Annotated in this window: 38 protein-coding genes and 1 pseudogene; 23 read left to right on the top strand and 16 right to left on the bottom strand. The window is 72.4% G+C overall.

Features of this window, described 5'->3' with window-relative positions; translation table 11 throughout:
* Positions 1-76 precede the first annotated feature (76 nt).
* Positions 77-535 carry a dihydrofolate reductase gene (locus ACWDN5_RS25015; protein ID WP_449677948.1) on the bottom strand — a complete coding sequence of 153 codons (459 nt, stop codon included), beginning with the start codon at positions 533-535 and terminating at the stop codon, positions 77-79.
* Positions 532-1,329 (bottom strand): thymidylate synthase, encoded by a 798-nt coding sequence (locus ACWDN5_RS25020; RefSeq protein ID WP_449677949.1) that lies wholly within the window; start codon positions 1,327-1,329, stop codon positions 532-534. Before ACWDN5_RS25020 ends, ACWDN5_RS25015 begins: the two co-directional genes overlap by 4 nt.
* A 108-nt stretch (positions 1,330-1,437) precedes the next feature.
* On the opposite strand from ACWDN5_RS25020, the gene ACWDN5_RS25025 reads away from it, so the two are divergent.
* The 3 genes from ACWDN5_RS25025 to ACWDN5_RS25035 all read left to right on the top strand — a co-directional run bounded on the left by ACWDN5_RS25025 (position 1,438) and on the right by ACWDN5_RS25035 (position 5,068).
* The gene (locus ACWDN5_RS25025) at positions 1,438-1,890 is read left to right on the top strand and encodes a Fur family transcriptional regulator (RefSeq protein ID WP_310969934.1); all 453 of its coding nucleotides are present in this window, start codon (positions 1,438-1,440) and stop codon (positions 1,888-1,890) included.
* Positions 1,887-4,160 (top strand): catalase/peroxidase HPI, encoded by a 2,274-nt coding sequence (katG, locus tag ACWDN5_RS25030; protein ID WP_449677950.1) that lies wholly within the window; start codon positions 1,887-1,889, stop codon positions 4,158-4,160. Before ACWDN5_RS25025 ends, katG begins: the two co-directional genes overlap by 4 nt.
* A gap of 143 nt (positions 4,161-4,303) precedes the next feature.
* A complete protein-coding gene (locus ACWDN5_RS25035) occupies positions 4,304-5,068 on the top strand; it encodes a polysaccharide lyase family 7 protein (protein WP_449677951.1) in 765 nt (254 codons plus the stop codon).
* A gap of 36 nt (positions 5,069-5,104) precedes the next feature.
* Here the strand turns inward: ACWDN5_RS25035 and ACWDN5_RS25040 are convergent, their stop codons facing one another.
* Entirely contained in the window at positions 5,105-6,127 is a 1,023-nt protein-coding gene (locus ACWDN5_RS25040) for an LLM class flavin-dependent oxidoreductase (RefSeq protein ID WP_449677952.1), read from the bottom strand.
* Between the two features lie 125 nt (positions 6,128-6,252).
* Here ACWDN5_RS25040 and ACWDN5_RS25045 point away from each other — a divergent pair, with 125 nt between their 5' ends.
* Both ACWDN5_RS25045 and ACWDN5_RS25050 read left to right on the top strand, forming a co-directional pair.
* Entirely contained in the window at positions 6,253-6,762 is a 510-nt protein-coding gene (locus tag ACWDN5_RS25045) for a hypothetical protein (protein WP_449677953.1), read from the top strand.
* A 148-nt stretch (positions 6,763-6,910) separates the two neighbouring features.
* Positions 6,911-8,572 carry an alpha/beta fold hydrolase gene (locus ACWDN5_RS25050; RefSeq protein WP_449677977.1) on the top strand — a complete coding sequence of 554 codons (1,662 nt, stop codon included), beginning with the start codon at positions 6,911-6,913 and terminating at the stop codon, positions 8,570-8,572.
* Here ACWDN5_RS25050 and ACWDN5_RS25055 read toward each other — a convergent pair.
* Positions 8,556-10,226, bottom strand: coding sequence for a DUF6461 domain-containing protein (locus ACWDN5_RS25055; RefSeq protein ID WP_449677954.1), 1,671 nt, complete (start codon positions 10,224-10,226; stop codon positions 8,556-8,558). The genes ACWDN5_RS25050 and ACWDN5_RS25055 overlap by 17 nt on opposite strands.
* Positions 10,227-10,332: 106 nt before the next feature.
* Here ACWDN5_RS25055 and ACWDN5_RS25060 point away from each other — a divergent pair, with 106 nt between their 5' ends.
* The 8 genes from ACWDN5_RS25060 to ACWDN5_RS25095 all read left to right on the top strand — a co-directional run bounded on the left by ACWDN5_RS25060 (position 10,333) and on the right by ACWDN5_RS25095 (position 22,891).
* Entirely contained in the window at positions 10,333-13,620 is a 3,288-nt protein-coding gene (locus ACWDN5_RS25060; protein WP_449677955.1) for a DUF4132 domain-containing protein, read from the top strand.
* Positions 13,621-14,793: 1,173 nt separating this feature from the next.
* Entirely contained in the window at positions 14,794-15,114 is a 321-nt protein-coding gene (locus ACWDN5_RS25065; protein ID WP_310969927.1) for a MerR family transcriptional regulator, read from the top strand.
* Between the two features lie 295 nt (positions 15,115-15,409).
* Positions 15,410-16,795: a cellulase family glycosylhydrolase gene (locus tag ACWDN5_RS25070; RefSeq protein WP_449677956.1), complete on the top strand. Its 1,386-nt coding sequence runs from the start codon at positions 15,410-15,412 to the stop codon at positions 16,793-16,795.
* Positions 16,796-16,908: 113 nt separating this feature from the next.
* Entirely contained in the window at positions 16,909-17,268 is a 360-nt protein-coding gene (locus ACWDN5_RS25075) for an ArsR/SmtB family transcription factor (RefSeq protein ID WP_310969925.1), read from the top strand.
* The gene (locus tag ACWDN5_RS25080) at positions 17,265-17,747 is read left to right on the top strand and encodes an SRPBCC family protein (RefSeq protein ID WP_310969924.1); all 483 of its coding nucleotides are present in this window, start codon (positions 17,265-17,267) and stop codon (positions 17,745-17,747) included. Before ACWDN5_RS25075 ends, ACWDN5_RS25080 begins: the two co-directional genes overlap by 4 nt.
* A complete protein-coding gene (locus ACWDN5_RS25085; protein WP_449677957.1) occupies positions 17,744-18,295 on the top strand; it encodes a maleylpyruvate isomerase family mycothiol-dependent enzyme in 552 nt (183 codons plus the stop codon). Before ACWDN5_RS25080 ends, ACWDN5_RS25085 begins: the two co-directional genes overlap by 4 nt.
* Before the next feature lie 155 nt (positions 18,296-18,450).
* Complete coding sequence (locus ACWDN5_RS25090) at positions 18,451-21,492, top strand: MGH1-like glycoside hydrolase domain-containing protein (protein ID WP_449677958.1); 3,042 nt, start codon at positions 18,451-18,453, stop codon at positions 21,490-21,492.
* A 109-nt stretch (positions 21,493-21,601) separates the two neighbouring features.
* Positions 21,602-22,891, top strand: coding sequence for a cellulose binding domain-containing protein (locus ACWDN5_RS25095; RefSeq protein WP_449677959.1), 1,290 nt, complete (start codon positions 21,602-21,604; stop codon positions 22,889-22,891).
* A 3-nt stretch (positions 22,892-22,894) separates the two neighbouring features.
* On the opposite strand, the gene ACWDN5_RS25100 is transcribed toward ACWDN5_RS25095, so the two are convergent.
* Both ACWDN5_RS25100 and ACWDN5_RS25105 read right to left on the bottom strand, forming a co-directional pair.
* Entirely contained in the window at positions 22,895-23,641 is a 747-nt protein-coding gene (locus ACWDN5_RS25100) for an alpha/beta fold hydrolase (protein WP_449677960.1), read from the bottom strand.
* Positions 23,641-24,009, bottom strand: a complete 369-nt coding sequence (locus ACWDN5_RS25105) for a DUF1330 domain-containing protein (protein WP_310969918.1) — start codon at positions 24,007-24,009, stop codon at positions 23,641-23,643. The genes ACWDN5_RS25100 and ACWDN5_RS25105 overlap by 1 nt, the downstream gene beginning before the upstream one ends.
* A 72-nt stretch (positions 24,010-24,081) precedes the next feature.
* Between ACWDN5_RS25105 and ACWDN5_RS25110 the strand changes: the two genes are divergently transcribed.
* From ACWDN5_RS25110 to ACWDN5_RS25135, 6 genes are all read left to right on the top strand, one after another.
* Positions 24,082-24,672 (top strand): TetR/AcrR family transcriptional regulator, encoded by a 591-nt coding sequence (locus ACWDN5_RS25110; RefSeq protein WP_449677961.1) that lies wholly within the window; start codon positions 24,082-24,084, stop codon positions 24,670-24,672.
* Between the two features lie 32 nt (positions 24,673-24,704).
* The gene (locus tag ACWDN5_RS25115; RefSeq protein WP_449677962.1) at positions 24,705-25,703 is read left to right on the top strand and encodes a LacI family DNA-binding transcriptional regulator; all 999 of its coding nucleotides are present in this window, start codon (positions 24,705-24,707) and stop codon (positions 25,701-25,703) included.
* A 205-nt stretch (positions 25,704-25,908) separates the two neighbouring features.
* Positions 25,909-26,247, top strand: a complete 339-nt coding sequence (locus ACWDN5_RS25120) for a hypothetical protein (protein ID WP_449677963.1) — start codon at positions 25,909-25,911, stop codon at positions 26,245-26,247.
* A 102-nt stretch (positions 26,248-26,349) separates the two neighbouring features.
* Positions 26,350-27,705, top strand: a complete 1,356-nt coding sequence (locus ACWDN5_RS25125; RefSeq protein WP_449677964.1) for an ABC transporter substrate-binding protein — start codon at positions 26,350-26,352, stop codon at positions 27,703-27,705.
* A gap of 8 nt (positions 27,706-27,713) precedes the next feature.
* The gene (locus tag ACWDN5_RS25130; protein ID WP_449677965.1) at positions 27,714-28,658 is read left to right on the top strand and encodes a carbohydrate ABC transporter permease; all 945 of its coding nucleotides are present in this window, start codon (positions 27,714-27,716) and stop codon (positions 28,656-28,658) included.
* Positions 28,659-28,675: 17 nt separating this feature from the next.
* Positions 28,676-29,491, top strand: coding sequence for a carbohydrate ABC transporter permease (locus ACWDN5_RS25135; protein WP_449677978.1), 816 nt, complete (start codon positions 28,676-28,678; stop codon positions 29,489-29,491).
* 29 nt (positions 29,492-29,520) lie between these two features.
* Here ACWDN5_RS25135 and ACWDN5_RS25140 read toward each other — a convergent pair.
* The 8 genes and pseudogenes from ACWDN5_RS25140 to ACWDN5_RS25175 all read right to left on the bottom strand — a co-directional run.
* Positions 29,521-30,219: pseudogene (locus ACWDN5_RS25140) on the bottom strand (ATP-binding protein); the annotation flags it as partial.
* A 91-nt stretch (positions 30,220-30,310) separates the two neighbouring features.
* Entirely contained in the window at positions 30,311-31,315 is a 1,005-nt protein-coding gene (locus ACWDN5_RS25145) for a DUF5914 domain-containing protein (RefSeq protein WP_449677966.1), read from the bottom strand.
* Positions 31,316-31,658: 343 nt separating this feature from the next.
* Positions 31,659-33,539 (bottom strand): SWIM zinc finger family protein, encoded by a 1,881-nt coding sequence (locus tag ACWDN5_RS25150; RefSeq protein ID WP_449677967.1) that lies wholly within the window; start codon positions 33,537-33,539, stop codon positions 31,659-31,661.
* Positions 33,539-34,636 carry a VWA domain-containing protein gene (locus ACWDN5_RS25155; RefSeq protein WP_449677968.1) on the bottom strand — a complete coding sequence of 366 codons (1,098 nt, stop codon included), beginning with the start codon at positions 34,634-34,636 and terminating at the stop codon, positions 33,539-33,541. The genes ACWDN5_RS25150 and ACWDN5_RS25155 overlap by 1 nt, the downstream gene beginning before the upstream one ends.
* A gap of 40 nt (positions 34,637-34,676) precedes the next feature.
* Entirely contained in the window at positions 34,677-36,926 is a 2,250-nt protein-coding gene (locus tag ACWDN5_RS25160) for a DUF5682 family protein (protein WP_449677969.1), read from the bottom strand.
* 11 nt (positions 36,927-36,937) lie between these two features.
* Positions 36,938-38,008 (bottom strand): AAA family ATPase, encoded by a 1,071-nt coding sequence (locus ACWDN5_RS25165; protein WP_449677970.1) that lies wholly within the window; start codon positions 38,006-38,008, stop codon positions 36,938-36,940.
* Positions 38,005-41,322 (bottom strand): DUF4132 domain-containing protein, encoded by a 3,318-nt coding sequence (locus ACWDN5_RS25170; protein WP_449677971.1) that lies wholly within the window; start codon positions 41,320-41,322, stop codon positions 38,005-38,007. Before ACWDN5_RS25170 ends, ACWDN5_RS25165 begins: the two co-directional genes overlap by 4 nt.
* A gap of 83 nt (positions 41,323-41,405) precedes the next feature.
* Positions 41,406-42,056, bottom strand: a complete 651-nt coding sequence (locus ACWDN5_RS25175; protein ID WP_449677972.1) for a DUF4230 domain-containing protein — start codon at positions 42,054-42,056, stop codon at positions 41,406-41,408.
* Between the two features lie 76 nt (positions 42,057-42,132).
* Between ACWDN5_RS25175 and ACWDN5_RS25180 the strand changes: the two genes are divergently transcribed.
* Positions 42,133-42,279: a hypothetical protein gene (locus ACWDN5_RS25180; RefSeq protein ID WP_449677973.1), complete on the top strand. Its 147-nt coding sequence runs from the start codon at positions 42,133-42,135 to the stop codon at positions 42,277-42,279.
* On the opposite strand, the gene ACWDN5_RS25185 is transcribed toward ACWDN5_RS25180, so the two are convergent.
* Complete coding sequence (locus tag ACWDN5_RS25185) at positions 42,276-42,869, bottom strand: TetR/AcrR family transcriptional regulator (protein ID WP_449677974.1); 594 nt, start codon at positions 42,867-42,869, stop codon at positions 42,276-42,278. The two genes, ACWDN5_RS25180 and ACWDN5_RS25185, sit on opposite strands and share 4 nt — an antisense overlap.
* Positions 42,870-42,988: 119 nt before the next feature.
* Between ACWDN5_RS25185 and ACWDN5_RS25190 the strand changes: the two genes are divergently transcribed.
* The gene (locus tag ACWDN5_RS25190; RefSeq protein WP_449677975.1) at positions 42,989-43,546 is read left to right on the top strand and encodes a hypothetical protein; all 558 of its coding nucleotides are present in this window, start codon (positions 42,989-42,991) and stop codon (positions 43,544-43,546) included.
* On the opposite strand, the gene ACWDN5_RS25195 is transcribed toward ACWDN5_RS25190, so the two are convergent.
* Complete coding sequence (locus tag ACWDN5_RS25195; protein WP_449677979.1) at positions 43,524-44,861, bottom strand: glycoside hydrolase family 6 protein; 1,338 nt, start codon at positions 44,859-44,861, stop codon at positions 43,524-43,526. The genes ACWDN5_RS25190 and ACWDN5_RS25195 overlap by 23 nt on opposite strands.
* Before the next feature lie 360 nt (positions 44,862-45,221).
* On the opposite strand from ACWDN5_RS25195, the gene ACWDN5_RS25200 reads away from it, so the two are divergent.
* Both ACWDN5_RS25200 and ACWDN5_RS25205 read left to right on the top strand, forming a co-directional pair.
* The gene (locus ACWDN5_RS25200; protein WP_310969817.1) at positions 45,222-47,600 is read left to right on the top strand and encodes a ricin-type beta-trefoil lectin domain protein; all 2,379 of its coding nucleotides are present in this window, start codon (positions 45,222-45,224) and stop codon (positions 47,598-47,600) included.
* A gap of 24 nt (positions 47,601-47,624) precedes the next feature.
* A partial coding sequence (locus ACWDN5_RS25205) for an arabinofuranosidase catalytic domain-containing protein (RefSeq protein ID WP_449677976.1) occupies positions 47,625-48,258 on the top strand: 634 nt, incomplete at its 3' end.

Consider the following 48,258-nt stretch of genomic DNA (forward strand, 5'->3'; position numbering starts at 1 on the left):
CAGCTGGGGGAATTCATCGGGGTGAGCAGCCCGGCCTGGCGCCGGCGACGACCGCGGTCGCCGCCCGGAGCGAGCCTCAGCCCCAGGTCAGGAAGCGGTAGTGCAGGCCGGTGGCGGACTCCAGCCACTCCCCCACCGAGTCCGGCGGACGCCCGACCTCCGGCGCGTGGGTGTCCCCCTCGAAGGACTTCCGCAGCTCGGTGACCACCACGCGATCCGCGAACGGCAGCGCCGCCCGGTACACCGCCGCGCCGCCGATCACCCACAGGTCGCCTTCCACCGCGGCCAGCGCCGAAGCCAGGTCAGCGAACGTCTCGACACCGTCCTGCGGAGTCCGCGAGAGCACCAGGTTCCGCCGGCCCGGCAGCGGCCGGAACCGCGGCGGCAGCGACTCCCACGTCCGGCGCCCCATCAGCACCGTCGCGCCCGCGGTCACCTCGCGGAAGTGCTTGAGGTCCTCCGGCAGGTGCCACGGCAGCTCGCCGTCGCGCCCGATGACGCCGTTCGCGGACTGGGCCCAGATCAGCCCGATCACACCGCCACCGGTGCCTTGATGCCCGGGTGCGGGTCGTAACCCTCGACCGAGAAGTGCTCGTACGTGTAGTCGAACAGGCTCTCCGCCGGCTTCAGGCTCAGCGTCGGGAACGGCCGCGCGTCCCGGGCGAGCTGCGTCCGGACCTGGTCGACGTGGTTGTCGTAGATGTGGCAGTCCCCGCCCGTCCAGATGAAGTCGCCGACGCCGAGGCCCACCTGCTCGGCGATCATGTGCGTCAGCAGCGCGTAGCTGGCGATGTTGAACGGCACGCCGAGGAACAGGTCCGCGCTGCGCTGGTACAGCTGGCAGGACAGCTTCCCGTCGGCGACGTGGAACTGGAAGAACGCGTGGCACGGCGGCAGCGCCATCCACGGGATGTCGGCGACGTTCCACGCCGAGACGATGATCCGCCGCGAGTCCGGGTTCTCACGCAGCGTGCGCAGCACCTCGGCGATCTGGTCGACGTGTCCGCCGTCCGGGGTCGGCCACGAACGCCACTGGACGCCGTAGACCGGGCCCAGATCGCCGTCGGCCGCCGCCCATTCGTCCCAGATCGTCACGCCGTGCTCCTGCAGCCACGAGACGTTCGCGTCGCCGCGCAGGAACCACAGCAGCTCGTAGGCGATCGAGCGGAAGTGGACTTTCTTCGTGGTGATCAGGGGAAAACCCTCGGACAGGCGGTAGCGCAGCTGGTGCCCGAAGATCGACCTCGTGCCCGTGCCGGTACGGTCGCCCTTGCGGGTGCCCGTGTCGAGGACGTGGCGGAGGAGGTCTTCGTACTGCGTGTCCGGCATGCCCGGGAGCCTAACTCGTCCCGCTGACTCAGCGTGAACCCCGGTTGAGCCACACGGATGGGGGCGCAAACTTGACCCATTCCAGAAAAGGCCCTAGGGTCGGCGGCGATGTCGGACTTCGAAGCACAGCTGCGGGCGGTCTCGCTGCGGGTCACGCGACCCCGGCTGGCCGTGCTGGCCGCACTGCGCGAGCATCCCCACGTCGACACCGAAACGGTGATCGAACTGGTGCGCGCCGAGCAACCGACGGTCTCGCACCAGACGATCTACGACGTGCTGCGGGCGCTCACCGACACCGGGCTGATCCGGCGCATCCAGCCGGCCGGTGCGAACGCCCGCTACGAGGCCCGGGTGGGTGACAACCACCACCACGTCGTGTGCCGTTCGTGCGGGGCGATAGCCGACGTCGACTGCGCCGTCGGCCACACCCCCTGTCTCACCGCCTCGGACGACCACGGTTTCGTGATCGACCAGGCGGAGGTCGTCTACTGGGGCACCTGCCCCGACTGCGCGGCCGAACGTCCCCGAAATGATTCGCCGCTCCCGGAAGGAAGTAAATGAGCTCCACCCAGGACAACCCGTCCTCCGCGCAGGGCGTGGACAAGAAGGCGGCGGCCGGTTGCCCGGTCGCGCACGACTCGGTGACTTCGCAGGGCAGCGAGAGCGAGAACCCGGCGATCGACTCGCCGACCCCCAAGACCGGCGGCCGGCCGCGCACCCTCCAGGACTGGTGGCCGAACCAGCTCGACCTCAGCCCGCTGCGGGCGCACTCGTCGAAGAGCAACCCGCTCGGCGAGAAGTTCGAATACGCCAAGGAGTTCGCGAAGCTCGACGTCGAGGCCCTCAAGCGGGACATCACCGACGTCCTCACCACCTCGCAGGACTGGTGGCCGGCGGACTTCGGCCACTACGGCGGCCTGATGATCCGGATGAGCTGGCACGCGGCGGGCACGTACCGGATCCACGACGGCCGCGGCGGCGCCGGTGACGGCGCCCAGCGCTTCGCCCCGCTGAACAGCTGGCCGGACAACGCCAACCTGGACAAGGCCCGCCGCCTGCTGTGGCCGGTCAAGCAGAAGTACGGCCAGAAGATCTCCTGGGCCGACCTGCTCGTCCTGGCCGGCAACGTGGCCCTGGAGTCGATGGGCTTCAAGACCTTCGGCTTCGGCTTCGGCCGCGTCGACACCTGGGAGCCGGAAGAGATCTTCTGGGGCCCGGAGGACGACTGGCTGGGCGACGAGCGCTACGCCACCGACACCGAGATGGTGCCGGAGCTCGGCGCGACCGAGATGGGTCTCATCTACGTCAACCCCGAGGGTCCCCGCGGCAGCGCGGACTTCGAGGCCGCGGCGCACTTCATCCGCGAGACCTTCGCCCGGATGGCGATGAACGACGAGGAGACCGTCGCCCTCATCGCCGGTGGGCACACCTTCGGCAAGACCCACGGCGCCGGCGTGGCCGACGACCACGTGGGCCCGGAGCCGGAGGGCGCCCCGCTGGAGGCCCAGGGCCTCGGCTGGCTGAACACCCTCGGCAGCGGCAAGGGCCCGGACCAGATCACCAGTGGTCTCGAGGTGACCTGGACCGACAAGCCGACCGAGTGGAGCAACCGCTTCTTCGAGATCCTCTTCGGCTACGAGTGGGAGCTCACCACCAGCCCCGGTGGCGGCAAGCAGTACGTCGCCAAGGACGCGCCGGAAATCATCCCGGACCCGTTCGACCCGAACAAGAAGCACAAGCCGACCATGCTCACGACGGACCTGTCGCTGCGCTTCGACCCGGTCTACGGCCCGATCTCGCAGCGGTTCAAGGACAACCCGGACGAGTTCGCGCTGGCCTTCGCCAAGGCCTGGTACAAGCTGCTGCACCGCGACATGGGCCCGGTCAGCCGCTTCCTCGGCCCGTGGGTCGCCGAGCCGCAGCTGTGGCAGGACCCGGTGCCGGCCGTCGAGGGCGACCTCGTGGGCGACGCCGACATCACCGCCCTCAAGGCGAAGGTCCTCGACTCGGGGCTCTCCGTCTCGGAACTGGTTTCGACCGCGTGGGCGTCGGCCGCGAGCTTCCGCTCCACCGACAAGCGCGGTGGCGCGAACGGCGCCCGGATCCGCCTGGAGCCGCAGCGCAACTGGGAGGTCAACCAGCCCGAGCAGCTCGGCAAGGTCCTGGAGGTCCTCGAGGGCGTCCAGCGCGAGTTCAACGAGGCCGGTGGCGCGCAGATCTCGCTGGCCGACCTCATCGTGCTGGCCGGCTCGGCGGCCGTCGAGAAGGCGGCGCGCGACGCCGGCGTCGAGACGACCGTGCCGTTCCACCCGGGCCGCACCGACGCCACGGCCGAGCAGACCGACGTCGACTCGTTCAAGGTCCTCGAGCCGCGCGCCGACGGCTTCCGCAACTACCTGCGGGCCGGCGAGAAGCGCCAGCCCGAGGTGCTGCTGGTCGACCGCGCGTACATGCTCGACCTGACCGCGCCGGAGATGACGGTCCTGGTCGGCGGCCTCCGCGCCCTCGGCACCAACCACGGCGGTGCCGCGCACGGTGTCCTCACCGACCAGCCGGGCGTGCTGACCAACGACTTCTTCGCCAACCTGCTCGCGCCGGGCACCAAGTGGAAGGCGTCGGAGTCGGCGGAGAACGTCTACGAGATCCGCGACGTGACGACCGACGAGGTCAAGTGGACCGCCACCGCGGTCGACCTGATCTTCGGGTCGAACTCGCAGCTTCGCGCGCTGGCCGAGGTCTACGCCGGCGACGACGCCCGCGAGAAGTTCGTGGCGGACTTCGTCGCCGCCTGGACGAAGGTCATGGAGCTGGACCGCTTCGACCTCGCCTGATCGTGGCACCGACGGGCCCGGCCGGTCTTCCGGCCGGGCCCGTTCGCGTGGGCGGCGATCTTGACATCGGGTGAACGCCGACCTACCGTGAGTCCCACGCCGCCGGGTTGTCCAGACCATTTACCGTGAAAGGACACCCAACGATGCGTGTGCGCGCCTTCCTCGCCCTCCTGGCGGTCCCGGCCCTGGCCGTGGCGACCGCCTCCCCCGCGCTCGCGGCGGACCCGTCCGTGGCCCCGGGCGGCAACTTCGACCTCTCGATCTGGCAGCTGCAGGAGCCGGTCGGCTCCCCCGGCAAGCCGACGACCATCTCGTCGTCCCGGCTCCAGGGGCCGAACGGCTTCCAGGACAGCTACTTCTACACCGACACCCGCGACGGCGCGATGACGTTCTGGGCGCCGGAAAAGGGCGTCACCACGCCGAATTCGAACTACGCGCGCTCGGAGCTGCGCGAGATGAACCGCGACGGCTCCGCGGCCAACTGGTCGCTGAGTGGCTCGCACAAGCTGAGCGCGACCCTTCGCGTGGTTTCGGTGACGTCGAACGTGTGCGTCGGCCAGGTGCACCTCGGCACCGGCGGCTCGTCGACGAAACCGCTGCTGGAGCTGTACTACCGGGCGAGCGGGGACATCGTGCTGGGTACGGAGAACTCCCCCGACGGCGGGCAGACACCGCACACCGTCGGTCATGTGTCGATCGGCAAGACGTGGACCTACACGATCGGCATTTCCGGTGGTAACACCATCGACCTGACGGTCAACGGGAGCACCACGCACTACAGCATCCCGTCGTCGTTCAAGGCCTACAAGCAGTACTTCAAGGCGGGTTCGTACAACCAGTCCTCTTCGGACAGCACGACGAAGGGGGCCCGGGTCGCGTTCTACGGCCTGAAGGTCACCCACGGCTGACGAAGAGCGGCCCGGCCGCCACCGGGCCGCCTGCGGTCAGCGCCAGCCCAGCTCCGGGGCCACGTGCTTGATGATGTTCTCCAGCACGTGCGCGTTGTAGTCCACCCCGAGCTGGTTCGGGATGGTGAGCAGCAGGGTGTCCGCGGCCTGGATGGCCTCGTCCTCCTTCAGCTGCCGCACGAGCTCGTCGGGCTCGCCGGCGTAGGACCGGCCGAAGATCGCGCGGGTGTTCTCGTCGATCATGCCGACCTGGTCGCGCGAGTGGCGGTCGCGGCCGAAGTAGGCGCGGTCCTGGTCGTTCGTCAGCGCGAAGATGCTGCGGCTGACCGAAACCCGCGGCTCCCGCTCGTGGCCGGCTTCGGTCCACGCCTCGCGGTAGGCCTCGATCTGCTTGCGCTGCTGGACGTGCAGCGGCTCGCCCGTCTCGTCGTCCTTGAGCGTCGAGCTCTGCAGGTTCATGCCCAGTTTCGCGGCCCACACGCTCGTCGCGTTCGAACCGGACCCCCACCAGATGCGCTCGCGCAGTCCCTCGGAGTGCGGCTCGAGCCGCAGCAGACCCGGCGGGTTGGCGAACATCGGCCGCGGGTTCGGCTGGGCGAAGCCTTCGCCCTCCAGGAGCTTCAGGAAGACCTCGGTGTGCTGGCGGGCCATGTCGGCGTCCGTCTCGCCCTCGCCGGGGGCGTACCCGAAGTACCGCCAGCCGTCGATCACCTGCTCGGGGGATCCCCGGCTGATGCCGAGCTGGAGCCGGCCGCCGGAGATGAGGTCGGCGGCGCCCGCGTCCTCGATCATGTAGAGCGGGTTCTCGTAGCGCATGTCGATCACGCCGGTGCCGATTTCGATCCTCGACGTCCGCGCGCCGATCGCCGCGAGCAGCGGGAACGGGCTGGCCGCCTGCCGCGCGAAGTGGTGCACGCGGAAGTAGGCGCCGTCGACGCCGAGCTCCTCGGCGGCCACCGCCAGGTCGATCGACTGGTGCAGGAAGTCGGCGGCCGACCGGGTCTCGGAGTGTGCGCTGTCCGACCAGTGGCCGAACGACAGGAAGCCAATCTTCTTCACGCCCCCTCAGACGTCCGGCGGCCGGAAATGATTCCCGGGTGTGATCGCCGTCGTTCGCTCGTTCCGGTGAACCGCCGTCCGGGCCCGGCCAGGCCGGGTACTCCGCCGGAAAGAGGAGGAGACGCATGCCCGACAACGACCTCACCGGATTCCTGATCATCGGCCTGGTGTTCGTGGTGGCCGACGGCCAGGTGCTCTACCGCGGCGGCCGGCGCTACCTCAGCGGGCCGGACGGCGGTGAGGGGTCGGGCTCGCTGGCGTGGATGGTGGTGACCGTCTTCCACCTGGTCTCCTTCGGCGTGCTCGCGCTGCTCTCGGTGGTCGGCCCGCAGTGGTCGGGGTCGACGGCCGCGCTGGTCGGGCGGCTCGGCGTCTTCCTGCTGCTGATGGCCGTGGCCCACGTGCTGACGCTGGCCGTGCTCGCCCGCCGCCGTCAGGACCGGATCGTCGAGGAGCACTTCCAGGAGCGCGAGGGCGCCACCGAGACCTACGTCCGGCCCGCCACCGAGGTGGTCGTCGAGCCGGCGGCGGCGGACCCGGCGTGGCGCGCCACCACCACCCCGGTGCCCGGCCAGGACGGCCCCCGCCCGCAGGTGGCTCCCGATCTCGGCAACCACGGCCCGTACCGCACCTGACCTGCACCGCGACGTTCACCGGATCGATGGAATCCGCCCGGCGAGCCGCGGCTCTGCGCTGCCCGTCCTGCACCGGCCGTGCTTGGATCCTCACGGCCGGTGCGTGAGGAAGGAAACTGCGGTGCGAACGTCCCGAGCAGGACTGGTGGTGGCGGTCTCGGTCCTGGTGGCGGCCACGGCGCCCGCCGCGGCGACCCCGGCCGACCCGCTCGCGCCCTACCGCGGGCAGGAGGTCTCCTGGGGCGCCTGCCCGTTCAAGCAGCGCACCAAGCCACCCACGGCGGAGTGCGCGCGGATCACCGTCCCGCGGGACTGGGCGGCCCCCGCGGCCGGGATCGACCTGCAGGTGGCAATCAGCCGGGTGTCGGCCACCGGCAGCAGGCAGGGTGCGATCCTGGTGAACCCGGGCGGACCCGGCGGCCGGGGCACGTCGCTCGCGGGCGCGCTGGCCGGGCTGGAACCGTCGCTGAACGAGCACTACGACATCGTCGGGATGGACCCCCGCGGCACCGGTCAGGAAGGCGGCACCGACGACGGGTACGTCTGCCGGGTGCCGCTGGGACGGCTGCCGCAGGAGGACGACCTCGACGCCCGTGACCGCTCGGCGGCGAGCATCGCGCTGCACCAGCGGACGCCGCGCGTGCTGGCCGAGGCGTGCCAGAGCGACGCGCTCGCGCCGTTCATCACCACCTGGCAGACCGCGCACGACATGGACCTGATCCGCGCCCTGCTGGGCGACGAGAAGCTGAACTACCTCGGCTTCTCCTACGGCACCTGGCTCGGCGCGAAGTACGCGTCGCTGTTCCCGGAGCGGGCCGGGAAGCTGGTGCTCGACTCCAGCGTCAACTTCGAAGGCCGCCTCCAGGCCGCGTTCGAGGCGTTCCCGAAGATCGACCAGCGCCAGTTCGACCGGGTCTACGCGCCGTGGCTGGCCCGCCGGTTCCCGGAGCTCGGCAAGACCGCCGGGGAGGTGCGGGCCACGTGGGAGAAGCTGCGGGCCTACTTCAAGACCCAGGGCGTGCCGCCCGACGTCTTCGACTCGGTCTTCGTCGGCAACGGCAGCAGCCGGCAGTGGATGACGGGTGCCCTGGTCCTCACGAAGGGCGCGGCCGCGCTCGACGGCAAGACCACCCCGCCGCCGGCGGCGTTGCGCAGCGACCTCGACCGGGCGTCACGGGCGGTCTTCGGCCGTCCGGCGGACCGGCTGACCGCGGCCGACGTGGCGGCCGACCCGCCGGAGCCCGACTACGCCGACGTCCCCGGGACACGGCTGGCCGTGGCGTGCGGCGACCAGCCGACGCGGACGGCGAGCTGGTACAAGCTGCTCAGCGACCTGCAGGGGCCGGCGTACCCGCTGTTCGGCTGGGCGTACGGCCTCAGCGAGGCGTGTGGCTTCTGGTCCGACCCGCCCCGGCAGTCGCTGCCGAAGCTCTCGGCGGCCGCCGCGAAGAACATCCTCGTCGTCCAGGGCGAGTTCGACCCGCAGACCGGCTACGAGCAGGCGGAAGCAGCGGCGCGGGCGGCCGGGATCCCGATGATCTCGGTGGCGGATTCGCCGTTCCACGGCCAGTACGCGGTCAGCGGGAACTCCTGTGTGGACGATCTGGTGAACGGCTTCTACCTCGGCGGCGCGCGGCCGGCGGCCACCATCTGCCCGGGCGTCCCGCTGCCCGGGGAGAACAAGGTGTACCCGGTGCCGGGCCCGGCGGGCGAGCCGTCCCAGGCGTCGGCGCCGGTGCCCCGGGATGCCCGCTCGGACGTCCGGGACCGGCTTCAGGACGACATCAGCGCGGTCAACCGGGGTCGCTGATCCGGTACGCCACGCCGATCCGCTCGATGTCCTCCAGGTCTTCGGGGTACAGGCCCCGGCCGGTGAACCGCTCGACCGCGACCAGGCCCTTTTCGTTGCCGTCGCGGTAGTTCTCCAGGTCGAGACCGGCCAGCGCCGCGGTGACCTCCTCGTCCGCGGACGGCTCCTGCAAGCCGGGCTCGAACGACGAGAGGAGTGCCCCGCCCTTGGCGAAGGACAGGCGCGTCACCGCGTTGACGTTCCAGAACATGCTCGCCGCCCGGCCGGCGCGGGAGGCCGCGGTGAGCACGTCGGCGTGGGAGCCGTAGTAGCCGTTCTCCTCGATCGCCACGACGACGCCGTCGAGGTCCAGGACGGCCAGCCACGGGTCCGCGTACGCCTCGCGCAGCTCGGGCAGGGGCTCGGGCCGGGCGGGGTCGGCGCCGAACGCGCGGATGACCTCCTCCGCCGGGAGGCCGGTGGCCACGGTGACCGTCGCCGCGACGGTCAGCCGGGACCGCCCGATCCAGCGGTAGCGCACCTCGGGCCGGTCCGGTACCGGCGGCTCCGGCTCGCCGCGCAGGCGGTGGCCGAGCCGGTCGGCCCGGGCGTGCACGACCGGGGGCTCGGGCGGCGCCGCCCAGATCCAGAGGTCGTAGCTCTCGGTCTCGGGGTCGTCGCGGCCGTAGGCGTGCACGCGGACGCGGTAGTCACCGGGCCACGGCGGGGTCGTGACGGTCTTGACGTGGGGCCAGTGCGGCGTCGTCACGCCCCGGCCCACGCCGGCCGAGCCGTGCTCCGCGTGCCAGCTGAGGTCGACGACTTCGTCCCAGCCCAGGGTTTCCGCCGTGGCGGGCGGCTCGGCCAGGACCCGGATGCCGACCTGGACCGGGCCGTTCTCCGTGCCGGTGCGGACGGCCACGCCACCGTCGACGACCTCGGCCAGGCCGTTGCTGGCGAAGTCGGGCGGCACGGCCGGGGTTTCGCTTTCGGCCAGGGCGAAGACGTGGTCGCGGACGGCCACGGACGTGCTGCCGGACTGCGGCAGCCGGTATTCGGCTCGTTCCTTGTCCCGCAACGCTTCCGCGTAGCCGTCGGGCATCGGCGTTTCGCGCAGCAGGCTCGCGGCCACTCCCAGCGCCGTCCCGACGATGGCGGAGATCTCCGGGCTGCCTGCTTCGCGGGCGACGATCGTCGCGGTCACCAGGGCGATCGCGAGGTGGTGGGCGCCGTGCGCGGCCGCGATGGCGGCTTCGTCGCCTTCGACCGGGTGCGGGATTCGTGCGGCCAAGCCGGTGGTCAACTCCGCGACCAGGTCCAGGAAGCCGGGCCGGAGCAGGTGCAGTGACCGCGTCTCCCGCAGGGCGTCGGCTTCGCTGTCCGAGGTGAGGAAGCCGTACGCGCCGTCCGGCGGCGGCTTCAGCCCGGCGGCGACCGGGGGCGCCGGGATGGCCAAGCTCGTCAGAGGCAGCTCCACAGCGCCGTGGACGCGTTCGACGAGCCACGACGGCAGGGTTCTGAGCGACTTCAGCACCTCGGGCTCGGGGAGGTCCGGGAACCGGCGGCGTTCCGGTTCCAGCCGCAGCCGGCCCAGCGCCGCGGCGGGCGCGGGCGGGATCGCGGCGCGGACGGCCGGCACGACGGCGGCCACGGCGGTGGCAAGGTCCTCCCCCATGCGACCCACTGTGCCAGAAACCGGGGCCGGAGCTGCGGATCGCCGGAAATTGTCGGACCCCTCCCGTAGCCTTCGGCCCAGCATCGACCGACTTTGGGGGGCAGCAATGACCGAGACGTTCGTCCCGGACCCGGTGTGGAGAACGCACGTCCACGTCCGGCGCGGCGGCTGGTTCCCGCCGGACACCGAGCCGGCGGCGGACGCGGCCGGGTGGTGGCGGGCCGCGGTGGCCGGCGAAGACGTGGCGAGGGCGGCGCTGCGGAATCCGGCGAGCGATCCGGATCTCGTCGGCGCCGCCCGCGCGGGCGGCGAGGACGTGCTGAGTGCGGCCGTCTTGGCCACGCTGCTGCACAGCGGCCTGCGCCGGAAGTCCGGCGGGCAGGAGGAGGCGTGGCGGATCGCCGACGCGTGGTGGGCGCGAGGGCCCGGGTTCGCGGTCCGGGCGGCGGCCACCATGACCCAGGTCGTCCACTCCGACCACTACCCCGACGGCACCGCACTGCTGGAACGGTGGACGGAGCGGTGCCGGGGCCTCTTTCCCGGGGAATATCCGCTGTTCCGCCGGCTGCGCGCACTCCTCGCCGCCGCCGGCGATGCCGAGTACGAGGCGGCGACGGCGGCGCTGGCCGCGTTCCGGACCGAACCGGCCGGTCAGGTGGTGGCCTCCTACCTGGTGCCCACGCGCGAAGACTGGGCCCGCGAGATGCTGGCGGCCGTCCGGCCGCTCGGGGAGTTCGGCGTCGACTGGACGTCGGTCCTGCAGGCACTGTCCACTCGGGACCAGCTGGAAGCGGTGCCGGCCGTGGTGCTCCGCTGGCGCCTCCAGGCCGAGGAGGTCCGCTACACCCTGTTCGACGCGATGGGGGCCGCGTCGGCTCCCCTGTTCGCCCGCGCCCTCGACGCTGATCCGAGCGGGGGCGACTCCCGCAGGTTCTTGCTGTCCGTGCTGGCCGGCCTGCCCGGCGACGAAGCGTTCGAGCTGCTGGTGACGCGGCTGGGGCAGAAACACGTGCAGCCGGTCGTCGCCGCCGGGATGGCCGGCACGCCGGAGCGCGCGGTCCGGCTGCTGGCGCGGGCCGCCACCACGCAAGCAGCGTACGCCGAAGAGGCGAACTTTCTGCTGCGCAGCCACGTCGCGGCGCATCCGGACGTCGCGACCGGCGTCCTGCCCGATCTTGACGCTGCAGAGCGAGCACTGGTCGAACGCGCGCTGGCGGGCGAAGAGCGGCTGCCGTCCGTGGCCGACGAGGCGCTGCCGCGGGTGCTCGTGGACCCACCGTGGGCCGCGAGCCACGCCCGGCGCACACCCACCGTCCTCAGTGGACTTTCGGTCCCGGCCGAGCCGAAACTGGTGTGGGACCCGGGGGAAAAGGCCGAGTGGGCGGAGTGGCACACGCGGCTGCACCGCGGCCTGTACGGCGGCTGGCAGCGCGCGGCCGAGGAGTACGACGCCGGGAAGCTGTACGCGCCGGACGGGCCCACCTTGTTCGTCAAAGCCCCGGACGACTGGGTGCGCGAGCGGCTGGCCGCGTGGCGCCCGGCCGAGGCGTGGGACGGGGAGATCTGGGGCCGCGTCCTGGCGAGCCGCCACGGGCTGCTCGCCTACCGGCCGCTGCTGGCGATGGCGGCGGCGCACCCGGGCCACCGCGGCGAAGTGCTGCTGCCGTACGTGAGCCCGGAGATCGCGCTGCTGATGGCGGACTGGCTGGTCCGGCTGAAGAAGGCCCGGGAGGTCGCGCTGGCGTGGCTCGGCCGGCACCTCACCGACGCCACGAGGTTCCTGGTCCCGGTGGCGCTCGGCCCGGCCGGCGCGAACCGCCGCACCGCCGAGCCCGCACTGCGCGTCCTGGCGAAGAGCGGGCACGAAGAGGCGGTGTCCGCGGCGGCCGCCCACCACGGCGCGGAGGCGGCCGAGGCCGTCGCCGAACTGCTCGTCACCGACCCCTTGGAGGTCCTGCCGGTGCGCCTGCCGGTCCCCGGCGGGTGGGCGGATCCGGCGGTGCTGCCCCAGATCCGCGTCCGCGGCGGCGAGCAGGCCCTGCCCGACCGGGTGATCCCGCACGTGCTCATGTTGTTCGCGCTGTCGACGCCTGACGAGGTCTACCCGGGGGTGGCGCACCTGCGCGACTTCGCGGACACGGCTTCGCTGGCGGAGTTCGCGTGGGCGCTGTTCGGCCGCTGGCGGGCCGCGGACTACCCGGCCAAGGACAGCTGGGTGCTCACCGCACTGGGTCTGTTCGGCGATGACGACGTGGTGCGCAAGCTGAGCCCGCTGATCCGGGCGTGGCCGGGCGAAGGCGGCCACGCCCGCGCGGCCGCGGCCCTCGACGTCCTGGCCGGCATCGGTACGGACTTTGCGCTGCTGCATTTGAATTCCATCGCGCAGAAGGTGAAGTTCAAGGCACTGAAGCTCCGGGCCCAGGAGAAGATCGCCGCCGTCGCCGAGGGCCTCGGCTTGTCGGCCGAGCAGCTGGCCGACCGCCTGGTCCCGACACTCGGCCTCGACGAGGCAGCCACGGCAGTGATCGACTACGGCCCCCGCAAGTTCGTCGTCGGCTTCGACGAACAGCTCAAACCGTACGTCACGGACCCGGACGGCAAACCTCGCAAGGCCTTGCCGAAGCCGGGCGCGAAGGACGACGCCGAGCTCGCGGCGGCGGAGTACAAGCGGTTCACGGCGTTGAAGAAGGACGTCCGCACGGTGGCGGCGGAGCAGATCCCCCGTCTGGAGTCGGCCATGGTCCAGGGCCGCCACTGGCCGGCGGCAGAGTTCACCGACCTCCTGGCCGGCCACCCGTTGCTGGTCCACCTGGTCCGCCGCTTGGTCTGGCGCACCACGGCGGGCCAGACGTTCCGCTGCGCAGAGGACGGAACGTACGCCGACATCCACGACGAGGAGTACGCCCTCCCCGAGACGGCCGAGGTGGGCGTGGCCCACCCCCTGCAGTTCGCCGACGAACTGGCGGCCTGGTCGGCGTTGTTCGCGGACTACGAGATCCTCCAGCCGTTCCCCCAGCTCGGCCGCCCGGCGGCGCGCCTGGAGGAAGCGGAGAGGTCGGCCACCACCTTGAAGAGGTTCGAGAACCACACGGTCCCGACGGGCAAGCTCCTGGGCCTGACGAAGAAGGGCTGGCACCGAGGCCCAGCCTTGGACAACGGCCTGGAGGGCTGGCTCCTCCGCCCCACCCCCGACGGAGGAGCAGTGGTCCTGAACCTCGACCCGGGCATTTTGGTCGGCCTGCCGGCGGAGGAACCCGAGCAGAAGCTCACGGACATCTGGCTGGACGAGAAGGGAGAGGGAGCCTGGAGCCCCCAGGGAACCCGAGTATTCGGCGAACTCGACCCGGTGACGGCCTCGGAAGTCCTCGCCGAACTGACCGACCTGACCCGCTGACCGCCCTCAAGCCCCTCAACCCGACCGACGCCTGAAAGGGGTTGCGGTGTAACGCATCCGCCCACGCCCGGCCACCCAGGCCCGCTCCGGGCAGGCCACCCGGTCCGGTCCGGGGCCGAGCAAGGCGGTCCAGGCTGTCCACGCCGCCGGGCCCATCCTGTCCGGTCCGGGCAGGCCGGTCCGAGAGCCGAGCGAGGCGGGCCTGTCCAGCCGGGCCAGGCTGTCCACGCCGCCGGGCCCATCCTGTCCGGTCCAGGCAGGCCGGTCCGAGAGCCGAGCGAGGCGGGCCTGTCCAGCCGGGCCGGGCTGTCCACGCCGCCGGGCCCGTTTGGGCCGGTCCGGCAGGCCGCCCGGCCGGGCCCGGCGAGCAGGCCGAGCCCCGCGGGCGGGCCGAAGCGGGTCGGCCGGTCCCGGCAGCTGGATCCGACCGAGTCCCGGCCGTTCGTGGTCGGCTGGTTCAGGTGGGCCGATCAGGCGAACCGTGCCGCGGTGGTCGGGCCGACCTCGCCCGACGGGCCGTTCAATCCGGACCGACCCGATCAGCCGGGCACCTCCGTCCGGGCGGCTCCCGGCCGCTTGTGGCGGGCCGGTCCTGTCGGGCCGAGCAGGCCCAAAGGGCCGGGCAAGCCAGCCGGACCGACTTGGCCGGGGCAGGCGGCGAGCCAGCCGGCCGAGAAACAGACGACAGCCGACCCGCACCTGCCCCACGCCGGCCAGGGCCCGCACACCGCGAGCCGGTCCCGCAGGTGGAAGGCGCCGCCAGCATCGGCCCGAGCCGCACTCTCACCGAGCCCCGACAAAGCATCAGCCCGGCGCGCACCACCCGGAACCCCGCGTCCGAGACACAATCCCCACCACCCGCCACCGAAAATCTACCTCCACGACAGTAGACATTCACCGTCACCCACCGGTAAAGTTCTCCACGTACCGGAAGAGACAACGAAAGGAAGGGAACGGGACCATCATGGGATCGCCCGCAGCGGCCCGGTAACGCCGCGCGGGTTCCGCAAGCCCATCGAGTTCGGAGGTGGTGCTCGGTCACGGATGAGCGATCCCCGCGCCCCGCGCGGGAAGCCGGCGGTCGCGCCGCCGGCCGGTAATGGTGAAACCCAACCTTTCGAGGACCCCGGACGCCCACGATGGCGTCCGGGGTCCTTCTGATGCGGAGGTGACATGGTCCCCGACGGGGAAAGACCCGGAAATCTCGACGACGAGCACTACCCCGGCTACACCATGGGCCGAGCCGCCGACATGCTCGGCACCACCCAGAACTTCCTGCGCAGCCTCGGCGACGCCGGCTTGATCACGCCGCAGCGATCCGCCGGCGGGCACCGGCGCTACTCCCGGCACCAGCTCCGGCTCGCCGCGCGGGCCCGCGAGCTCGTCGACCAGGGCACCGCCGTCGACGCCGCCTGCCGGATCGTCATCCTGGAAGACGAACTGCACGAAGCCCGCCGGCTCAACCGGGCCCTTCAAGGGGAAACCGAGGGCTGAGCGAACGCGTCCGCGATCGCCCCCATCGACGCCCGCGTCCGGTGCAGATCCGGCCAGATGGATCACGGCCGACACCCTTCCCGGCGACGCCGAGGCCACCACGAACGGCCGCCGCGACGGCCGGCCGCTTCGGATGAGCGCCTCGACTCAGCCGCACCAGCGCCGCGATCGTGATCCGCCGCCGGGAACCCCCGCAAGAGCCGAAACCCTTGACGCCGCCCCTCGCCGGATGTTCTCATCTCTGGGAGCGCTCCCAGCCTGTCGAAACACTCGAACACGGATCAAAGGGAGTTCAATGAAGCGCTCCATCGCTGCGCTGGCGGCCGCCGGCGCGACGGTTCTCGGCTGCACCGCCGTGCTGGCCATCCCGCAGGCCTCGGCCGCCGCTCAAGGGTGCCGGGTCGACTACACCGTCACCAACCAGTGGCAGGGCGGGTTCCAGGCCGGCGTCAAAGTCACCAACCTGGGTGACACGCTCACCGGCTGGTCGCTCAGCTTCACCTTCCCCGACGCCGGCCAGAAGGTCGCCCAGGGGTGGAACGCCACCTGGTCGCAGTCCGGCTCGATCGCGACCGCCGCCGGCCCCGACTGGAACCGGACCCTCGCGACGGGCGCCGTCGCCGACCTCGGCTTCACCGGCACCACGACCGGGGCCAACCCGATTCCGGCGTCCTTCACCCTCAACGGCGTCACCTGCACCGGATCGACCACGACCACCACGACACCGACGACCACCACCACCCCCTCCCCCGGCGGCACGCCGCTCGCCGCGAACGGGCAGCTGCACGTCTGCGGCGTCCACCTGTGCAACGAAGCGAACCGGGCGATCCAGCTGCGCGGCATGAGCACGCACGGCCTCCAGTGGTTCGACTCCTGCTACAACGACGCGTCCCTGAACGCCCTCGCGAACGACTGGCACGCCGACCTGCTCCGCATCGCCATGTACGTGCAGGAAAAGGGGTACGAGACCAACCCGGCCTGGTTCACCGACCGGGTCAACAGCCTCGTCGGCGAGGCCGAAGAACGCGGCATGTACGCGATCGTCGACTTCCACACCCTCACCCCGGGCGACCCGAACTACAACCTCGACCGCGCCAAGACCTTCTTCGCCGCGGTCGCCGCCCGGAACGCGAGCCGGAAGAACGTGATCTACGAGATCGCCAACGAACCCAACGGCGTGAGCTGGGCCGGCATCAAGAACTACGCCGAGCAGGTCATCCCGGTGATCCGCGCCGCCGACCCGGACGCCGTCGTGATCGTCGGGACCCGCGGGTGGTCGTCCCTCGGCGTCTCCGACGGCTCCAGCGAATCCGAGATCATCAACAACCCCGTCAACGCCACGAACATCATGTACACGTTCCACTTCTACGCCGCCAGCCACAAGGACAACTACCGCTCCACGGTGAGCCGGGCCGCCGCGAGGCTGCCGCTGTTCGTCACGGAGTTCGGCACGGTGACCGCCACCGGCGGGGGCACGCTCGACCAGGCCAGCACCACCGCCTGGCTGGACCTGCTCGACCAGCTGCAGATCAGCTACGCGAACTGGACGTACTCCGACGCGAACGAAAGCAGTGCCGCGCTGAGCCCGGGCACCTGCGCCGGCAGCGACTACGGCAGCGGCCGGCTGACCGCGTCCGGCGCCCTGGTGCGGAGCCGGATCGACACACCCGACCACTTCTGATCACCCGGGCGGGGTCCCGAAGCCGGGACCCCGCCCCTTCTCAACCTCCAGGTTGACAACACCCCGAGCCGCGCTCTATGTTCATATTCAACCGAAGAGTTGAGGAAGAACCGGTGGACGAAGACAGCGAGCGGCTCAACCGCGTGTTCGCGGCCCTGGCCGACCCGACGCGGCGCGACCTGGTGGCCCGGCTGGCCGCCGCGGACGCGACCGTGGGCGAGCTGGCCGAGCCGTACGAGATGAGCCTCCAGGCGGTCTCCAAGCACGTGAAGGTGCTGGAGGAAGCCGGGCTGGTCACGCGCAGCAAGGACGCCCAGCGCCGTCCGGTCCACCTGGACGCCGAGGTGTTCGACCTGATGACCAAGTGGATCGAGCGGTACCGGCGGCAGGCCGAGGAGCGCTACCGGCGCCTCGAAACGCTGCTGGGCCGCATGAGCGGCAGTGAAACCCGACCCCGTAAGGACGCGTCATGACCATGACGAAGCACGAAACCGAGATCCTGGCCGACGAGAAGGTCCCGACGATCCAGCTCGTCCGGGACTTCGACGCCGCACCCGAGCAGGTGTTCCGCGCCCACGTCGACCCCGAGTTGTACGCGCAGTGGGTCGGGCCGCACTCGGTCACCACGCGGATCACGCGGTGGGAGGCACGCACGGGCGGCGAGTGGGCCTTCGCCAACGACCGCGACGGCGAGGAGATCGCCGCGTTCCACGGCAGCTTCCACGAAGTGCGGCCGAACGAGCGGATCGTGTGGACGTTCACCTACGACGGCGAGCCCGACGGCGTCGCGCTGGAAACGCTGACCCTGGAGGAGATCGACGGCGGCCGCACCCGGCTGCGGGTGCTCAGCGTGGTGCCGGACTTCGCCACCCGCGACGGCATGCTGGCCAGCGGCATGGACGTCGGGGTCACCGAGGGCTACGCCAAGCTCGACGCATTGCTCGCGCGATGACCCCGGCCCGGCAGCACGTCTCCGAAGCCGCCCGGTTCACCGAGCTGGTCGAGTCGGCTTCGGCCGGCGACTGGGCCCGCCCGGCGCCGGTGGCGGGGTGGACCGCGCTCGACGTCGTCCGGCACCTGGTCGAGTGGCCGCGCGACTTCCTCCGCGGCGCGGGCATCGAACTGCCCGCGCTGTCGGTCGACACCGACCCGGCCGGGGCGTGGAAGCAGCACGTCGCCGACATCCAGGCCATCCTCGACGATCCCGCCGGACGGGTGCTCAGCAACCCGCACACCGGCGACCGGCCGGTGGACGAGGCGATCGACCAGTTCTACACCGGCGACGTCTGGATGCATTCCTGGGATCTCGCCAAGGCTCTCGGCCGCGAGCCCGACCTCGGTGAACAGCGCTGCGCGGAGGCGCTGACGGCGATGCGGCCGATGGAGCAGGTGCTGCGCGACAGCGGCCAGTTCGGCCCGGCGGTGCCCGTGGACGACAGCGCTTCGGCACAGGACAAGCTGATGGGCTTCCTCGGGCGCGACCCCGCCTGGCACGCCTGAGCCGCTCCGGCCGGCGGGACACCGGTTGCGCGACCGACGCGGCGCAGCAGCGGACGACCCCTCGGATACAACGTTGTAAATATGTATTTACAACGTTGTATCCGACCGGCTACCGTTCCTCTGCCCGGTCCCCGAGGAGCACGAGGAGCGTCGGCATGCGCTCGGTTCGCCGTCTGTTCACGGTCTTGACCACCACGCTCGTCACCTTGTCGGCCGCCGTGCTCCCCGCGGCGGCCGTCCCCGCCGTCCCCGCCGGCCCGCCGCCGGCGTACCCGGTCGTCGGCCCCGGGACGCATCTCCTCGACCACGCGGCGAAGCTCGCCGGTCTGGGCGACCCCGCGTGGTACGAGGCCAACATCCCGTTCGTCGACCTGCCCGACAAGGCGATCGAGGACACGTACTACTACCGGTGGCGGACGTTCAAGGAGGCCCTCAAGTACACCGGGCCCGACGACGGCTGGATCGTCTCCGAGTTCCTCGGCCCGGTCGGCTACTCCGCCCCCGGCGGCGGGATCGACGCCGCCGCCGGGCACCACCTCTACGAGGGACGGTGGCTGCGGGACCCCCGCTACCTCGACGACTACGTCGACTACTGGCTGCGCGGCAGCGGCGCGGGCCCCAAGCCGGCGACCGACGGCCTCAACGAGAACACCACCGATTGGGCCCACGAATACTCCTTCTGGGCGGCCGACGCCGTGCTCGCGCGGGCGTCCGTCGACGGCCGGTGGGACTTCGCCGTCGACCGGCTCCCCGAACTGCAACGGCAGTGGGCCGCCTGGGCGCCGCAGTTCGACCCGCAGCTCGGCCTCTACTGGCAGGTTCCGGTGTGGGACGCCATGGAGTACACCGCGAGTTCCTACCAGAGCCCGGATCCCTACCACGGCGGCGCCGGCTTCCGCCCGACGCTCAACGCCTACCAGTACGGCGACGCGCGCGCCATCGCCGATCTGCTGCGCCGGCGCGGCGCACCCGGCGACCGGCAGCTCGCCGACCGCTACGACCGGGACGCCCGGTCCCTGCAGGCGAACCAGGACCGCGTCCTGTGGGACGGCGGCGCGCAGTTCTACAAGCACGTGATGCGGGACGGCAACCCCGCCCGCACCAAGCTCGCCGACCGGGAAGAGATCGGGTTCGTGCCCTGGTACTTCCACATGGCACCGGCCGGCGCCGCCGCCGCGTGGGCGCAGCTGACCGATCCGGCCGGGTTCGCCGCCCCCTTCGGGCCCACCACGGTCGAGCGGCGCAGCCCGTGGTTCATGCACGACGCCCTCGCCGGGTGCTGCCGCTGGTCGGGGCCGAGCTGGCCCTACGCCACCAGCCAGACGCTGACCGGGCTGGCGAATCTGCTCACCGACTATCCCGCGCAGCCGTACGTGTCCACTCAGGACTACTACGCCCTGCTGCGCGGGTACGCCCTGACCCAGCGCAAGAACGGCCTGCCCTACGTCGCCGAAGCGCACCACCCCGACGAGGACCGCTGGCTCTACGACTCCCGCGGGCACAGCGAGGACTACAACCACTCGACGTTCGACGACCTCGTGCTGTCCGGGCTGCTCGGCATCCGGCCCCAGCAGGGCGACAGCGTACGGCTCGCCCCGCTCGTTCCGTCCACTTGGGACCACTTCGCGGTGGAGAACGTGCCCTACCACGGCCGCAACCTGACCGTGGCCTGGGACCGCGACGGTCACGTCTACCGGCAGGGCGCCGGGTTGAGCGTCTGGCTGGACGGCAAGCTCGTGCACCGCCAGGCCGGGCTGACCGCGGTCGACGTGCCGGTGCGCCCCGGGAAGGCGGCCGTGGCCGACCACCTCGTCGACGACCTGGCGAACATCGACCGCACCGGCTACCCGGCGGCGTCCGCGTCCTACACCTGGCCGGCCGACAGCCCGGCGAACGCGATCGACGGCCAGGACTTCGACCTCGATGTCCCCTCGACGCGCTGGACGAGCTACGGCAGCCCGAACCGCCAGGACTGGCTGGCCGTCGACCTCGGCGCGGCCACCGACGTCTCCGACGTCCGGATCTCCTTCTACGACGACGGCGGCGGCGTCCGCACGCCGGACACGTTCGCGCTCCAGTACCGCACCGCCGACGGGTCGTGGGCCGACCTCCCCGCGCAGAACCGGGATCCCGCGACGCCGGTGCGAGGCCGGCCTAACCGCGTCGTCGTCCAGCCGCCGGTCCGCACCGACGGGCTCCGGGTCGTGGCGTCCAGAGTGGACGGAGGCGCGGTCGGCATCACGGCGGTGCAGTCGTGGCGCGCCGAAGACGAGCGGCTCGCCGTCCGGCTGCCGGACGAACCGCCGCGGCTGCGGCCCGGGCAGACGGCCGAAATCACCAGTTCGGTCCGCAGCGCGCAGCCGATGACCGTGCGGCCCGCGCTCACGGTGCCGCGCGGCTGGACGGCCCAGCCGCTCGGGCCGGCCGGCGACCTCCGGCTCACGCCGGGCCGAGCCGTCCCGCTGCGGTGGCGGGTGACCGCCCCCGCCGACGCGCCGGTCGGCACCCGGGCGCCGGTGCGGCTGCTGGTCGCCCCGCTCGACCACGGCGTCCCGGCTCGCAGCACCGCGGACCTCGTGCGGGCGGAGGTCGTGTTCGACCCGGCCGATTTCGCCACACCGGTGTGGGACGACGACTTCACCGGAGACCGGTTGAACGACTACCGGATCGGCGCGCGGTTCGGGGAGCCGCCGCCCTCGCTGAGCCAGGCGGACGGCGCCCTGATCGCAACGGCGAGCCGGCAGTCGGCCGCCGTGCTCGTGGCGCCGGTGGCCGCCCCGGCCGGCGACTTCGCGGTGCTCCTGGAACCGCGTTCTTTCGCCGGGAGCGCTCCGGAGGACAGCGTGCTCCTCGGCCGCGCCGCCGGGCCGGACGAGCTGGCCTTGGCCTGGTACAACCACCACTTCGGCACGTCCGGCGCGGACGTGCGGGCCGACGGGCGCGACTACGGCGACGACGTGACCGGCGGGTGCTGCGCCGCGGTCGAGTGGTCGCCGGGCGACCGGTTCGCGGTCGTGTCCGACCACCGCGGCGGGCTGACGAGCTGGCTGGGCCACCAGGGCCGGTGGCAGCTGCTGCGGACGATCCCGGCGGGTCCGGTCGTCGCTCCCGGCTGGTCGCCCGCGATCGGGCTCCGGCTGACCTCGGGCCGGCTGACCCTCGAGCGCCTGACCGTCGTGGCGCGCGGCTCGGCGTGAGGGGCGATTGACAAACGACCGGTGCGCGGGGGACTCTGGGAGCGCTTCCAGACGACGCCGCCGGGGCCGCTTCCGCCTGCCGCGGTACCGACAGGCGGAAGGAGAATCCATGGGGTCCGTCTCCCGCCGGCCGGGCGTGCTGGCCGTGATCGCCGTGCTCGTCGTGGGTGTTTCCGTGTTGTGGCCGTGGAATTCGGGCGCCGCGCCGGTCGCGCCCACGACGGGCAACGCGACCCACTTCGACGCGCTCGGCGCCCCCTACGGCGGTTGCGGCCTTCCGCAGGACATGCTCGATTCGCCGGATTTCGTCGCTCTCAACGTCTACAACACCCCCGGCGACTACAGCTTCTACCCCCGGCCGATCCCGCCGGCGCAGGCCGCGAAGATCGGGCTGTGGGACAACGGCCGCAACTGCGGGCGGTTCGTGCAGGTCACCATCGGCGAATACTGCACCGGCGTCAACGACGGCGCGCCGGGACAGCCGTTCTGCCGCAACGGGTCCTGGGTGACCGACGGGTACGCCGGCGCCCAGCTGACCATGGTCGTGGCCGACAGCTGCGGCGACTCGAACGCCTGGTGCCGCGACGATCCCGGGCACCTCGACCTGTCGACCGCGTCCCTCAACCGGTTCGTGAAGAACGGCGTGCCGGTCGGCGACATGAACCCGGGGCACTGGAACAACCGCCGGGTTTCCTGGTCCTACGTGCCCGCCCCGAACTACACCGGCGACCTGAAGCTCGGTTTCCTCCAAGGGGCGCAACGGTATTGGACGGCCATCGCGGTGTCGCACCTGCCCAACGGCGTCCACGGCGTGGAGTTCCTCGGCGCGGACGGCACCTGGCAGCAGGCGCAGCCGGACAGCGACCTCGGGCAGGCCTTCCTCATCGGCCCGACCGCCACGGCCGGCACCGCATACGCGATCCGCGTCCGGGACGCGAGCGACGCGCTCGTCAACGACGGCCGCGTCTACCGCTTCACGCTGCCGGACCAGTGCCTTTCCGGCTGCGCGGCGGCCTACACCGGCATCAGCTACACGACCGGGACCAGCACTCCGACCACGACGCCGACCACCCCGACGACGTCCACCACCCCGGCCGGGGCGTCGTGCACCGCGACCTCGGCGGTCACCTCCTCGTGGAACGGCGGGCACCAGCTGGAGTTCACCGTGAAGAACACCGGCTCGGCCGCGCTGGCCGGGTGGACGACGGCGTTCTCCTTCGCGGGCAGTCAGCAGGTGACCAACTCGTGGAACGCTGTGCCGACGCAGACCGGCCAGGAGGTGCGGGCGGCCAACCAGACCTACAACGGGACGCTGGCTCCCGGCGCGACGACGACGTGGGGTGCGGTCGTGACCGGAACGTCCCAGCCGCTGGCCGGGCTGGCCTGCACCGCCCGCTGATCCCTAGCCGGCACTCGCCCAGAACCCGGTCAGCACCGCGGCGGCGCGGGCCGGTTCGTGGGTCATCCACCAGTGCCCCAGGCCGTCGAGGACGGCGACCCGGGCCCCGGCGCGGGCGGCGGCCCGGCGGCGTTGCTCCTCGGTGCCGACGACGTGGTCGGCCGTGGCCAGGATGGCGAGACCCGGCCGGGCCGCCGCGCGTTCCAGCGGCAAGCCGAGGCCGGGCGCACCGGCCGCGGCGGCGGACCGGTACAGGGTGAGCACCGCCCGGCCCATCGCCTCGTTCTGCCCCGCCGCGACGCGGGCCGCGACCGCCCGGCCCATCCCGCGTTCCACCAGCACCGCGGCGCGCTCTTCGGGCGCGGCACCGAACCGCGCCGCGACATCGGCCTCGCCGACGCCCGGGGTCTGCCAGCGGCGGGCGAGTTCGTGCCATTCGTAGTCCGGGTCGAAGCTTCCGAGGGTGTCACTGACCCAGCTGCGGACCAGGTGCGGGTGGCTCAGCACGACGTTGAGGACGTGAGTGCCCCCGAAGTCGTGGCCCACCAGGTCCACCGGCTCGCCGAAAGCCGCCAGTTCGACGGCCAGCCAGTCCCGGTAGCCGGCCGGGGTGGCCTCGAACCCGGCGGGCAGGGGCGCGCCGAAGCCGGGCGGCGACAGGCAGACCACGTCCGGGCGGGCGAGCTCCGCCAGCAGCGGGTCCCAGACCGCCGCGGTCTCGGGGTTGCCGTGGACGAACACCGCGGGCATCAGGCCACCACCGGCGTCGTCGGCTGCAGGACCGATTCCACCAGCGCCTCGGTGCGCAGGTGGGTGATCGCCTGGTACTCGGGGTCGCGGACCATGGCCGCGAAGGTCTGCCGGTCCGGGTAGCGGACGAGCACCACCATGTCCCACGCCTGCCCGTCCTCGGCGACCAGCGCCGGCCCGCCGGTACCCAGGTACTCCACCTTCAGGCCGTAGCGGGCGTTGAGTTCGCGGCGGAGGGCTTCGGCGTAGCGCTGGTAGCTTTCGCGGCCGCCGTCCGGGCGGAACCGCAGCAGGTTCAGCATCACGACCGGGCCGCCGGGGTCGTCGGCGAGCAGGGCGTCGAGGGCACGTTCTTCGATTTCGATCATCAGGACCTCCTGGACCGGCACTCTACACATACTTGTTGGTCGACACGCAAGTTACTTTGCTAGACTCCGATCATGCGCCGCACCCAGCAGGAACGCCGTGACCAGGCCGAAGCCGCGTTGCTGACCGCCGCCGCCGAACTCGTCGTCGAGCAGGGCGTGCGGTCGCTGACGCTCGCCCGCGTCGGGGAGCGGGCCGGGTACAGCCGCGGCATCGTCACCCACCACTTCGGCGGGAAGCAGGCACTGGTCGAGCGGCTGGCGCGGGCCACGCAGGCCGGGTTCGTCCCGGGGCTCGAGGACGTCCCGCCCGGCCTCGACCGCCTGCTGCGGCTGATCGACGGCTACCTCGGCGAGCTCGGCCGGATCGGCGTGTTCCACCAGGCTTTCCTGCTGCTGTGGGCGGAAGCCGCCACCCAGCCGGAGCTGGCCCCGATCTTCCGCGAGCGGGACGCCGCCTTCCGCGCCGACCTGCGCGAAGACGTCGAAACCGGCCTCGCGGACGGCAGCATCGACGCGGGCGCCGGCGCCGACGAGGTCGCGACCGCCGTCGTCGGGCAGCTGCGCGGGATCGCGTTGCAGCGGCTGCTCGATCCGGGCAGCGTCGACACCGAGGCGCTGCGCCGGAGCGTCACCGGCCAGTGGCGCCGCGCCCTGACCCCTTAGGCTCGGCGTCTTACGCGGAGGGAGGTGACGGCGTGACCGAACGCGGGCGGCTGCCACGCGTCAAGCGCGTGACGATCGAGGACGTGGCCCGGGAGGCCGGCGTCGGGCGGCAGACGGTTTCGCGGGCGCTGCGCGACCTGCCGGAGATCGCCCCGGACACCCGCGAGCGTGTGCTGGCGGCGGCGACCCGGCTGGGCTACCGGCCGAGCGCGCTGGCGAAGGGCATGCGCACCCAGCGGTCGGACGTCATCGCGCTGATCGTCTCCGACATCGCGAACCCGTTCTACCCGGCGGTGGCGCGCGGGGTGTACGACGCGGCGGAGGCGGCCGGGTGCAGCGTCGTGCTGTACAACACCGACGCCGACCCGGGCCGGGAACGCGACGCCATCGAGGACGCGCTGGCCCGGTCCGCGCGCGGAGTCGTCGGGTTCTTCTACGGCATGCCCGACGACGTCCTCGCCGACTACGCGCGCTCGGTCCCGCTGGTGGTCGCCGACCGCGAGCTGCCGTCGGAGGCGGCGGCATCGGTGAGCAACGACTTCGCGACCGGCACCGCGGCGGCCGTGGAGCTGCTCGCCCGCAGGCCGGACGCGTGCCTGGGCATGCTGGACAGTTCGGTCGGCGTCGCGGTCGACGAGCGGCGGCTGGCCTTCGTGACGGCGTGCGCGGCGCTGGGCTTCGGCGACGTCTCGGCGCGGATCGTCCAGGGACCGCCGACCATCCCGGGCGGCACGGAAGCGGCCCGCGAGCTGCTCTCGGCGTGGCCCGAGGTCAACGGGATCTTCGCGTTCAACGACCTGATGGGCATCGGGGCGGTCCAGGCGGTGCTCGCGCGCGGCGGGGCGGTGCCGCGGGACTGCGCGGTGGTCGGCTTCGACGACCTGGAGATGTCGGCGTACCTCAACCCGCCGCTGAGCACGGTCCGGATCGACAAGTACGACCACGGCCAGGCCCTGGTCCGGGCGCTGCTGGCGGACACCGCCGACCGGATCTCGCTGCCGGTTTCGTTGATCACCCGCGCGACCGCCTGAATCGAATCCTCCGGAAGACGCCCTTGACGGGGTAGCTCCGAGGTGCGCATACTCCCCGGGTGCCACGGCCGGGAACATTCCCGGGAACGTTCCCGAGCGAGTGGCGGAAGGAGGTGGCGGCATGGGCGCAGGCTCGCCGAGGACGGCCGGGTCGGGCTGGCTTCGCAGGTCACGCCGGTTTGCGCGCCGCTCCGACGGTTCCGTGGTGGGCTGGTGGGCGACGGGGCGTTCGGGCCGGGCGCGGGTCGCTTGGTGCGGTGGGCGGCTGCCTGAGGTCCTGCCTGCCTGGGCACGCCTCGACCGGCACCGCGGCGGCGAACTGGCGCGCGAAGCCCTGCCCGCCCCGGCGCAAATCGACCGGCGCGATGAGCGGCTGCCCCAAGCCCTCCCCGCCCGAGCACTCCTCGACCCGCCCGGCGAGCGGCTGCCCGAAGCCCTCCCCGCCCCGCCGCAACGCAACCCGCGCGCCGGCGGCGAGCAGCCACCCGGAAGCCCGCCCGAACCGCCGCGCACTCCCGCGCCCCGATCCACAGTGGACCCCTGACCCGCAACCGCGAACCCCACTTCCCCAACCGTCCCCGAGGCCCGGCCCCCACTGCGCCGAGCCTCGGCCGAAGCCGCCGCCACCCCGAAAGGACCGAACGCAATGGTGCGTACTTCTCCCCCGACGAAACGGCTTCGCCGGCTGGGCGCCGCCGCGGCCGCTGCCGTGCTCGCGCTCGTCACCGCCGGCTGCGGGAATGCCGACTCCGCCGCTCCGGCCGCCGGTGCCGCCTGTGCTGCCTCCGGGGGCAAGGTCGAACTCTCGTTCTGGTCCTGGCTGCCCGGCATCGACCAGGCCGTCGCCCTGTGGAACCAGGGGCATCCCGACATCCACGTCACCGTCGAGCAGACGCCCCAGGGCAACCAGGGCACCTACAACAAGATGTTCACCGCCCTCAAGGCGAACCAGGCGCCGGACCTCGGGCAGGTCGAGTTCGACTCGCTGCCCGGCTTCCGCGTCCAGCAGGGCCTTCGGGACATCTCCGCCTGCCCCGGCGTCGCGGACGCCAAGTCGAAGTTCGTCGACTGGACCTGGGCGCAGGCCTCGGTCGGCGGTGACGGCGTCTTCGCCATCCCGCAGGACACCGGGCCGATGGGCCTGTTCTACCGCAAGGACCTCTTCGAGAAGTACAACGTGCCGGTGCCGACGACCTGGGACGAGTACGCCCAGGCCGCGAAGACCCTGCACGCCGCCGACCCGAACCTCACGATCACGCACTTCCCGCAGAAGGACGTCAACTGGTTCGCCGGGCTCGTCTGGCAGGCCGGCGGGCACTGGTTCACCCAGGACGGCCGGCAGTGGAAGGTGAACCTGACCGACCCCGCGTCCACCAAGGTCGCCGACTACTGGCAGAACCTGCTCTCCCAAGGCCTCGTCTCGAACTACCAGGGCTTCTCCGAATCCTGGAACAAGGCGCTCGACTCCGGGCAGATCGCCACCTGGACCGGGGCCGTCTGGGGCGTCGGCACGATCGCGAAGGCCGCGCCCTCCACCGCCGGGAAGTGGGCCGTGGCGCCGCTGCCGCAGTGGACCAAGGGTGGGCAGCGCTCCGGCAACTGGGGTGGCTCGACCACCGCGGTCTTCGCCGGTACCAAGCACCCGGCCGAAGCCGCGCAGTTCGCCCTGTGGCTCAACAGCGACCCGCAGGCCCTGGCCATCCTGACCGCCCAGGGCGGGATCTACCCGGCGACCACCGAAGCCCAGGCCGGTGCGAAAGCCTCGCCCGAGAACACGCAGTTCTTCGGCGGCCAGGACGTCGACGCGGTCTTCCGCGAGGCGGGCAAGGGCGTCAGCCAGGACTTCACCTGGGGACCGTCGATGGAGCAGACCTACGCCCACGTCCGTGACGGGTTCGGCGCCGCGCTCGCCGGCAACGGCACGCTCGGCAAGGCGCTCACCGAGGCCGGCGCCGCGACGATCACCGACCTGCAACGCCAGTCCATCCCCGTGGCGAAGTAAGGACGACGATGGTTGTCGCAGCGTCCCAGACCGTCGCCGGCGTGGCGCCCCGCCCCAGGGTGGCGCGCCGGCGACGGGCGAACGGCAACGCCCGCGCCGCGTGGCTGCTGCTCGCCCCGTTCCTGATCGGCTTCGCGGTGTTCTACGTGGCCCCGATCGTGGTGGCCCTGGTGAAGAGCTTCACCGCCGTCACCCGGACGTCGACCTACGGCCGTCCCGTCGAGGTGTTCGCCGGCCTGGGCAACTACACCGCGGCCCTCGGCGACACCGGGTTCACCGGCTCGGTCGGGCGGGTCCTCCTGTTCGGGGTGATCCAGATCCCGGTCATGCTCGGCCTCGCGCTGGTCCTGGCGCTCGCCCTGGACTCGGCGGTGGTGCGGCTGCGGCGGTTCTTCCGGCTCGCGTTCTTCCTGCCGTACGCGGTGCCCGGCGTGATCGCCGCGGTCATGTGGGGCTTCTTCTACGCCCCCAACCTCTCGCCGGTCAACCAGCTGCTCGACCCGCTCGGGATCCACCCGGACCTGTTGTCCGGCAACGTGATCCTGTACTCGATCGCGAACATCGTCACCTGGACGTTCACCGGGTACAACATGCTGATCCTCTACTCGTCGCTGCAGGCGATCCCGCCCCAGCTCTACGAAGCGGCCCGGCTCGACGGCGCGTCCGGCTGGACGATCGCCTGGCGGATCAAGGTGCCGATCATCGCGCCGTCGCTGGTGCTGACCGGGGTGTTCTCCATCATCGGCACGTTCCAGCTGTTCACCGAACCCCAGGTGATGGCCGGGGTTTCCAGCGCGGTCTCGTCGTCCTACACGCCGTCGATGGCCGCCTACGCCCAGATTTCCGCCCAGAACTACGGCCTCGGCGCCGCGATGAGCGTGCTCGTCACGCTGCTGATCGCGGTGCTGTCGTGGCTGTTCTTCCGGATCACCCGCGCGAGGGCCGCCCTGTGACCACCCGTTCCTCCGCCGTGGTGACCACGGCGATGTTCGTCGCCGCGGTCTACTTCCTGCTGCCGGTGGTCTGGCTGGCGATCTCCGCGACGAAGTCCGCGTCCGACCTGTCGACGACGTTCGGCCTCTGGTTCTCCGGCAACCACCTCGGGGAGAACCTGCGCGACACCGTGACCTTCGGCGACGGCCTCTACCTGCGGTGGCTGGCCAACAGCGCGCTGTACTCCGTGGTGGGGGCGGCGGCGGCCACGCTGCTGTCGGCGATGGCCGGCTACGCCCTCGTCAAGTTCACCTTCCGCGGGCGCTCGCTGACGTTTTCCACCATTCTCGCCGGCGTGCTGGTCCCGCCGACCGCGCTCGCGGTGCCGCTGTTCCTGATGCTGGCCGGCGCCGGGATGACGAACACGGTGTGGTCGGTGCTGCTGCCGAGCATGATCAGCCCGTTCGGGGTCTACCTGGCCCGTGTCTACGCGGCGGCGTCGGTCCCGGACGAGATCCTCGAAGCCGGTCGCATCGACGGCGCGGGCGACGTGCGCATGTTCTACACCGTGAGCCTGCGCCTGATGGCCCCGGCGCTGATCACCATCTTCCTGTTCCAGTTCGTCGCGATCTGGAACAACTTCCTGCTCCCCCTGGTGATGCTGACCAGCGACCGGCTCTACCCGGTGACGCTCGGGCTGTACACGCTGAACACCCAGATCACCCGGGATCCGGACCTGAAGGCGATCGTGGTCACCGGCTCGCTGCTGTCGATCATCCCGCTGATCCTGGCTTTCCTGGCGCTGCAACGCTTCTGGCGGACCGGGCTGGCGGCCGGGGCGGTCAAGGACTGACCGCCCCGCGCCGGGCGGACACCGGCAGCCAGGTGCAGGCCCAGGCCGGTGCCGTGGCCGATGTCCTTCGTCGTGAAGAACGGCTGGAACGGCCTCGGCAGCAGGTCCGCCGGGATGCCCGGGCCGCGGTCGCGGACCTCGACGACCGCGCAGGGACCCTCCTGGCGGATCACCAGCCGCAGTTCGCCGTGGCCGCGAGGTCGGAACAGGCGGCCGCGGAGGCGCGACCAGGGCGCTGATCGCCCGGCCGGCCGCCTGCGCGTCCGCCCGCCTCCGGGCGGACCGCCGCGGCCAGCCCCGCGGCGGTGACCGCGGCGCGCACTGGAGGGCCAGGTCGAGGGCGACCTCCAGGCCGAGTTCCCGGGCCCGCGCGACGAAGGCGCACCAGGAGGTCCCGGTTGCGCAACGCGGTGGCGGCGTCGAGCAGCGCATCCCGCTCGGCGTGGCGGTCGGGCCGGTAGGCGACGCGTTCGAGCAACCGCGCGCCGATCTCGAAGTCGTTGGCCAGGGGTCCACGGCTCGCTCCAGGCGCCGATCCGGAAGGTCCGGACCCCGGGTTCGTCGGGGACGACGATCGCCGCGAAGCCGTCGCCGCCGTCGGGCTCCAGCCGGGTCCGCCGGGTGGAGCCGTCCGCCCGCACGGTGGCCGACACCCGCACGGCCTCGCCGACCACGGCCTTGGCCGGATGTTCCGCCGTCCCCACCGTGGTGCGGACGTCCTCGATCACGGATGCGCCCGACCACCGCGCTCACCTCCCGCGCGGCCAAGGGAAAACCCGGGTCGGCTTCGGAACCCGACGCAGTCGGCGCAGGGGCGGATCAGGGCGCGCGCAGGGCGTACCGGCGTTCCGCATAGGCCAGGTCGTCGCGCCACAGGCGGGCGGCGGCCCGGCGCATGAGGGGACGCAAAACCGGCGCCAACCGTGCAGCGTGGGCGAAACCCGGCCGTTCGGACGCCGCGATCGTCGCCTCGATCACGGCCGTTTCCGGGCGGCCGTCCGGGCCGGGACCGAGCGGGGTGGCGTGCGTTTCCACGACGCTGCCGACCCCCTCACCGTCCACAATGGTCATCAGCACGGTGCGCGGGCCCGGGCAGGTGAACTCGGCGACCACCGGGACACCGATCTTGCCGGCCAGGCGGAACGTCACCTCGACGACGAACCGGTCGTCCTCCTCGGCGACGTCGACACCCTGCGGGGCGGACACCACGCGCAGCCGCGCGAACGAGTACGGGTGGAACCACGCGCCGTGCCACGGGTCGAGGCGGTTGGCCACGACGTCTTCGGGCTCGCAGACGCCGGTGAGCGTGGCGACGGCGTCCACCGTCGTCCCGTCCGGACGGACCGGCACCGGCGGGCGCTCGGTGGGCTGCTCGCCGCCGATCCGGTCGAGCCGGACCCACGCGAGCACGCCGTCGTCGAAGGCGGGGAGGGCCGTCCACCCGGGACGGTCCGCGCCGACGCGCAGGCCGTGCCAGCGGCAGACCAGCTCACCGCAGTGCACCCGCGCCTGCTCCAGCGGGGCGCCGAGGTGGGGGCAGGCGCCGGGGCCGACGAGCAGGCCGCCGTCGGGCCCGCGCCAGGCGACCAGTTCGCGGCCGGCCACCCGCACCCCGAACGGCCGGTCGGCGCGTACCTCGCGGGCGGCCGCGAAGACGAACCAATTACCGGACGGCCGCGTGCCCGCCCGCTTGACGGCGGCTTCGATCAGCGCGGGACTGCACTCCCGGTAGGTGGGTTCCTGCCGCGCCCAGGCCGGTTCCCGGAACGGCCGCACCGGCCACCGCGCCGGCCAGCGCTCGATCACCTGCCGCTTGAAGTCCACCTGACACACTCCCACCCGAACACGACCGGCCGAGAAGACCGGCTCGCGAGCCATCCTCAGCCATGTGAAGCGATTGCGCAACGCTTCCAGGCCAGGCTGGCGTCCCGGCGCGACGCTTCACGCGCAAGCGGGACAAGGCCGCGCAGCTCACGTGTACCCGCAGGGTCGCGAATGACTCATTTTGACCCGGTGCCGCCGGCCGTGTTGGGGCTTCGGATCGGGGTTGGGGGAAGTCTGGGTTCCGTTGTGGCTGGTGCCGCAGCCGGTGCCGGTGTCGCAGCCGGTGCCGGTGTCGGTGTCGGTGGAGCTGGGGTTCGGTGCCGCTCGGGTCTGTTGCTGGTTGTCAGCGGAGTTCGGCCGTTGTCAGTACTCGGATCTGGGCTCTTGTCCATGCCTCCGGGGTCCATTGCTCCGCGAATTTGCTCAGCTCGGCCGCCGTGGTGGTGAAGCCTGTTGACTTCAGGTTCTTTGCCGCTCGGTCTGTTCGGGTTCTCGACGTTGGGGGTGCGTGGGCCAAGCCTCGGTGGGCCGCCTCCGCCAGGACCGATTCCGCCTCTGCCAATGCCTCTCGCAAGGGGTCGTGCTCTGGCGGAGGTGGTGGGCCCAGTGGCTCGGTTCGGTCGTCGGCGGCCAGGTCCGGGAGGTGGATGCCCTCCTTCGTTCGGATGGCCACCGGGTCTATGCGCAGCTCGCCTGCCGTTCGGGTCAATGCTCCGCTCAGCTGGGTGGGGTTTGCCGCCAGCGCGCTGTTCAGCGCGTCCAGCCGACCCGGGCAGGCGCTGCTGTGGGTTGCCGTTATTCGCGCCTGGGTGCCGTGGGCGTCCGCGATGATTGCGTCCAGGCGTTGGGCTCCGGGGTGGTAGCCCAGGTCGCACACCTCTGTTATCCGGACCACCGCGATGGCTTCCGCCTCGACTCGGGGACGGATCAGCTTCGGCGGGAGGTTCGCCAGCCGATTGGCTTCGGCCTTGAAGTCGGTGATCACCGCGGGCAGGTCGTCCCATGCCGCGCCGATCGGGGTTATCGATATTGCGCCCGTGCGGGAGGTGCCCAGTCTCAAGGCTCGGCTTGCGCTGCGGACCGCGGTTTCCGAGACGACGTTTGCGGCCGCCAGGACTCCCAGCGTCGTGCCCGCGATGCGGCGGCCGGCCAGGTCGTGGCCCGTGACCTGCTCGGTGCCGGTTTCCCAGCGGGCCGTCAGGGCCAGCACCGAGCCGTCGGCCGTGAAGTAGACCTGGGCGCGGCGCTCGCCCGGGCTGCCGGATATCCGGACGCCCAGTGCCGTCAGGCGGATGCGGCGCAACTTCGTCTCCGCCTGCTCTTCCGTTCCCAGCACCAGGGACGGCGGGCCGCTCGCCCGGAATCGGGCCGGGATCTCCGCGAGGAGCTCCGCGCACCACTCGACGCGGTGGCGGGCGCTGCGGGCGGCGTACGCGTCCAACTGGTCGCCGAGCTCTGACATCGCCGCCGCCGGCCAGCGCAGCCCTGACTCCGCCAGGTCCGTGGCGATGCGGCCGATCGAGGCCCGCAGCACCGGGCTCGCGTTCGCCACGCCGTCGTGCAGCACCCGCGCGACGACCTCCAGCGCGGGGGCGGACGGGACCGGGGCCGGGGCCGGGGTTGGGCCGCCGATCGCGAACCGGGTGTCCGCGTCGGTCAGGCCGCGGGTGTCGGCCTCCCGGAACGCCCAGACCGCGATGGCGACCTGCTGGGCCCGGTCGGCCGCGTCGGTGTGGGCGTAGCCCAGCTCGGCGGGGACCAGGAAGCGGACCGTCGCCGCCGGGAGTTCGGCCACCGCCACCGGGTCCGCCGCCGTCGGGCGCCGGAGGCGCACCACCGGACCCGCCTGCCAAGCGCGCCGGGCCGTTGTCACGGCTCGGGCGCCGAACTCGGCCGTCAGCGCTTCGTCGTCGATGTCGCCCGGCGACCACGCGGTGAACTCGGGTGCGGCCCCCGGGTGGTGCTGGTAGCCGAGCACGACGGCGATCCGGTGGCGGCACACGCCGGGCGCGCCGCAGGTGCACGCCGCCGCGGCGAGTGCGCCTTCCGGCGGGAACACGACCTCGACGCCGTCCGGGAACCGGCCGCGCACCTCGCCGTCCTCGGCGGTTTCGAGGGCCGGGCCGCGGCCGGCGTCGATGTCTTTCTGCGCGCGCTTGACCAGGCCGCGGTTGGCCAGCGCGGCGAGCGCGTCCGGGGTGAGCGCGAGGAGGTCGGCGCGCATCAGCCGAGCAGTTCCGCGACGAACTCGGCCAGCATCCCGGGCGTCATGGCCCCGACGTGGGCGCCCACGTCGGCCAGCCGTTGCGCCAGCGCGCGGTCGTACACCGGGTTCGCCTCCTCGTCGAGCGCGGCCAGGGCCAGCACGTGCGTGCCCGCCTCGGCCAGTTTCCGGACGTCGTGCACCAGCCGGTGTTCGTCGCCGCCTTCGAAGAAGTCGCTGATCACCACCACGATCGCCCGGCGCGGGTTCTCGATGAGCCCGGCGGCGTAGGCGACCGCCTTCGCGATGTCGGTGCCGCCGCCCAGCTGGACCTTCATCAGCAGCTCGACCGGGTCGGTGACGTCCTCGGTGAGGTCGACGACCGCGGTGTCGAACGTGACCAGGTGCGTCTTCAGGCCCGGCAGGCCCCACAGGCAGGCCGCGGTCACCGCCGCGTGGATCACCGAGCCGGCCATCGACCCGGACTGGTCGACGAGCAGGACCAGCTGCCACCGGTCGAGGTGCCGGCGGGTGCGGGAGGTGAACTTCGGGCTGTCGATGAGCACCCGCCGCTCGGCGGGCTGGTAGCGGCCGAGGTTGGCGCGGATCGTGCGGTGGAAGTCGAAGTCACGCGCCTGCTTCAGCTGACTGGGCCGCCGGGACCGGGTGCCGGTGAACGACCGGCGCAGCTCCGGCTTCAGCCGCCGCAGCAGGTCGCGGACGACCGCTTCGACGAGTTTCCGCGCCATGGCGAGCAGATCCGGGTTCATCAGGTGCTTGGTGCGCAACACCGCCCGCAGCAGCGCCGGGCTCGGTTCGATCCGGGCCAGCACGTCCGGGTCGGTGACGATTTCGGTGATGTCGTAGCGCTCCACCGCGTCGCGTTCCAGGCGCTCGATGGTCTCGCGCGGGAACAGCCGGTGCACGTCGTCGAGCCAGTCTACTGTGGACAGTACGGACGGCCCGGTGCCGCCGCGCACGTCCCGCTCGGCCAGCTCGTCACCGCGGTCGTAGAGCCAGGACAGGGCCGCGTCCCGCCCCGCGCCCTCCCGGGTGAGCTCGCAGGCCGCTTGCGCGGGCTCGCCGAGGATGAGGCGCCAGCGCTCGAGGTCGGTCACGCGGGTGCCTCTCCGTGGGACGGGCGGTGTTCGAACGCGGTCATGCCAGGCCCTCCCGGGTCAGGCGGGCGTCCACGCGGGCCTCGAGGGCCATGGCCTCCGCGATGACCACCGGGTCGATCGCGACCGGCCGGGTCAGGGTGCGGGCCGAGCCGCCGCGGCCGTGGCGGGCCAGCAGGCGCTCGGCGATCTTTTCGCGTTCCGCGGGCGGGAAGTAGGCGAACGCCAGGCGCAGCGCGGGCAGCGCCGCCAGGAATTGCGCCTCGGTCAGCGCGCTCACCAGCTCGTCCAGCGTGTCCAGCACGCCGTCGGCGCCGATCACCTCCTCGCGGGCCAGCGCGAACAGCCCGGCCAGCCAGTCGCCGAGGGAGGCCGGGGCGGCCATGTCCCGCACCGCCGCCCGGGTCCGGTCCGGAGCCGGGGCGGCGCCGAGTGACCAGGCCAGGCCGGCCGCGGCGCCCCGCAGGTCCGGCGGGACACCCGCGTCGGCGGCCACCCGCCCGGCGACCGCGGTGGCCGTCTCGCGATCCACCGTCAGCACCGGCGCCGCGTGCCGGATCGTGTCGCGGACCGCCACCATCGCCGCGAGCCGGCGCGGCTCGGCGGGAGCCGGGCCACCGCGGACGGCTTCGGCCAGCCACAACGCCCGCGCCACCCCCGCCCGCAGCACGGCCGCGGCCGCCGGGCTGCCCGCGAGGCCGAACAGCTCGTCGTGGCGCCACAGCGCGAGGACCGTCGCCACGGCGTCCCCGAGCGGGCCGAGGTCGTCCGCGTGGCCGGCCTCCGCGACCAGGGTGTCCACAATGGATTCGGGCAGGGCCGGGACGCCGCACAGAGCGGCGTCGAACAGCGCTCGCGCCAGCGCCGGCAGGTCGGCGCCGGGCAGGCTCTCCCGCAGCACGGCCAGCGCCGCTTCGGGCAGGGTCGCGCCGTACGCCCCCGCCTCGATCAGCGCGGGCAGGCGGGTGTCGCCGGGAGTCAGCCGCCAGACCTCGACGACCACCGGGTCCGCGCCGCCCGCCGGACCGGACCGGCGGTCGAACCCGGGAATCCCCAGCAGCCGCAGGCAGTGCAGGACCCGGCTGCGGCGCCGCCCGTGCTCTTCGGTCAGGTCGAGCCGGACCGGACCGGCGCCGTCGAGGCCCAGCTCCGCCAGTTCCGCCTCGACCCGGCCGGGCAACGGCGGCGCGGGGGTGTCCGGGTGCAGCCGGCCCGTGCGCTCGCCGCCGAGCGCGGCCACCATCTCGACCACCACCGGGTGCGCACCCGGCTGCAGCGGCCCGCGGACCGTCCACGGCGGCGGCTGCGTCAGGTCGTCGGTGACCAGGGCGCCGAGCAGGCCGTCCAGGACGTCGACCCGCGCCGGGTGGTCGTGCCCGCGCAGCTTGGCCAGGCCGTCGGCGAGGGCGCGGGCGGCGATGAGATCCGCGGTCGACACCGGCTGACGTCGCGCGCGCAGCCGCCCGGCGACCGCTTCCAGCAGCCCCTGGCCGGCGCCGGCCAGGCCGCGTTCCCAGAGCAGCTGGTAGTAGCCGGGCGAGGGCATCCCGGACTGGTAGCCGGTGAACGCGTCGAGCCGCCGGTGCGAGTACGGCACGAGGTAGCTCGCCGCACCGGGCTGCCGGGGCACCTCGGGCCAGTCCGTGCCGCCGCTCGCCGCGAGCCGCCGGACGGCCGCGGTGTGGAACCCGCCGGTGACGACCAGTACGGGCCGCTCCCCGGCGTCGGCGACGGCCGCGCGGACCCACGAGGCCATGTACTCCTCGCGCACCCGGTCGCTTTCGCTCGCTTCGGCCTCCCCGCGCAGGAGGTCGAAGTACGCCGTCAACCGTTCCGCCAGGCCCTCGTCCGGGGCCGCTTCGAAGAGGTGGTCCCAGAGCGAGTCGGGGTTGTCCACCGCGAACTCCGCGCACAGCCGGCGGATCACTTCGGCGTAGCGCAGCTCCGCGTCGGCGTACCGGTTGTCCCAGCCGTCGAAGGCCGGGTGCCAGGCCGGCAGGTCGATGAACCGCAGCTCCGCACCGGCCGCCCGGCCGGCGGTCAGCGCGATCCACTCGGGGGAGTGGTCGCAGAACGGCGACCACGACGAGTGCGTCCGCTGCTCGCCGGAGTAGCTCGTGTGGATGGCGATCGGCAGTTCGTGGCCGAGCAGCAGCTCACCGAGCCGGCCGTTGACGTCGGCCGGCCCCTCGACGAGCACGTACGCCGGGCGCAGCTCGCCGACGGCCGACGCGACCACCCGGCTGCACGCCGGGCTGTGGTGCCGCACGCCCACGAAGACGGCCCCCATGCCCCGCCCCCTCAGCCCGGCAGCAGGTGCCGCGCGTGGTGCAGCTCCTGCCACGGATCGGCACCGCGGCGGGCCGCGTGCTGTTCGAGGTACCGGCGCAGCCGCGCCAGGTCGTCCGCGTTGTCCTTCGCCGCCGTGCCGGCCAGGCAGGCCACGACGTCGGCGGGCGTGCCCGGCTCACCGCGCAGGTACCAGCCCCGCACCCCGACCGCGTGCGCGACCGACACCGCCTCCGCGGTGCTCATCACGGCCGACACGCGATCGCCCGCCGGCCCGCCGCGCAGGTCGCGGAAGGTGGTGACCAGCACCTCCAGCACGTCACGCCGCGGCGGGGCCTCGACCCCGGACCGGGCCAGCAGCGCGGTCGCCTCCTGCTCGACCAGGTCCAGTTCGGTGGCGAAGTCCGCGATCGGGAACACCGTCTCGAAGGTGAACCGCCGTTTCAGGGCCGCGCTCATCTCGTTGACGCCGCGGTCGCGCGTGTTGGCCGTGGCGATGACGTTGAACCCTTCGGAGGCGAACACCATGCCCGCCCCGCCGGGCAGCTCCGGGATCGCCAGCACCCGCTCGGACAGCAGCGACAGCAGGCAATCCTGCACTTCCAGCGGGCAGCGCGTGATCTCCTCGAACCGCACCACCGCGCCCTCGCGCATGCCGCGCAGCATCGGCGCGGGCACCAGCGACCGCTCCGACGGCCCTTCGGCGACCAGCAGCGCGTAGTTCCACGAGTACTTGATCTGGTCCTCGGTGGTGGCCGCGCCGCCCTGGATGGTCAGCGTCGAGTCACCGCTGACGGCCGCCGCGATCAGCTCCGACAGCAGCGATTTCGCCGTCCCGGGCTCGCCGACGAGCATCAGCCCGCGGCTGGTGGCCAGCGTGACCAGCGACCGGTCGATCAGCGACGGATCGCCGACGAACTTGCGCCGGATGCCGTGGGCCTCGTCGCCGACGATGAACCGGCGCGCGGCCGCGAGGCTGAGCGCCCAGCCCGGCGGGCGCGGCGCGGTGTCCTGCTCGCGCAACCGGGCCAGCTCATCGGCGTAGCGGACTTCGGCCGGTGGCCGTTGCGGGTTCGCGGTCACCGGGTCAGCCCTTCGAGGTCGGCCAGCACCTCGGACGCCGTGACCGGGTCCAGGTCGCCGAAGGGCCGGGTGGACCCGAGCCGGCGCCAGTGGCCACCTCCGGTGTCGTCCAGCCAGATCGCGCCCAGCACCTGCTCCGGTTCCCAGGTCACGTCGCCGGCCGCGATGCCGGGGTCGAGGTCGACCACGACGCTGAAGCCGCCGGGGGCCGGGCGGGAGATCCAGCACTCGATGCCGGCGTCCTGCGGTTCGCCGCGCACCCAGCCGCGCTGGGTCAGGCCGAGCACCTTGCCGACCGGCACCTTGAGGCCCTCGAACCGCTTCAGCGTCGTCGCGGCCTTCTCGGCGTCGTCCAAAGTGGCCACCGGACGGCCCAGCTGCGGGAACGGCTGCAGGATCTCGTAGTCGGCGAACACCGCCGACCACTCCGCCAGCGCCGCGCCCAGCTCGAGCGGGTGCGCGATGCCCACCTCGGCGTCCGGCGGCAGCAAGTAACCGTCGTCCTCGACGGTGGCGTACGTGCGATCCTCCGCGCACCGGAACGCTTCGCCCGCCGTGGTGCGCCAGACCAGCCGCCGCACGAGGTGCCAGAGCAGCGGGTGGCCGGCCAGCAGCTGCTCGAACTCCGCGGCGGGCCAGCGGCGGCCGAGCACCATCGCCGTCTCCAGCCGGGAGATCTGGTCGGCCGCGACCGCACGGACGTCCTTCTTCAGCGCCGAGAAGCGCTTGTACTCCGCCGCCGCGAGCTCGGCGTCGTCCTTCGCGCCCGGCTTCGGCAAGGCCTTGCGGGGCTTGCCGTCCGGGTCCGTGACGTACGGTTTGAGCTGTTCGTCGAAGCCGACGACGAACGTGCGGGGGCCGTAGTCGATCACTGCCGTGGCTGCCTCGTCGAGGCCGAGTGTCGGGACCAGGCGGTCGGCCAGCTGCTCGGTCGACAGGCCGAGCCCCTCGGCGACCGCGGCGATCTTCTCCTGCGCCTTCAGCTTCAGCCCCTTGAACTTCACCTTCTGCGCGATGGAGTTCAGGTGCAGGAGCGCGAGGTCCGTGCCGATGCCGGCCAGGACGTCGAGGGCCGCGGTCGCCCGGGCGTGGCCGCCTTCGCCCGGCCAGGCGCGGATCAGCGGGCTCAGCTCGCGGACCACCGTGTCGTCTCCGAGCAGGCCCAGCGCGGTCAGCACCCAGCCGCCCTTGGCCGGGAACCCTTCGCTCTCCCAGCCGCGGAACAGCGCCCAGGCGAACTCCGCCAGCGAGGCCGGGTCACAGACCTCCCGGACGTGCGGCACCCCGGCGTAGATCTCGTCGGGGCGGCACAGCGCGAGCATCGTGACGACGTGCCCGGCCGCGCTTTCTGGCAGCGCTTGACCGCCCTCGCGCAGCCGGATCTGCGGCAGCACGACCGGATCGGCCCAGGCCCCGGCCACCGGCATCCGCGCGGGCAGGACGTCCAGGGGGTCGGTGGCGAGCAGCCGGCCGATCGCCTGGGCGGCTTCGGGGCCGTGGCCCGCCGCGGCCCGCGCGACGACTTCGGCGTTCTGCGCCGCGACGTGGCGCAGCGCCGCTTCGGCCGCGCGACGCCGCGCCCCGGCCGGCCCGAGCGCGGGCGGGACGAGGTACCGCGCGGCCGCGGCCGGGTGGCGGGCCAGCCAGGCCGACGCGATCGAGCGGGCCGACTTCAGCCGGACGAACCAGTCCGCCATCAGCTCGGCGATCTCCGGGCTCGTCAACGGCAGGAGCAGCCCGCCGTGGCCCGGGTGCGCGGTCGCCGCCGCGAGGACCGGCCGGTACGCGGCCAGGCCGTGCCGGCCCAGGAGCTGACGGCCCCAGCCCTCGGCATCCCAGGCGTCCTGGGGTTCCCAGTGGGGGAGGTGCTCGAGCACCCACTCCCGCGGCGCGGCGAGGAACAGGCGCGGTTCCGCCCAGCGCGGGAGCTTCCCGGCCTCGAACGCGGCGATCCGGCCCGCCAGGTCCGGGTCGTCGCCCGGCCAGAAGTTCTCCAGGTCCTGCCTCGCCCACTCGGCTTCTTCGCCCGGCTCCCACTCGAGCGCCGGCTCGCCGCCGGTCTCGAGTCCACTGAGGACGGTGGGTTTGACCGCCGTGCGCTTCGTCGTCCACGGTGGGTCCACCAGGACCCGCGGCAGCGCCGACCGCGGAACCTCGGACAGCCGATCACCGCCCGCCATCGTCTTCTCGACCACCGCACGCTGCTCGGCCGGCAGCTGCCCGGCGACCCGGGCGGCGATGTCCGGATGCGCGCGAACCTGGCTCCGCAGCAGGAAGCCGGCGGCGTCCGCGGTCTTGGAGCGGCCGGTGGCGGCCTCGGCCAGCAGCCGGACCGCGCGGGCGGGGAAGCGGCCCATCGCCCCGGCGACGACCGGCGACACGTGCTTCTGGCCGAGCCGCGCCACCAGCAGGCCGAACGCCGTGTCGGTGGGCAGGACGGCGAGGAAGCGCAGCAGTGCCTTGCGCGAGTCGCCGCCGTTCGGGTCACCGTCGATCGCCCGGGCCACGAACGGCGCGACGGCCGGCCCCAGCGCGTCGGTGAGGGTGCAGCGGATCTCGTCCTGGTTGAACTGCCAGTTCACGTACTCGTTGTGCACCGCGGCGACCTGTTCCGGGGTGCTCAGGGAGGTCAGCACCGCGCCCCAGTCGAAGTTGTAGGCGTCGACGCCCGCGACCTCGGCGACCAGCTCGTCACTCCAGTCGGTGCAGGTGGGGACCAGGTAGGAGGCGGCGATCCGGGTGGCCGCCTGGGTGCGGCACGGCGCGAGCGCCTCGGCCGCGGCTTCGTAGTCGGCCTGCGGCGCCGCGGCGAGGACCGAACGCAGCCGCCGGAACAGCGGGATCCGCAGCAGGTGCAGCGGAACCTGCGCGCCGGGGCACGGGCGCACGAGCGCCGGCCCGCCGGTCTCGTTGCAGCTGATCCGGGTGGCCTCGGCGGCCGCCCGGACCGCGAACACCAGGCCGTGGCGCAGGATCCACGCGTCGGCCACCTGCTCCGAGCGGTTCCGCTCCTCGCTGCCCCGGTAGTGGCCGTACATCCGCAGGCGGGCCAGTGCGGCGGCGCCCACCACGTCGGCCTCGCCGGCCTGCGTCCGCCGGATGGCCGCCAGGATCGCGGGGTCGCTGCCCGGGTTGCCGAAGGCCTCTTCGGCGCGTTCACCGGGTTCGTCGAGCACGGATTGCCAGTACCCGGCCGCCTCCTGGCCGAGCTCGACCTCGCGGACGAACCAGCCGCCCCGCCGGACGTGGACGTGCGGCTCCCAGGACGGGTCCGGCCGGAACGCCGTCTCGCTCGGCTGTCTGCTGTCGTTCACCTGTGTTTCCCCCTCCTGCGGGTGATCGGTCGCAGACTACGGGGAGGGTCCGACAGTTTTCGTTCGCGGCGGGAAAGCCCCGGTCAGCCGGGGTTGGTGTCGGCGTACTCGACGGTGATGTTCTTGAAGCCGAGCGACTGCAGCAGGCCGGTCAGCATCGTGCGGGTGTTGCGCTCCGCGTCGGCCACCAGCGAGCTCTTCGCGGCCGCGGCCTGGATCTGCTTCTGGGCGAGCTCGTAGAGCGCCTGCTGCGAGTTCGGGTTCCCGCTGAGGAACTCGTTGATCCGGGTGAACAGGCCCTGCTGCTGCGCGTACACATGGGACTCGTGCACGTCCAGCGTGGCCGGCTCCAGCTGTGCGTGCCCCAGGGTGATCTTCGCGGACTGGCGGTCGTCGGAGACCTGGACCGCGTCGCCCTTCAGCCGCGAGAAGTCCACATAGGCGTTGTCGGTGCCGACGCCGATGAACAGGGTGTCGCTGCCCACGAGGAAACTCGGCAGGACCGAGCTGGTGGTGATGTCGACGACGACCTGGAACGAACCGCTGGCCGCCTCGTAGCGGGACAGCTCGACGATCGACTGCAGCAGCACCGGACCGGAGTGTTCCTCGGTCCGCTCCGCGAACGGATTGCGCAATTGGGGTAACACGTGCACGGCCGATGCGACGAGCACGGCGGCGATCAGAACCACCGCGGCCACAGCCAACGCGACGAGCCGTTTGCCCCAAGCACCCATACCCGCAGGAATACCCAACCGGCCACCGCGCCAATCGAGCGGTACGGTGTGACCGACTCCGACGAGGGGAGACCGTGTGCGCAAGTCCGTGTGGCTGTGGATCCTGGTGGTCGTCCTCGCCGTCCTGGTGCTCGGCATGATCTTCGGCGGCTACCGCAAGGGCACCAAGCTCGGCGCGCCCGCCGCACCCGTGGCGTCCTGGGTCGCCGGCCGGGCGGCCTAACCCCGGTTGCGCCGCTTGGCCCCGGCCGCCACCGGGGCGTCCCGGTACCGCAGGATGCCTTCCACGCCACGGAGGAACGTGGCGCAGATCGGGGCCGGGTCGGTGAGGCAGCCCGCGGCCATCGCGCCGTCGCGGAGCATGACGAAGTGCTGCGCGGCCGGCCCGGCGGCAGTCTCCCCGGTTGCGGCGAGGAGTTCCGTGACGGTGTCCAGGAACCACTGCCGGTGCGCGAGGACGGCCTGGTGCACCGGGTGGGCGGGGTCCGGGTATTCGGCGGCGGCGTTGAGGAACGCGCAACCGCGGAAGCCGGGTGACCGGATGCCGTCCGCGATCGTCGTGGCCACGGCCAGGACGACGTCCTCGGGCGAGCCGCCCGCCTCCCGGGCCGCCGCGACCTGCGCGCGGATGGCCTTGTCCGCTTCGCTCAGGTAAGCGACCAGCAGGTCGTCCTTGCTGGGGAAGTGCCGGTAGAGCGTGGCGCGGGTGACGCCGGCGTCGGCGATGACCCGGTCGATGCCGACCGAATGCAGGCCCTCGGTGTAGAACAGCCGGCTGGCCGAGCTCAGCAGCCGCGCTCGTGCTTCGGACACGTCCACCTCCCGGTTCGCTGCGTCCAGCCTAGCAGATAGAACGGTCGGTCTTGACGGCGGCGGGTCGGCACTGCCATAGTCGGCAACGAGACAGATCGTTCTATCTACCGGGAGAGTCCATGACCACCGACACCGTTCCGGCCGCCGACGTCGCGCAAGCCTTGCGGCGGCTCTACTTCGTCCGGTTCGCGTTCGCCCTCGTCTGGGCGGGGCTGCTCTTCACGACGGCGAAGGCGCTCGGGCCGGTCAGCATCGCGTTGCTGGTGCTGTACCCGCTGTTCGACGTCGTCGCCGCCGTGCTCGACGCGCGTTCGGCGAAGGCGGGCAAGCCGATCACGGCGCTCTACGTGAACGTCGCGATCAGCCTGCTCGCCGCCGCCGGTCTGGCCCTCGCCGCCTCGTCCGGGATTCCGGGCGTGCTGCGGTTGTGGGGCAGCTGGGCGATCGTGGCCGGCCTCGTCCAGCTCGTCGTCGGTGCCGCCCGGCGTGGCCTCGGCGGCCAGTGGCCGATGATCCTCAGCGGCGCGATCTCCGTCGTGGCCGGTACTTCCTTCATCCTGCAGGCCACAATGGAGGGTGCGTCGCTGACGGCGCTGGCCGGCTACGCCACGCTGGGCGGCATCTTCTTCCTCGTCTCCGCGCTGCGGCTGGGGGTCAGGAGCAGGACGTCCCGTTGAGCGCCGGCTGCTGGAACGGCGGCGTGCCACCGTTGTAGTTCGCGTTGTAGCCGAGCGTGGTCGTCGCGTTCGTGCCCAGGCTGCCGTTCCACGCCGCGTTGGCGACCGTGACGACGTCGCCGCCGTCGGTCCAGGTCCCGTTCCAGCCGTTGGTGACGGTCACGCCGGGGGCGGAGAACGTCAGCGTCCAGCTGCTGAGGGCCGCACCGCGGTTCTCGATGACGATCTCGCCGGTGTACCCGGTCGGCCAGCTGCTGACCACCCGGTGGGTGACCTTGCAGCCGCCGGTCGGCTGCGGGGTCGTCGTGGTGGGCGTCGTGGGCGTGGTCGGGGTGGTCGGCGTGGTGGGGCTCGTCGGGGTGGTGGTCTGGATCGGCCCGGCCGCGATGGCGAGGTCGTAGGCCCGCTGGGGCACGAACTGGCCGGCCGTGGCGATGCAGCCGTCCGCCTCGCCCGGCGGCTTGACCCACAGGAACGCGTCGATCTGGCCGTCGCCGGTCTGGTTGGTGCTCGGGGTGCCGATGGCGCGCCCGCCGGGGTCGCACCACTCGCTGCCCTGCGGCCCGTTGCCGTTGCGGCTCGTGTCGACCACGGCCTTCAGCCGCGAATCGCCCAGCTGGCCGAGGATCGCCTTGTCGTAGGCGACCTCGTCGGAGGTCGAGCGGTAGTTGGACACGTTGGTGGAGATGCCGTCGGCGCTGTTGGAGATGTCGGCGGCCCGCAGCCGCGAGGCGGCGTCACCGGGGGAGAGCCACGCGGAGTGCCCGATGTCGAAGTACACCTTCGCCTGGGACGAGCCGGCCTTCAGCTTCTTGCCCGCGTACGCCATCGACGCCGTGGTCTGGCGCTGCTGGTCGCTGTTCTGGCAGTTCGTCATCTGCGGGAGCACGTCCGGCTCGAGCACGATCGCCGCCGGACGGCCCGCGAGACCGGCCGCCACCTGGTCGATCCAGGCCCGGTAGGCGTCGTGGGACGGCGCGCCGCCGCTGCTCGCCCCGCCGCAGTCGCGGTTGGGGATGTCGTAGACGACCATGATCGGGATCTTCCCGGCGGCGGCCGCGGCGCCGACGTAGGCGTCCACTTCGCCGCGCACGGTGGACGTGTTCGTGGTGGTGAACCACCGCGCCTGCGGTACCGCGGCGATCCGGTCGCGGATGACCGCGGCGCGCGAGTCGCCGGGGTTCGCCGCGACCCACTTGGCCGCGTTGGTGCCCGGGTCGACGTAGTACGCCGAGGCGGCGGCCTGCGCGCCGGCCCACGTGGTCGTGGCGACGACGCCGGTCACGACCACGGCGGCGAGCCCGCCGGCGGCCACTGTCCTGCTTCGCATGCACGTTCTCCTTCGAACGACGGGGGGCGCCGGAAACGTCGACTGGGAGCGCTCCCAGCAGTCCGAGACTGTAGCCGGGGAAAGCGGTGCGGGAAAGGGGGTGCATCGCCGTTTTCGACCGCCGCCGCGAAAATTACACCGGTGCGAAGAACGACAGTTGTTCGGCGGCAAGGCGACTGTTAGCGTTAACGCAGCGCGTGTTCGCCATCGACGAAGATGGGGTTCTCCTGGGCCGATTACCGGCCGGACGAGGGCGTTTTCCCCCTTCGCCGATCGTTCGACTGTTTCGCCGGCAAGCCCGGAACTTTCGCCGGGTGCCGCCCTGCGTCGGAAGTGAGGACTACCATGTTCCGGAGCGCGATTGCGGTGGTCACCGCGGTCGTCCTGGCCGTGGCCGGCAGCGTCGTCGCCGCGGCGCCGGCCCAGGCCGCCACCTCGATCACGATCAACGGCAGCTCCGGCGGACGCACGTTCGACGGCGTCGGCGCGGTCAGCGGGGGCGGGGGTAACAGCCGCCTGCTGATCGACTACCCCGAACCGCAGCGCGGCCAGATCCTCGACTACCTGTTCAAGCCCGGCTACGGGGCCGCCCTGCAGATCCTCAAGGTGGAAATGGGCGGGGACACCAACTCCACCAGCGGCGCGGAACCGAGCCACGCCCACTTCCGCGGCGACCTCGACTGCAACCGCGGGTACGAGTGGTGGATCATGGAACAGGCCAAGGCGCGCAACCCCGGCATCAAGCTCGTGGGCCTGCCCTGGGGCGCGCCGGGCTGGATCGGCAACGGGACGTTCTTCTCCAACGACCTCACCGACTACTACCTGTCGTGGCTGGGGTGCGCCAAGCAGCACGGGCTGACCATCGACTACCTCACCAGCGTCCAGAACGAGAAGCAGTGGAGCGCCGACTGGACCGTGACCCTGCGCAACGCCCTCAACGCCAACGGGTACAGCGCGGTCAAGGTCATCTCCGGCGACTCGTGGCCGGGGGACTGGGGCCCGGCGAGCGCGATCTCGACGAACACGGCCTACCGCAACGCCACCGACGTGCTCAGCGCCCACTACACCTGCGGCTACCTCAGCGCGCAGACGTCCTGCAGCGTGCCGGCGAACGTGGTCAACACCGGGAAGACGTTGTGGTCCAGTGAAAACGGCTCACAGGACTACAACGACGGCGCCAAGCCGCTGGCCCGCGGGATCAACCGCGTCTACCTCGACGGCAAGATGACCGCGTACCTCAACTGGGACCTGATCGCCGCCACCACGCCGAACATCCCGTGGCCGACGGTCGGGCTCATCCTCGCCAACCAGCCGTGGTCGGGTTACTACTCGGTCGGCAAGGACGCGTGGGCGCTGGCGCACACGACGCAGTTCACCGCGCCCGGCTGGAAGTACCTCGATTCGTCCAGCGGCTACCTGGGCGGCAACCGGTCCAACGGCAGCTACGTCTCGCTGAAGTCGCCGAACAACACCGACTACAGCACGGTCATCGAGACGATGGACGCGACCTCGGCCCAGACGCTGAACCTGAACGTCACCGGCGGGCTGTCCACGGGCCAGGTGCACGTGTGGGCGACCAACCTCAACTCGAACAACCCGGCCGACCACTTCGTCCACAGCACCGACCTCACGCCGTCCGGCGGCGCGTACTCGCTGACCGTCCAGCCCGGGTACCTGTACACGATCACGACCACCACCGGGCAGGGCAAGGGCACCGCGACCAGCCCGCCGCAGGGCTCGCTGAACCTGCCCTACAGCGACGACTTCGAGGCGTACGCGAAGGGCAAGGAAGCCAAGTACCTGATGGACATGGAGGGCGCGTTCGAGACCGCCCCCTGCGGCGCCGGCCGCGCGGGCACCTGCGTCCGCCAGTCCGCGACGCAGAAGACGATCCCCTGGAAGAAGTTCGTCGACCCGTACGCGCTCCTGGGCAACGTCGCCTGGAGCAACTACACGCTCAGCACGGACGTGCTGCTGGAGAAGTCCGGCTACGTCGAGCTGCTCGGCCGGGCCGGCTCGCAGGACACCGGCAACCAGGGCGCGCTGAACGCGTACTACTTCCGGATCGGCGACAACGGCGCCTGGTCGATCCGGCGCAACAACACCAGCCAGCAGAACACGACGCTGCGCACCGGCACGACGGCCGCGCTCGGCACCGGCAGCTGGCACAAGCTGTCGCTGGGCTTCTCCGGCAGCACCATCACCGCGTCCGTCGACGGCACGGTGCTCGGCACGGTCACCGACGGCACCTTCCCGGCCGGCCAGGTCGGGATCGGCACGAGCGTCGGCGAAACCGCGCAGTTCGACAACTTCGCCGTGGCCGGTTCGGGCGGCGGGTCGACGTCGGTGCTGCGCAACACCGCCGCCGGGCGGTGTCTCGACGTGCCGAACGTGTCCCAGACCAACGGCACCCAGGTGACGCTGTGGGACTGCAACGGCGGCAGCAACCAGCAGTGGACGCTGACGTCGGGCAAGCAGCTCCTGGTGTACGGCAACAAGTGCCTGGACGCCGAAGGCGCGGGCACCACCGCGGGCACCCGGGCGATCATCTGGGACTGCTCGACCGGCGCCAACCAGCAGTGGACGGCGGCCGCCGACGGCACGATCACCGGTGTCCAATCGGGACTGTGCCTGACGCCGAACGGCAACGGCACGGGGAACAGCACGCCGGTGACGCTGCAGACCTGCACGGGCGGCAACGCCCAGAAGTGGACCCGGGGCTAGGCCGTCCGGACGGAGGAGTTCGCGATGAACAAGCGTTGGACGAGGATGTGGCCGGCCGTGGTGATCGCCGCGGGCGCGCTGGCCGGCACGGCGACGACGTCGGAGGCGGCCGCCCAGGGGCCGTGTGACATCTACGCGGCCGGCGGAACGCCTTGTGTGGCCGCGCATTCGACCACCCGGGCGCTCTACGGCGCGTACAGCGGCTCGCTGTACCAGGTGCGGCGGGCGTCGGACAACACGACGCGGGACATCGGCGTCCTGAGCGCCGGCGGCGTCGCGAACGCCGCGGCCCAGGATTCGTTCTGCGCCGGGACGTCCTGCCTGATCACGGTCATCTACGACCAGTCCGGCCGGAACAACCACCTGACCCAGGCCCCGCCGGGTGGCTTCCCCGGCCCGGCGCCCGGCGGCTACGACAACCTGGCCAGCGCGACGGCCGCGCCGACCACCGTCGGTGGGCAGAAGGCGTACGGCGTGTTCGTGGCACCGGGGACGGGCTACCGCAACAACAACGCCACCGGCACGGCGACCGGTGACCAGCCCGAAGGCATGTACGCGATCTTCGACGGCACGCACTACAACGGTGGCTGCTGCTTCGACTACGGCAACGCCGAGCGCAACAGCCGCGACAACGGCAACGGCACGATGGAAGCCATCT

This window comes from Amycolatopsis sp. NPDC003731, assembly GCF_053586895.1.

Coding starts and splice junctions, on each gene's coding strand:
- ACWDN5_RS25020 (WP_449677949.1), bottom strand. CDS start 1,329: ATGCCGGACACGCAGTACGAAGACCTCCTCCGCCACGTCCTCGACACG.
- ACWDN5_RS25025 (WP_310969934.1), top strand. CDS start 1,438: ATGTCGGACTTCGAAGCACAGCTGCGGGCGGTCTCGCTGCGGGTCACG.
- katG (WP_449677950.1), top strand. CDS start 1,887: ATGAGCTCCACCCAGGACAACCCGTCCTCCGCGCAGGGCGTGGACAAG.
- ACWDN5_RS25035 (WP_449677951.1), top strand. CDS start 4,304: ATGCGTGTGCGCGCCTTCCTCGCCCTCCTGGCGGTCCCGGCCCTGGCC.
- ACWDN5_RS25045 (WP_449677953.1), top strand. CDS start 6,253: ATGCCCGACAACGACCTCACCGGATTCCTGATCATCGGCCTGGTGTTC.
- ACWDN5_RS25055 (WP_449677954.1), bottom strand. CDS start 10,226: ATGGGGGAGGACCTTGCCACCGCCGTGGCCGCCGTCGTGCCGGCCGTC.
- ACWDN5_RS25060 (WP_449677955.1), top strand. CDS start 10,333: ATGACCGAGACGTTCGTCCCGGACCCGGTGTGGAGAACGCACGTCCAC.
- ACWDN5_RS25065 (WP_310969927.1), top strand. CDS start 14,794: ATGGTCCCCGACGGGGAAAGACCCGGAAATCTCGACGACGAGCACTAC.
- ACWDN5_RS25070 (WP_449677956.1), top strand. CDS start 15,410: ATGAAGCGCTCCATCGCTGCGCTGGCGGCCGCCGGCGCGACGGTTCTC.
- ACWDN5_RS25080 (WP_310969924.1), top strand. CDS start 17,265: ATGACCATGACGAAGCACGAAACCGAGATCCTGGCCGACGAGAAGGTC.
- ACWDN5_RS25085 (WP_449677957.1), top strand. CDS start 17,744: ATGACCCCGGCCCGGCAGCACGTCTCCGAAGCCGCCCGGTTCACCGAG.
- ACWDN5_RS25090 (WP_449677958.1), top strand. CDS start 18,451: ATGCGCTCGGTTCGCCGTCTGTTCACGGTCTTGACCACCACGCTCGTC.
- ACWDN5_RS25095 (WP_449677959.1), top strand. CDS start 21,602: ATGGGGTCCGTCTCCCGCCGGCCGGGCGTGCTGGCCGTGATCGCCGTG.
- ACWDN5_RS25100 (WP_449677960.1), bottom strand. CDS start 23,641: ATGCCCGCGGTGTTCGTCCACGGCAACCCCGAGACCGCGGCGGTCTGG.
- ACWDN5_RS25105 (WP_310969918.1), bottom strand. CDS start 24,009: ATGATCGAAATCGAAGAACGTGCCCTCGACGCCCTGCTCGCCGACGAC.
- ACWDN5_RS25110 (WP_449677961.1), top strand. CDS start 24,082: ATGCGCCGCACCCAGCAGGAACGCCGTGACCAGGCCGAAGCCGCGTTG.
- ACWDN5_RS25125 (WP_449677964.1), top strand. CDS start 26,350: ATGGTGCGTACTTCTCCCCCGACGAAACGGCTTCGCCGGCTGGGCGCC.
- ACWDN5_RS25130 (WP_449677965.1), top strand. CDS start 27,714: ATGGTTGTCGCAGCGTCCCAGACCGTCGCCGGCGTGGCGCCCCGCCCC.
- ACWDN5_RS25150 (WP_449677967.1), bottom strand. CDS start 33,539: ATGCGCGCCGACCTCCTCGCGCTCACCCCGGACGCGCTCGCCGCGCTG.
- ACWDN5_RS25160 (WP_449677969.1), bottom strand. CDS start 36,926: ATGGGGGCCGTCTTCGTGGGCGTGCGGCACCACAGCCCGGCGTGCAGC.
- ACWDN5_RS25175 (WP_449677972.1), bottom strand. CDS start 42,056: ATGGGTGCTTGGGGCAAACGGCTCGTCGCGTTGGCTGTGGCCGCGGTG.
- ACWDN5_RS25190 (WP_449677975.1), top strand. CDS start 42,989: ATGACCACCGACACCGTTCCGGCCGCCGACGTCGCGCAAGCCTTGCGG.
- ACWDN5_RS25200 (WP_310969817.1), top strand. CDS start 45,222: ATGTTCCGGAGCGCGATTGCGGTGGTCACCGCGGTCGTCCTGGCCGTG.